This window comes from Streptomyces sp. NPDC049541, assembly GCF_044465725.1.
Classification (GTDB): Bacteria; Actinomycetota; Actinomycetes; order Streptomycetales; family Streptomycetaceae; genus Streptomyces.
On the sequence record NZ_JBITLY010000014.1, the window covers coordinates 115,344 to 169,429 of the forward strand.

Annotated in this window: 58 protein-coding genes and 8 pseudogenes (2 of these 66 cut by a window edge); 30 read left to right on the forward strand and 36 right to left on the reverse strand. The window is 68.4% G+C overall.

Going from position 1 to position 54,086, the window contains the following annotated elements:
* From ACIBW9_RS37115 to ACIBW9_RS37130, 4 genes are all read right to left on the reverse strand, one after another.
* Positions 1 to 430, reverse strand: the 5' portion of a protein-coding gene (locus ACIBW9_RS37115; protein ID WP_398961599.1) for a hypothetical protein. Its footprint begins 107 nt before the window's first position; the window shows 430 of its 537 coding nt (coding positions 1-430); the start codon lies at positions 428 to 430; its stop codon lies off the left edge, out of view.
* Positions 399 to 596 (reverse strand): hypothetical protein, encoded by a 198-nt coding sequence (locus tag ACIBW9_RS37120; RefSeq protein WP_398961601.1) that lies wholly within the window; start codon positions 594 to 596, stop codon positions 399 to 401. The genes ACIBW9_RS37115 and ACIBW9_RS37120 overlap by 32 nt, the downstream gene beginning before the upstream one ends.
* 176 nt (positions 597 to 772) lie before the next feature.
* Entirely contained in the window at positions 773 to 1,093 is a 321-nt protein-coding gene (locus tag ACIBW9_RS37125) for an ester cyclase (RefSeq protein ID WP_398961603.1), read from the reverse strand.
* A 156-nt stretch (positions 1,094 to 1,249) separates the two neighbouring features.
* Positions 1,250 to 1,867 (reverse strand): TetR/AcrR family transcriptional regulator, encoded by a 618-nt coding sequence (locus tag ACIBW9_RS37130; protein WP_398961605.1) that lies wholly within the window; start codon positions 1,865 to 1,867, stop codon positions 1,250 to 1,252.
* Positions 1,868 to 2,019: 152 nt separating this feature from the next.
* Here ACIBW9_RS37130 and ACIBW9_RS37135 point away from each other — a divergent pair, with 152 nt between their 5' ends.
* Entirely contained in the window at positions 2,020 to 2,733 is a 714-nt protein-coding gene (locus ACIBW9_RS37135; protein WP_398961606.1) for an SDR family oxidoreductase, read from the forward strand.
* Positions 2,734 to 2,792: 59 nt separating this feature from the next.
* Here the strand turns inward: ACIBW9_RS37135 and ACIBW9_RS37140 are convergent, their stop codons facing one another.
* The 4 genes from ACIBW9_RS37140 to ACIBW9_RS37155 all read right to left on the reverse strand — a co-directional run bounded on the left by ACIBW9_RS37140 (position 2,793) and on the right by ACIBW9_RS37155 (position 5,564).
* Entirely contained in the window at positions 2,793 to 3,260 is a 468-nt protein-coding gene (locus tag ACIBW9_RS37140; protein ID WP_398961608.1) for a hypothetical protein, read from the reverse strand.
* Positions 3,261 to 3,431: 171 nt separating this feature from the next.
* The gene (locus tag ACIBW9_RS37145) at positions 3,432 to 3,599 is read right to left on the reverse strand and encodes a hypothetical protein (RefSeq protein WP_398961610.1); all 168 of its coding nucleotides are present in this window, start codon (positions 3,597 to 3,599) and stop codon (positions 3,432 to 3,434) included.
* A 33-nt stretch (positions 3,600 to 3,632) separates the two neighbouring features.
* On the reverse strand, positions 3,633 to 4,499 hold the full coding sequence (locus ACIBW9_RS37150) for an alpha/beta fold hydrolase (RefSeq protein WP_398961612.1): 867 nt from the start codon (positions 4,497 to 4,499) through the stop codon (positions 3,633 to 3,635).
* Positions 4,500 to 4,565: 66 nt separating this feature from the next.
* Complete coding sequence (locus tag ACIBW9_RS37155; protein ID WP_398961614.1) at positions 4,566 to 5,564, reverse strand: NADP-dependent oxidoreductase; 999 nt, start codon at positions 5,562 to 5,564, stop codon at positions 4,566 to 4,568.
* Positions 5,565 to 5,689: 125 nt separating this feature from the next.
* On the opposite strand from ACIBW9_RS37155, the gene ACIBW9_RS37160 reads away from it, so the two are divergent.
* Complete coding sequence (locus tag ACIBW9_RS37160; protein WP_398961615.1) at positions 5,690 to 6,313, forward strand: TetR/AcrR family transcriptional regulator; 624 nt, start codon at positions 5,690 to 5,692, stop codon at positions 6,311 to 6,313.
* 47 nt (positions 6,314 to 6,360) lie between these two features.
* A complete protein-coding gene (locus ACIBW9_RS37165) occupies positions 6,361 to 6,531 on the forward strand; it encodes a hypothetical protein (protein ID WP_398961616.1) in 171 nt (56 codons plus the stop codon).
* Between the two features lie 140 nt (positions 6,532 to 6,671).
* Here the strand turns inward: ACIBW9_RS37165 and ACIBW9_RS37170 are convergent, their stop codons facing one another.
* The 3 genes from ACIBW9_RS37170 to ACIBW9_RS37180 form a co-directional block, all read right to left on the reverse strand.
* A complete protein-coding gene (locus ACIBW9_RS37170) occupies positions 6,672 to 7,631 on the reverse strand; it encodes a PIN domain-containing protein (RefSeq protein WP_398961618.1) in 960 nt (319 codons plus the stop codon).
* 373 nt (positions 7,632 to 8,004) lie between these two features.
* Positions 8,005 to 8,463 (reverse strand): hypothetical protein, encoded by a 459-nt coding sequence (locus tag ACIBW9_RS37175; RefSeq protein WP_398961620.1) that lies wholly within the window; start codon positions 8,461 to 8,463, stop codon positions 8,005 to 8,007.
* A 118-nt stretch (positions 8,464 to 8,581) separates the two neighbouring features.
* Entirely contained in the window at positions 8,582 to 9,994 is a 1,413-nt protein-coding gene (locus ACIBW9_RS37180) for an ISL3 family transposase (protein WP_398961623.1), read from the reverse strand.
* A 9-nt stretch (positions 9,995 to 10,003) separates the two neighbouring features.
* On the opposite strand from ACIBW9_RS37180, the gene ACIBW9_RS37185 reads away from it, so the two are divergent.
* The 4 genes from ACIBW9_RS37185 (at position 10,004) to ACIBW9_RS37200 (ending at position 14,089) form a co-directional block, all read left to right on the forward strand.
* A complete protein-coding gene (locus tag ACIBW9_RS37185) occupies positions 10,004 to 10,666 on the forward strand; it encodes a hypothetical protein (protein WP_398961626.1) in 663 nt (220 codons plus the stop codon).
* 44 nt (positions 10,667 to 10,710) lie between these two features.
* Positions 10,711 to 11,001 (forward strand): helicase-related protein, encoded by a 291-nt coding sequence (locus ACIBW9_RS37190; protein WP_398961629.1) that lies wholly within the window; start codon positions 10,711 to 10,713, stop codon positions 10,999 to 11,001.
* Positions 10,985 to 11,320 (forward strand): hypothetical protein, encoded by a 336-nt coding sequence (locus ACIBW9_RS37195; RefSeq protein ID WP_398961631.1) that lies wholly within the window; start codon positions 10,985 to 10,987, stop codon positions 11,318 to 11,320. Before ACIBW9_RS37190 ends, ACIBW9_RS37195 begins: the two co-directional genes overlap by 17 nt.
* An 876-nt stretch (positions 11,321 to 12,196) precedes the next feature.
* Complete coding sequence (locus ACIBW9_RS37200; protein ID WP_398961633.1) at positions 12,197 to 14,089, forward strand: hypothetical protein; 1,893 nt, start codon at positions 12,197 to 12,199, stop codon at positions 14,087 to 14,089.
* 276 nt (positions 14,090 to 14,365) lie between these two features.
* Here the strand turns inward: ACIBW9_RS37200 and katG are convergent, their stop codons facing one another.
* From katG to ACIBW9_RS37215, 3 genes and pseudogenes are all read right to left on the reverse strand, one after another.
* The gene (gene katG, locus ACIBW9_RS37205; protein ID WP_398961773.1) at positions 14,366 to 16,555 is read right to left on the reverse strand and encodes a catalase/peroxidase HPI; all 2,190 of its coding nucleotides are present in this window, start codon (positions 16,553 to 16,555) and stop codon (positions 14,366 to 14,368) included.
* A gap of 276 nt (positions 16,556 to 16,831) precedes the next feature.
* Positions 16,832 to 17,761, reverse strand: a pseudogene (locus ACIBW9_RS37210) (SpoIIE family protein phosphatase); the annotation flags it as partial.
* A 500-nt stretch (positions 17,762 to 18,261) separates the two neighbouring features.
* Positions 18,262 to 18,855, reverse strand: coding sequence for a TetR/AcrR family transcriptional regulator (locus ACIBW9_RS37215; protein ID WP_398961636.1), 594 nt, complete (start codon positions 18,853 to 18,855; stop codon positions 18,262 to 18,264).
* Positions 18,856 to 18,945: 90 nt separating this feature from the next.
* On the opposite strand from ACIBW9_RS37215, the gene ACIBW9_RS37220 reads away from it, so the two are divergent.
* From ACIBW9_RS37220 to ACIBW9_RS37230, 3 genes and pseudogenes are all read left to right on the forward strand, one after another.
* The gene (locus ACIBW9_RS37220) at positions 18,946 to 19,656 is read left to right on the forward strand and encodes an SDR family oxidoreductase (RefSeq protein WP_398961639.1); all 711 of its coding nucleotides are present in this window, start codon (positions 18,946 to 18,948) and stop codon (positions 19,654 to 19,656) included.
* Between the two features lie 271 nt (positions 19,657 to 19,927).
* Positions 19,928 to 20,917: an ornithine cyclodeaminase family protein gene (locus ACIBW9_RS37225; RefSeq protein ID WP_398961642.1), complete on the forward strand. Its 990-nt coding sequence runs from the start codon at positions 19,928 to 19,930 to the stop codon at positions 20,915 to 20,917.
* 83 nt (positions 20,918 to 21,000) lie between these two features.
* Positions 21,001 to 21,287 (forward strand): annotated as a pseudogene (locus ACIBW9_RS37230) (integrase core domain-containing protein); the annotation flags it as partial.
* A gap of 13 nt (positions 21,288 to 21,300) precedes the next feature.
* On the opposite strand, the gene ACIBW9_RS37235 reads toward ACIBW9_RS37230, so the two are convergent.
* The gene (locus tag ACIBW9_RS37235; protein ID WP_398961644.1) at positions 21,301 to 21,936 is read right to left on the reverse strand and encodes a helix-turn-helix domain-containing protein; all 636 of its coding nucleotides are present in this window, start codon (positions 21,934 to 21,936) and stop codon (positions 21,301 to 21,303) included.
* Positions 21,937 to 22,062: 126 nt separating this feature from the next.
* On the opposite strand from ACIBW9_RS37235, the gene ACIBW9_RS37240 reads away from it, so the two are divergent.
* Positions 22,063 to 23,451, forward strand: a complete 1,389-nt coding sequence (locus ACIBW9_RS37240; RefSeq protein WP_398961646.1) for an MFS transporter — start codon at positions 22,063 to 22,065, stop codon at positions 23,449 to 23,451.
* A 5-nt stretch (positions 23,452 to 23,456) separates the two neighbouring features.
* Positions 23,457 to 23,948 (forward strand): annotated as a pseudogene (locus tag ACIBW9_RS37245) (IS481 family transposase); the annotation flags it as partial.
* A 289-nt stretch (positions 23,949 to 24,237) separates the two neighbouring features.
* Here ACIBW9_RS37245 and ACIBW9_RS37250 read toward each other — a convergent pair.
* A complete protein-coding gene (locus ACIBW9_RS37250; RefSeq protein WP_398961649.1) occupies positions 24,238 to 24,684 on the reverse strand; it encodes a spore-associated protein A in 447 nt (148 codons plus the stop codon).
* 287 nt (positions 24,685 to 24,971) lie between these two features.
* Positions 24,972 to 25,493, reverse strand: a complete 522-nt coding sequence (locus tag ACIBW9_RS37255) for a hypothetical protein (protein WP_398961652.1) — start codon at positions 25,491 to 25,493, stop codon at positions 24,972 to 24,974.
* 1,086 nt (positions 25,494 to 26,579) lie between these two features.
* On the opposite strand from ACIBW9_RS37255, the gene ACIBW9_RS37260 reads away from it, so the two are divergent.
* Positions 26,580 to 27,299 (forward strand): hypothetical protein, encoded by a 720-nt coding sequence (locus ACIBW9_RS37260; RefSeq protein WP_398961654.1) that lies wholly within the window; start codon positions 26,580 to 26,582, stop codon positions 27,297 to 27,299.
* A 158-nt stretch (positions 27,300 to 27,457) separates the two neighbouring features.
* On the opposite strand, the gene ACIBW9_RS37265 is transcribed toward ACIBW9_RS37260, so the two are convergent.
* Complete coding sequence (locus tag ACIBW9_RS37265; RefSeq protein WP_398961657.1) at positions 27,458 to 27,865, reverse strand: hypothetical protein; 408 nt, start codon at positions 27,863 to 27,865, stop codon at positions 27,458 to 27,460.
* A 305-nt stretch (positions 27,866 to 28,170) separates the two neighbouring features.
* On the opposite strand from ACIBW9_RS37265, the gene ACIBW9_RS37270 reads away from it, so the two are divergent.
* Both ACIBW9_RS37270 and ACIBW9_RS37275 read left to right on the forward strand, forming a co-directional pair.
* Positions 28,171 to 28,488, forward strand: coding sequence for a DUF6207 family protein (locus ACIBW9_RS37270; RefSeq protein WP_398961776.1), 318 nt, complete (start codon positions 28,171 to 28,173; stop codon positions 28,486 to 28,488).
* Positions 28,473 to 28,857, forward strand: a pseudogene (locus ACIBW9_RS37275) (transposase); the annotation flags it as partial. The gene ACIBW9_RS37270 and the pseudogene ACIBW9_RS37275, both read left to right, overlap by 16 nt.
* 19 nt (positions 28,858 to 28,876) lie before the next feature.
* Here ACIBW9_RS37275 and ACIBW9_RS37280 read toward each other — a convergent pair.
* Positions 28,877 to 29,521 carry a dihydrofolate reductase family protein gene (locus tag ACIBW9_RS37280; RefSeq protein WP_398961660.1) on the reverse strand — a complete coding sequence of 215 codons (645 nt, stop codon included), beginning with the start codon at positions 29,519 to 29,521 and terminating at the stop codon, positions 28,877 to 28,879.
* A 232-nt stretch (positions 29,522 to 29,753) separates the two neighbouring features.
* Between ACIBW9_RS37280 and ACIBW9_RS37285 the strand changes: the two are divergent.
* The 4 genes and pseudogenes from ACIBW9_RS37285 to ACIBW9_RS37300 form a co-directional block, all read left to right on the forward strand.
* Positions 29,754 to 30,149 (forward strand): annotated as a pseudogene (locus ACIBW9_RS37285) (transposase); the annotation flags it as partial.
* A gap of 194 nt (positions 30,150 to 30,343) precedes the next feature.
* Positions 30,344 to 30,580: a hypothetical protein gene (locus tag ACIBW9_RS37290; RefSeq protein WP_398961663.1), complete on the forward strand. Its 237-nt coding sequence runs from the start codon at positions 30,344 to 30,346 to the stop codon at positions 30,578 to 30,580.
* A 212-nt stretch (positions 30,581 to 30,792) separates the two neighbouring features.
* Positions 30,793 to 31,608, forward strand: coding sequence for an alpha/beta hydrolase (locus ACIBW9_RS37295; RefSeq protein WP_398961666.1), 816 nt, complete (start codon positions 30,793 to 30,795; stop codon positions 31,606 to 31,608).
* Positions 31,609 to 31,722: 114 nt separating this feature from the next.
* Entirely contained in the window at positions 31,723 to 32,577 is an 855-nt protein-coding gene (locus tag ACIBW9_RS37300; protein WP_398961669.1) for an alpha/beta fold hydrolase, read from the forward strand.
* Between the two features lie 85 nt (positions 32,578 to 32,662).
* On the opposite strand, the gene ACIBW9_RS37305 is transcribed toward ACIBW9_RS37300, so the two are convergent.
* Positions 32,663 to 33,244, reverse strand: a complete 582-nt coding sequence (locus ACIBW9_RS37305) for a TetR/AcrR family transcriptional regulator (protein WP_398961672.1) — start codon at positions 33,242 to 33,244, stop codon at positions 32,663 to 32,665.
* A gap of 376 nt (positions 33,245 to 33,620) precedes the next feature.
* On the opposite strand from ACIBW9_RS37305, the pseudogene ACIBW9_RS37310 reads away from it, so the two are divergent.
* Positions 33,621 to 33,996, forward strand: a pseudogene (locus ACIBW9_RS37310) (transcriptional regulator); the annotation flags it as partial.
* 334 nt (positions 33,997 to 34,330) lie between these two features.
* Positions 34,331 to 34,843 carry a GNAT family N-acetyltransferase gene (locus ACIBW9_RS37315; protein WP_398961676.1) on the forward strand — a complete coding sequence of 171 codons (513 nt, stop codon included), beginning with the start codon at positions 34,331 to 34,333 and terminating at the stop codon, positions 34,841 to 34,843.
* A gap of 55 nt (positions 34,844 to 34,898) precedes the next feature.
* On the opposite strand, the gene ACIBW9_RS37320 is transcribed toward ACIBW9_RS37315, so the two are convergent.
* Complete coding sequence (locus tag ACIBW9_RS37320; protein WP_398961679.1) at positions 34,899 to 35,270, reverse strand: hypothetical protein; 372 nt, start codon at positions 35,268 to 35,270, stop codon at positions 34,899 to 34,901.
* Between the two features lie 179 nt (positions 35,271 to 35,449).
* Positions 35,450 to 36,205 (reverse strand): class I SAM-dependent methyltransferase, encoded by a 756-nt coding sequence (locus ACIBW9_RS37325; protein ID WP_398961681.1) that lies wholly within the window; start codon positions 36,203 to 36,205, stop codon positions 35,450 to 35,452.
* Between the two features lie 316 nt (positions 36,206 to 36,521).
* Between ACIBW9_RS37325 and ACIBW9_RS37330 the strand changes: the two genes are divergently transcribed.
* Together ACIBW9_RS37330 and ACIBW9_RS37335 are read left to right on the forward strand one after the other, a co-directional pair.
* Positions 36,522 to 36,590 (forward strand): hypothetical protein, encoded by a 69-nt coding sequence (locus tag ACIBW9_RS37330; protein ID WP_398961779.1) that lies wholly within the window; start codon positions 36,522 to 36,524, stop codon positions 36,588 to 36,590.
* A 95-nt stretch (positions 36,591 to 36,685) separates the two neighbouring features.
* Complete coding sequence (locus tag ACIBW9_RS37335) at positions 36,686 to 37,183, forward strand: helix-turn-helix domain-containing protein (protein ID WP_398961684.1); 498 nt, start codon at positions 36,686 to 36,688, stop codon at positions 37,181 to 37,183.
* A 257-nt stretch (positions 37,184 to 37,440) separates the two neighbouring features.
* Here the strand turns inward: ACIBW9_RS37335 and ACIBW9_RS37340 are convergent, their stop codons facing one another.
* From ACIBW9_RS37340 to ACIBW9_RS37355, 4 genes and pseudogenes are all read right to left on the reverse strand, one after another.
* Complete coding sequence (locus ACIBW9_RS37340) at positions 37,441 to 37,647, reverse strand: hypothetical protein (RefSeq protein ID WP_398961686.1); 207 nt, start codon at positions 37,645 to 37,647, stop codon at positions 37,441 to 37,443.
* Positions 37,634 to 38,133: pseudogene (locus ACIBW9_RS37345) on the reverse strand (cation:proton antiporter); the annotation flags it as partial. The gene ACIBW9_RS37340 and the pseudogene ACIBW9_RS37345, both read right to left, overlap by 14 nt.
* 157 nt (positions 38,134 to 38,290) lie before the next feature.
* The gene (locus ACIBW9_RS37350) at positions 38,291 to 38,914 is read right to left on the reverse strand and encodes a DUF1326 domain-containing protein (RefSeq protein WP_398961688.1); all 624 of its coding nucleotides are present in this window, start codon (positions 38,912 to 38,914) and stop codon (positions 38,291 to 38,293) included.
* Between the two features lie 229 nt (positions 38,915 to 39,143).
* Positions 39,144 to 39,527, reverse strand: a complete 384-nt coding sequence (locus tag ACIBW9_RS37355; protein WP_398961691.1) for an HAD family hydrolase — start codon at positions 39,525 to 39,527, stop codon at positions 39,144 to 39,146.
* Between ACIBW9_RS37355 and ACIBW9_RS37360 the strand changes: the two genes are divergently transcribed.
* Positions 39,526 to 39,687, forward strand: coding sequence for a hypothetical protein (locus ACIBW9_RS37360; protein WP_398961694.1), 162 nt, complete (start codon positions 39,526 to 39,528; stop codon positions 39,685 to 39,687). The two genes, ACIBW9_RS37355 and ACIBW9_RS37360, sit on opposite strands and share 2 nt — an antisense overlap.
* 330 nt (positions 39,688 to 40,017) lie before the next feature.
* A complete protein-coding gene (locus ACIBW9_RS37365) occupies positions 40,018 to 40,311 on the forward strand; it encodes a M23 family metallopeptidase (protein WP_398961696.1) in 294 nt (97 codons plus the stop codon).
* Positions 40,312 to 40,335: 24 nt separating this feature from the next.
* Here the strand turns inward: ACIBW9_RS37365 and ACIBW9_RS37370 are convergent, their stop codons facing one another.
* Together ACIBW9_RS37370 and ACIBW9_RS37375 are read right to left on the reverse strand one after the other, a co-directional pair.
* The gene (locus ACIBW9_RS37370) at positions 40,336 to 41,142 is read right to left on the reverse strand and encodes a maleylpyruvate isomerase family mycothiol-dependent enzyme (RefSeq protein ID WP_398961698.1); all 807 of its coding nucleotides are present in this window, start codon (positions 41,140 to 41,142) and stop codon (positions 40,336 to 40,338) included.
* A gap of 130 nt (positions 41,143 to 41,272) precedes the next feature.
* Complete coding sequence (locus tag ACIBW9_RS37375; RefSeq protein ID WP_398961701.1) at positions 41,273 to 42,781, reverse strand: MFS transporter; 1,509 nt, start codon at positions 42,779 to 42,781, stop codon at positions 41,273 to 41,275.
* Positions 42,782 to 42,911: 130 nt separating this feature from the next.
* On the opposite strand from ACIBW9_RS37375, the gene ACIBW9_RS37380 reads away from it, so the two are divergent.
* Positions 42,912 to 43,349, forward strand: coding sequence for a MarR family winged helix-turn-helix transcriptional regulator (locus ACIBW9_RS37380; protein WP_398961704.1), 438 nt, complete (start codon positions 42,912 to 42,914; stop codon positions 43,347 to 43,349).
* A gap of 8 nt (positions 43,350 to 43,357) precedes the next feature.
* Here the strand turns inward: ACIBW9_RS37380 and ACIBW9_RS37385 are convergent, their stop codons facing one another.
* Together ACIBW9_RS37385 and ACIBW9_RS37390 are read right to left on the reverse strand one after the other, a co-directional pair.
* Entirely contained in the window at positions 43,358 to 44,161 is an 804-nt protein-coding gene (locus ACIBW9_RS37385) for an SDR family NAD(P)-dependent oxidoreductase (protein ID WP_398961706.1), read from the reverse strand.
* Positions 44,158 to 45,165, reverse strand: coding sequence for an NADP-dependent oxidoreductase (locus tag ACIBW9_RS37390; RefSeq protein WP_398961708.1), 1,008 nt, complete (start codon positions 45,163 to 45,165; stop codon positions 44,158 to 44,160). Before ACIBW9_RS37390 ends, ACIBW9_RS37385 begins: the two co-directional genes overlap by 4 nt.
* 215 nt (positions 45,166 to 45,380) lie before the next feature.
* Between ACIBW9_RS37390 and ACIBW9_RS37395 the strand changes: the two genes are divergently transcribed.
* Together ACIBW9_RS37395 and ACIBW9_RS37400 are read left to right on the forward strand one after the other, a co-directional pair.
* A complete protein-coding gene (locus ACIBW9_RS37395) occupies positions 45,381 to 45,890 on the forward strand; it encodes a DUF485 domain-containing protein (protein ID WP_398961710.1) in 510 nt (169 codons plus the stop codon).
* Positions 45,887 to 47,503 carry a cation acetate symporter gene (locus tag ACIBW9_RS37400; protein WP_398961713.1) on the forward strand — a complete coding sequence of 539 codons (1,617 nt, stop codon included), beginning with the start codon at positions 45,887 to 45,889 and terminating at the stop codon, positions 47,501 to 47,503. The genes ACIBW9_RS37395 and ACIBW9_RS37400 overlap by 4 nt, the downstream gene beginning before the upstream one ends.
* Before the next feature lie 16 nt (positions 47,504 to 47,519).
* On the opposite strand, the pseudogene ACIBW9_RS37405 reads toward ACIBW9_RS37400, so the two are convergent.
* A pseudogene (locus tag ACIBW9_RS37405) lies at positions 47,520 to 47,756 on the reverse strand (ATP-binding protein); the annotation flags it as partial.
* A 92-nt stretch (positions 47,757 to 47,848) separates the two neighbouring features.
* Between ACIBW9_RS37405 and ACIBW9_RS37410 the strand changes: the two are divergent.
* Positions 47,849 to 48,658, forward strand: a complete 810-nt coding sequence (locus ACIBW9_RS37410) for an SDR family NAD(P)-dependent oxidoreductase (protein ID WP_398961716.1) — start codon at positions 47,849 to 47,851, stop codon at positions 48,656 to 48,658.
* 105 nt (positions 48,659 to 48,763) lie between these two features.
* Here the strand turns inward: ACIBW9_RS37410 and ACIBW9_RS37415 are convergent, their stop codons facing one another.
* The 5 genes from ACIBW9_RS37415 to ACIBW9_RS37435 are packed head-to-tail and all read right to left on the reverse strand — an operon-like array spanning position 48,764 to position 53,666.
* Complete coding sequence (locus ACIBW9_RS37415) at positions 48,764 to 50,041, reverse strand: ABC transporter substrate-binding protein (RefSeq protein ID WP_398961718.1); 1,278 nt, start codon at positions 50,039 to 50,041, stop codon at positions 48,764 to 48,766.
* A 4-nt stretch (positions 50,042 to 50,045) separates the two neighbouring features.
* Positions 50,046 to 51,215, reverse strand: a complete 1,170-nt coding sequence (locus tag ACIBW9_RS37420; RefSeq protein WP_398961720.1) for a branched-chain amino acid ABC transporter permease — start codon at positions 51,213 to 51,215, stop codon at positions 50,046 to 50,048.
* Complete coding sequence (locus tag ACIBW9_RS37425; protein WP_398961723.1) at positions 51,212 to 52,093, reverse strand: branched-chain amino acid ABC transporter permease; 882 nt, start codon at positions 52,091 to 52,093, stop codon at positions 51,212 to 51,214. Before ACIBW9_RS37425 ends, ACIBW9_RS37420 begins: the two co-directional genes overlap by 4 nt.
* A 5-nt stretch (positions 52,094 to 52,098) precedes the next feature.
* Complete coding sequence (locus tag ACIBW9_RS37430) at positions 52,099 to 52,911, reverse strand: ABC transporter ATP-binding protein (protein ID WP_398961726.1); 813 nt, start codon at positions 52,909 to 52,911, stop codon at positions 52,099 to 52,101.
* Positions 52,908 to 53,666 carry an ABC transporter ATP-binding protein gene (locus tag ACIBW9_RS37435; RefSeq protein ID WP_398961729.1) on the reverse strand — a complete coding sequence of 253 codons (759 nt, stop codon included), beginning with the start codon at positions 53,664 to 53,666 and terminating at the stop codon, positions 52,908 to 52,910. Before ACIBW9_RS37435 ends, ACIBW9_RS37430 begins: the two co-directional genes overlap by 4 nt.
* Before the next feature lie 188 nt (positions 53,667 to 53,854).
* Here ACIBW9_RS37435 and ACIBW9_RS37440 point away from each other — a divergent pair, with 188 nt between their 5' ends.
* On the forward strand, positions 53,855 to 54,086 hold the 5' end (the start) of the coding sequence (locus ACIBW9_RS37440; protein ID WP_398961732.1) for a PucR family transcriptional regulator. It continues 1,064 nt past the right edge of the window; only the first 232 of its 1,296 coding nucleotides appear in the window; its start codon is at positions 53,855 to 53,857; its stop codon lies beyond the right edge, outside the window.

The following is a 54,086-nucleotide window of genomic DNA, read 5'->3' on the forward strand; positions in this document are numbered from 1 at the left end:
TGTTGTCGCGTTGCTCGGGGGAGAAGTACCAGCGCACGATCTGTTCGAGTCCGGCTCGGCCGGGTGCCGCCTGCGCGACCATGTTTTCGTGCTGGGCGCGCATCTGGTCGGCGCCCGCGGTGGCGACGAGTTCGTCCTTGGAGGCGAAGTAGGCGTAGAAGGTGTTGTTGACCCACAGGGCGCCCTTGTGGAACCTGAGCCCGTTGGCACCGATCGGCAGGGCCTCGGTGGGCACCGGCGCGAGAGCGGCGTCGGTCAGCCACGGCGTCACCGATCCGCCCGCGACGGGAATGGACCAAATGATGCCCTTGAGGCTGTCCGCGCCGTAGAGCGTGCGTCCGTCCGGTTCGACAGCCAGCCCGTTGGGGCCCGAGTCGGGGGCCAGCGCGGCGATGCGCTCAGGGGTGCCGTCCGCACGCAGCTTGTACACGCCGTTCCTGGCCGCTGCCCGGGGCCCACAACGCGTAGTAGACGGTGCCGTCGCTGCTGCGGGCGTTGCCGCTGATCGCCTCGCCGATCTGCCCGGTGGCGAGCACCGTGCGCTGGCCGGAGGGGGAGACACGCAACTGCTCCGGTCCGTGGGTGCGCTCGCACACCGCGCAGTGCCCCGCAGGGGCAGGCCCACTCGGCGTTCACGTAGGGCTCCACGCGGCCGGCGCTCGCGCGCAGTAGTCCGTTCCGGGGCTACACGAGGGAAACGAAGCGGAACTACATCATGGACGTCTGCCCGTCCCTCAACTTCCTGTGACTGCGCGGGAGGTCTGGACCCAGCTCAGGACTGCAATTGGGCGAAGAGCGTCGCCAGGTCGATGAGGCCCCAGTGCTCGGTGAGCTTCCCGTCTGCCACCTTGAACATGCGGAGCTCCAGCACCTCGATCGATCGGCCGGTGGCGGGAGTGCCGTTGAAGGGCCCGATGTTCGTGCCGGTGAGGATGAAGCTGATCGCGAACCAATCGTCCTCGGCGACGACACGGACCGGCGTGGCGGCGAAGTCGGGGACCGCGTCGAGGAACGACGCCAGCACCGCGCGGGTCTCCTCGAGGCCGGTGGCGGTGCCGTCGGCGGCATGGTTGCGGAAGTCCGGGCTGCCCATTCCGGCATGACCGGAGGGGCGGGCGAGGGCGGGCACAGGGCTACCGCCACCGCGTGCTGCTGGGAACGGCCGGATGACCTGCCGTTTATGGATTCGGGCCATGACGCAGCCGAGGACCACCCAGATCGTCGCCTGGGCCTGAGGCTGGGCCGCGCTTCAGCGAGGCAGCAAGACGTCAACCTGCCTCCGGATGTCCTGCACGATCTCCTCGACGCTCAAGGCGATGTTCACGCTCGCCGCCGCGCTGAGGAACATCACGGCGGACACGATGTGTGCCAGCGTCGCGGCGTCGCCCTCCGTGACCCGCTCGTCTCGGCGCAGCACCGCGGCGATGGCCTCCTCGGCCTGCGCGACGATGGCGAGTGCTGCGCTATGCCGGGGCTCCTCGGGGTCGCCGAAGACCATCTCTCGCAGGTAAGTGCGTCCGTTGTCGATCTGGGTGCGGTTGCACTCCACGATCGGCCGGACGATCGCCATCACCGCGTCCAGCACGCCCGGGATGGCCTCGGCGTCCGCCCAGCCCTGCTCAAGTGCTTCGGCGTACTTGGCGTTCTGCACCAGCAGGAGGAGTTCGCCCTTGGTCTTGGCATAAAGGAACAGGGTCCCGGTGCCGATGTCGGCCTTGTCGGCGATCTGCTGGGTCGTGACCTCATCGACGCCGTGTTCGGCGAACAGCTCACTGGCGGCAGCGACAATGCGGTCGAATTTCTCCTGCTTGTTCCGCTCGCGCCGTCCGACCGACTGGGGGGCGACAGGCATGACGGTGTCCTCCAAGGGAAGATTCTGACTGTAGTCAGTTATGACTACAGTCGCTATCGCGTGGGCTCGAATACGGCTGCGCTCATTCTTCCACGGCCGGGCGAGGAGTCATTGCTCCATCCGTGCACAGCCACGCACTTCACATCCCCTTGGAACGAAGGAACACCATGCCCACTCTCGATGGAGCAGTCGTCCTCGTCACCGGCGCCAATGGCGGTATCGGCACCCACTTCGTCCACGACGCCCTGGAACGCGGCGCCGCCAAGGTCTACGCCACCGCCCGTTCCCCCCGCGCCTGGGACGATGCACGCATCGTCCCCCTGACCCTCGACGTCACCGACCGCGCGTCGATCGACGCAGCCGTCGCCGACGCGGCGGATGTCACCGTGCTCGTCAACAACGCGGGCGCCATCCCGCCGAGCGCGAGCCTGCTGGACGTCACCGAGGCGGACATCCGGGCGAACATGGAGACGAACTTCTTCGGGCCGGTCTTCCTTGCCCGCGCCTTCGCACCGGTCCTCGCCGCCAAGAAGGGGTCAATCCTCATCGATGTGCACTCCGTTGCCATCTGGTATGCCTTCGGCGGCGCCTACAGCGCGTCCAAGGCCGCACTGTGGTCGGCCACCAACTCGCTGCGCATCGAGTTCGCACCCATGGGCGTCCACGTGACGGGTGTACACATGGGCTACGTCGACACCGACATGGCCGCGCACGCTGACGGACCGAAGATGCTGCCGACGCAGCTGGTGACGACGGTCTACGACGCCGTCGAGGCCGGCGAGTACGAGGTCCTGGCCGACGAGTTGACCAAGGGGGTCAAGGCGGCTCTGAGCGGCCTGGTCGAGGCGCTTTACCCGGACCTGCGCAGCACGAACGCGTGACATTTTTCTTCGGTCCCGACGTGATCTCTTCACTTGGTCCCGCTTCCCACCTGCGCTGCTCACTCCTGGTAGCGCGGGAGGATCTCGCCGTTCTTGACGTAGGTCAGGGCGGCGGTGACGTCGTAGACATGGATCGCTGAGACGTGCGGTGCCAGCCGGTTGGACAGGTTCTCGATCACGTGGCCGGTGAAGAAGGCGTCCCGTGCCCTGGTGTCGGTGAACCCGAGGCTGACCGAGGCGTGGAAGCGCTGGTCGTGAGGGTTGTCGTGGGCGACGTCCGGGGTGTCCCAGAGCTTTTCGAGCCAGGGCAGGAACGTCTGCGTGCGCAGTTCCTTCAGCACTCCAGTGCGGGCGAGCGCGGGAGCGAGCTGCTCGTTGACGAACTTCCGGAAGGCGCCGGCGCCGACCCCGTGCCTGCGGCGCAGGTAGATCAGCGCGCGGGCACCGACCGTCTGTCCGGGGCCTGCGACGTCGTACCACCGAGAGGAGTTCGGCGGGCCGGCGTAGAGCAGGGTGCGGCGGAACACGTTGATCTCGTCGGCGTAGGCCAGCTTCGTCTGCTTGCGCCCTTTCAGGGGTGCGAGCGCCGATTGGAAGGTGACTTCCGCGACGCCGTCGATCTTTCGGTCTGCAGGGATCGCGGTCTGGACCCCGTCGGTGGTCGGCCACCGGCCCGGGTTGTGCTCGGCGAGGTGGATCTACCGGTACTCCTCCAGGCCCGGGGTGGCGGAGATGATCCCTGAGTGCGGGCCCTTCCAGTGGTCCATGCCGGCCTGGCGGGGCTGGTCGGTGCGCACCCACAGCAGGATCGAGGAGGTGAGGTGCTTCTTCACGTCCAGGGGTGTGACGGCCGGTGACGTGCTCATGGTGTTGCCCTTCTCTTCCTGGTCAGGTGGTGGTCATCGGGCGAGGAACTCGACCGCTACGGGGGCGAACTCCTGGTGGTACTGGAAGATGCCGCCGTGCCCGGAGTCGGGGTAGATGATCACCTTGCTGTCCTTGATGCGACGGTGCAGGTCCTCCGACAGGACCGAGGGCACCATGCGGTCGTTGTCGCCGTTGGCGATCAGGGTGGGCTGCGTGATCGTCGACAGGTCGTCGGGGGCGGAGCGCCCCCACTTCTTGATCGCCTTCAGCTGTGTCTGGAACGCCTTGGTTTTGATGTCCGCGTCGCGGTCGACGGTGCGCTCCTTGAGGCGGTTGACGAACGCGCGCGCGGCGGGCTTGCCGGTTGCGTTGCGGTTGAAGAACAGGAACTCCTTGGGGTCCGAGCGGGTCAGGGTGGCGCGCAGGATGTCCCAGTAGGTGGTTCCGGCGACCTTGTCGATGTCCTTGCCGCCCTTGGGCCCGGTGCCGGTGAGGACGAGCTTGCGGATGAGCTCGGGGTGCTTGACCACCAGGGCCTGGGCGATGAAGCCGCCGAGGGAGAAGGAGAAGACGTCGATCTTGTCGTACCCGAGCGCCTTGATGAAGGTGTAGGCGTCGTCGGCCATCTCCTCGACACTGTCCGGCACCTGGCCGGTGGACGCACCCACACCGCGGTTGTCGAAGGCGATGACGTGACGGCCCTTCGCGATGGGGTCGACGATGCGGGGGTCCCAGTTGTCCAGGGTCGCGGCGAGGTGGACGAAGAAGACGACGGGGATGCCGCCCTTCGGGCCCAGCTCGCGGTAGGCGTAGGTGACGCCACCGGCGCTGACGGTGCGGGCCGGAGCCTTCGCGTAGGAGGTGATGACGCCTTCGTTCGGGGTGTCGGTGCTGCTCATGACGGATTCTCCTCGTGCGTTCTGTGTCGCTGTGTGTTCTGCGTCGACCGTCGCGGTTGCGGCGGGTCAGCTGTTGCCGGTGATGACGGCCTTGCCGCGGATGCCACCCTGGGACAGGGACTGCAGCCCCTGGGGGGTCTGGTCGAAGCCGAACACCGTTCCCACGACCGGACGCACCACGCCCTCGTCGATGAGGGTGGTGATCTGGCGGAGCTGGTCGCCGCTGGCCCGCATGAGCAGGAACTCGTACGTCACGCCGAGGTTCTTGGCCTGCTTGCGGATCTTGCGGCTCAGGGCTGCGACCGCCAGGCGCAGCAGCGGGTTCAGACCGGCCTCGCGGGCGAACGCGGGGTCCGGAGGGCCAGCGATCCCGATGGCCTTGCCGCCGGGCCTGAGCACCCGCAGAGACTTCTCGAGGTTCTCGCCACCGAGGCTGTCCAACACCAGGTCGTAGCCGGTCAGGAGTTGCTCGAAGTCCTGGGTTCGGTAATCGATCACCGTGTCCGCGCCCAGCGCGCGCACGAAGTCCGCGTTGGACCCGCTGGCGGTCGTGGCGACGCTCGCACCGAGGTGCGCGGCGAGCTGGATCGCGATCGAACCGACCCCGCCGGCGCCGGCGTGGATGAGAACCTTCTGCCCGGGCCGCACCTTCCCGCGCTCCACCAGCGCCTGCCAGGCCGTGAGCGCCGCCAGCGGCAGCGAGCCGGCCTCTTCCATGCTGATCGAAGCGGGCTTGAGCGCCAGGTCGCCCTCCGCGACGGCGATGCGTTCGGCGAACGTTCCGATGCGGTCCTGGGCGGGCCGGGCGTAGACCTCGTCTCCGGGCTTGAAGCCGCGAACTGCCGTCCCGACATTGATGACGGTGCCCGCGACGTCGTTTCCCAGGATCAGCGGCAGCTTGTAGGGCAGGATCTGCTTGAACTCACCGGCGCGGATCTTCTCATCCAGCGGGTTCAGCCCGGCGGTCTCCACCCGCACCAGCACGTCGTGCTCCCCCACGGTGGGCTCGGGGACGTCCGCCTCCTGCAGCGGCTCCTTGTACTTGGTGACGACGAACGCTCGCATGGGGCACTACTCCTTGCCTACATCCTATTTATCCAGGTCTGAGACCAGGTTGGTCTCGCCCCGCTCAGTCATCCCGAGTATACTCAACTATGAGCGCACTCAGAATTATTGTCAAGGGAGGCCCCGTGGGTCGCGGCCACATGCCGATCGGGCGCCGCGAGCGGGCCAAACAGGCCAAGCGCGAGCGCATCATGACCGCGGCCCGTGAGCTGCTCGCCGAACACGGCGTCAGCAAGGTCACGACGCAGCAGATTGCCCACCGGGCCGACGTCGCGATCGGCACCCTCTACCTGTACGCGTCCACGAAGGCCGAACTGCTGATCATGGTGCAGAACGAGAAGTTCGCCGCCGCCATCGACGTCGGCCTCGCCGCCGCGAACGACGCCGTCGGGCAGGGCGTACTGGAGCCGGTCGTCGCGCTCATCCGTCCCGTGGTGGAGTGCCTGAGGGAGCACATCGAGAACGGCCGCACATACCTGCACGAACTCGTTTTCGGCGACCCGGCCGAGCCCTACCGGCAAGCGGGTCTAACCCTTGCCGGCCGCCTTGAGGACGGCATCACCGGCCTGCTCACCCGCAACGAGTACATCGGTGCCGCCGAGGCGGCAACGCTGGCGCGGGTGATCACCGCGATCATCCACATCAGCACCACCGCCACCGTGTACCTGCACCGCAGCGACGAAGCCGTCCTCGCCGACATCCGCGACCAGATCCACGCCACCCTGGCACCCCACCACCGCGCCCCATGACCACTTGCTCCACGAGCCAACCATTACCCCCGGGAAGGGGGCACCTCATGAGCACGCACTACGGCGTCGTCGCCGGCCCGAGCGGGTACGTCGCCGCGATCCGCGCCGCGCAACTCGGCAAGGACATCCAGCCCGGCAGTGCGGACAACGGACAGCCGCAAACCCTGTCCATAACGTCGGCTCAAGTGTCCAGCCCGGCAACTCGGGGACCGCGTTGACCGGGCGGGCCAAAGCCAGTGGGGCGGGCAGAGCGAAGGGCGGCACCGGACCTCCTGCGGGATCTTCAGCGTATGTCGGTGCCCCTTCGTACGCGTCCCAGGGAGCGCCGTGTACGGCCCGCCGCGTTGCGTCGGCCTGCTTACGTGGTGGCCGCGGCGTCGGACGAGTCGCGGGCCGCCTGCCTCGCGCGCCGCTGGGCCCGGACACCGGTGCCCGCCTTGTCCTGCTCTTCCCAGTCGGGTTCTGGTCCGGGGTCCTTCGTGGGAACCTTCGTCACTTGCAGGCCAGCCGCCCGTCCGCGCGTGTGCTGGCTGGTGTCGCAGGTCAAGAGCCGGACGTTGCAGGCGGCGAGTGGCTGGATGGCCGCGGCCCGGTCGATGATCTCGTCATCGGTGAGGGGCAGGCGTACATGTCCGGGCGGGTCCAGCACGATCTCCACGTTCACCTCGCCGCTGACCTCGCCTTCCTGTGAGACAAACTCGGTCCGGCGAAGGATCCCGTAGGCGGAGCCGCCCAGGACCTCGTCCAGGAGGCCGAGCGTGTGGGAGGCGCGCCAGCGGGCCCGTTGCTTGCCCGCCTCCTTAAGGCTGTCGAGTTCGTCCACCACCGCGATCGGGAACAGCAGCCGGATGTGTTCGCCCATCGGCAGTCGGAGGACTTTGTGCAGATCGACGTCTGCCAGCTTGTCGGGGTTTTGGATGTAGAAGCTGGAGTCGGCGACCACGAACCACTCGAGGCCGTTCCAGCGGCCTATCTGCGCCTCGAGGGCTGCCTCGGCGGCTTCAAATGCCTGGATGCGTTCGGTGACTTCGAGATCCACCAGTCCGTTGACGAGCCGCTGCTGGTCGGTGCCGGCGAGGGTGCCGCAGGTGCCGAGAAGGGCCTGGTAACGGCGGGTGAAGACGAGGTGGTCGAGGTCCCTGTCGCTGATCTGGGAGCGCAGGACGCGTGCCGCGTCGGTGGCCCATTCCAGGTACCGCAGGAGGCCCTCGAAGGCGCTCCCGGAAGGGCCTCGGAGGTTCTCGGCTTTGACGCGGGTCTCTCGGAGCACGTTGCGGATGTTCTTGCGGTCGGCTCCCAGGCGGGGCGTGATGAGCATGCGCTGATCCTGCCAGTCAGGTCTGACATTGATGCTGGTACTCAGGTTCCGGCGGCCGTGGCTCGGGGTCTGACTGACGCCCTGCTGGGCTGTCCTTGTGCTGTACTGTCCGGCCGCCGGAGCCTGTTCTCATGGCTCCGGCCGGGCGGAACATGACCTGATAGGAGCTTGGCCAGAAGCCCCTTCAATGTCCTGTCTGCGCCACCCGGCCGGTGCCCACCTCCGGTTGGGAAGGCACCATCAGCAAGACATCAGAGGTTGTGGAGGACACCGCGGACCAGGACGTGTTCGATGATGGCGATATTTGAATTTGGCTCTGGCCGCAGTTCAGTGAACCCACGAAGGACGCGTGTGGACAGGCGGTGCGTGAAGTTCAGAGAGCCTCGGGGTGGCCCGTGGCGGCGAACTGATCAATGGCATCGCGAAGTTGCTCAAGGAAGTCGGGCAGGCTAGCGGCCACGGCATAGAACTCGTCGTTCCAGGATGCAGTCCTGGACTTGTGGACCGTGCCGTTGGCCGCGAGAGCGAAGAGGTTGCCGCCGCCGTCGCTCCCGAAGACGATTCCATGATCGCCACTCTCGAGGGGAACCACGCCGTACTCGTCCAGGTGCGCAGTCACGGTAGAGGGCGGGTGGATGAAGTACCCGTTGCCGATGTCGGGCAGAGACACGCTGTCGATCACGGCGAAGAGCGACAGCAGGGCCACACATTCCGACCGGTGGTTCGTCAGGAGGGTGACCGCGGTTTGTGTCTCATCGTCGGTCAGCGCCACCTCGTTGTCCCCCGCGGGGTAGCCGTGCGTCTCCTCGAAGGTTTCCATCAGCTGGCTCACGCCTTGTGAAACCTGTTGACACCACGCATGCAGCCAGGATGAATCGAGACCACGCTCAGGCATGCAGGGGTCCTCTGGAGTCCGTGGGTGCACGCCCCTTGCGTGCGGCCTCACCATCTCATGGGCGGATCAGGATCCGAGTCCGGAGGAGGCTGAACGAGGCCCGGCCATACATCGCTCGTTTGAGCGTTTTGACCCGGTTCACGTTCCCTTCGACAGCACCGGAACTCCACGGCAGCGTGAGTCCGGCAGTGACGGCGTCGAGGTCCTGACGGAGGAATCCGGCGAAGCCCTTCATCGGCTTCGGCGCCTCCTGCTCGGCCTGACGGATCCACTCCATCAGCAGGAATCCGCGCCGGTGACGCACCAGATCCGCGAAGGCCCGGGCGAGGTCGCAGGCCCGGCTGATGTCCGGGCAGACGAGCCGGACCTGAAGGAGGCGCTCGTCCTGGCTTTCGGTGAGCGTCTCCCGGGGCCGCATGATCCACGAGGTGATCTTGCGAGGGCTCGGGATGTCGGCCCGGATCGGTTCGGCGGTGCCCGCGCGGAGGGCGGCGAGGTGTTTGCGGACGACCTGGCGGCTGCCGCGGTAGCCGCTAGCCTGGATCTCCAGGAACAGCCGGGTGCCGCTGACCTGCCCTTGCGCCTCGGTGAAGCGAGCGTTGAGGTTTGCCTTGAAGGGCTCCAGAACGCCGTTGGGGCGGCGGTCGCGGGCGGAGGCCAGCAGCTGGTCGAGGCCGGTGTCGCGAAAGCGGCGCACAGTCTTGCGGTCGAGGTTCAGCCGGCGGGCGATCGCGCTGATCGTCCAGCGTCTCTCCAGCAGGCGGTGGATGTCCTCGTAGCGGTGGCGGGTGCGTTCAATGGTCTGGGTGCGGGGCAGCTCTGCGGGCGCTAACAGCATCGGGGCCATCTCGGGCACCTCGGTCACGGTCTCCTCCTCGGCGCGTTTGCGCAGGCAGTCGCGGTGCTGATGGCAGGTCTTCTCCACCGCGGCGGACAGATTCTGCAGCAGGTGCCAGCGATCCGCGACTTCGAGGGCATTGGGGGCGGCTTCCTTGACTGCCTTGGTGTGGGCAGTGGCCCGGTCCCGGCAGATGATCTCGACTCCGGGATGCTCGGTGAGCCAGGTCGCGAACGTCTCGGAGGTGCGGTCGGGCAGTACGTCCACGACCCGGCCGGACTCGACGTCGACCAGCACGGTGCCGTAGGTGCAGCCCTTTCGGAAGGCGAACTCGTCCACCCCCAGCCGGAGAAGCGCGATCAGATCGCCAACCGCAAGAAGCGCGGCATCCGCGGCGGCCGTCCGCCAAAATTCGACCCGGCCGACTACAAAAGGCGCCACGCGGTGGAGTGCGGCATCAATCGCCTCAAAAGACACCGCGCGGTCGCCACGAGATACGACAAGCTTGCCGTCCGCTACGAAGCAACCGTGCTGGTCGCCGCCATCAACGAGTGGCTGTAAGAAACCGGCCAATGCCGAGAGCCGGTGGGGCCCGACAATCCAGTCGAGAAAGCCTCTGCGAGCTGCCACCCTAGGCAGATGCTGCTCAAGCTGACCGGATCCAGCGGTGCGGGCAAGACCACCCTCGCCTTCGCCGTCGCCGACCGGCTGGACGGGGTCGTGGTGCACGACTTCGACGAAGTCGGCGTCCCGGACCCTCCGATCCCTCCCCACTGGCGCAATCGCATGACCGAGGTGTGGGTGCGCCGCGCGCTGGAGTACCAGGTCCGTGGAATGGACCTGCTGCTGACCGGGAACTCCCCGCTGGGCGAGGTCCTGGCCGCCCCCTCGGCCCCGTCGCTGAACGGGATCGCAGTCTGCCTGATCGACGTCGCCGACCAGGACCGTCGCGAGCGACTCGCCGCTCGCGACGGCGGCCGATGGGACCAGGCCGCCATCGACGCCTTCTGCGGCTGGGCCGCCTGGCACCGCGGGCACGCCCGCGACCCGCGCTTCCGGTCTGACGTCATCATCGACAGGAGCTGGCCGGAGATGGCCTGGCACCGCTGGACCACATGGACCGCCGAAGACCCCCGATGGCGCACCCAGCTGATCGACACCACCGGCCAGTCGCTCGCGACATCCGTGAACCAGGTCGAGCGATGGGTCACCGAACAGCGCGAGGCACGCCGGTCAGGCCGACTGGCCCTGACCCACCGCTGGACAGACGAGACACACCGCCCAACCGACCACGGTGCTTGATCCACTTCTGAAACACGCCCTAGGTGCAATGCCGTTGGCCCTAGGTGAGCTCTATCAGGCACTCGCGCCGGGACCTGAATCCGACGGTCCTGCACGAGAAGGTGACGGCAAGGGCACGGCGTGCAGCGTTGGCCGCTCTGGCAGATCGGTCGTGCCGGATCGTCGTCTGCGTCGACATGCTCGGTGAAGGCTTCGATTTGCCAGCCCTGAAGATCGCCGCGCTGCACGACGTGAAGAAGAGCCTGAGCCCGATGATCCAAGTTCATCGGGCGGTTCACCCGATCCACTTCCGCGGGCTCGACGATCGGAACCGCCTCGGTGTTCGAGGCCCGTGATCCGTCGGTAGCGCTGTCGCCGCTACGTGAACTGCTGCGCGAAGACGCTGCCTGGGGCACGATCCTGCACGACATCACCGAACGTGCCACGGCAAGCGTGGAGGAGATCAGCGACTTCGAGGCGTCCTTCACAGATACCCGTTCGGCGAACACCTCGCCGATGTCCGCTCCCTGCCCGGACAGCCCGGCGGCGCGCCGCGGCCAGAGGGCGGGGTCACCGGGCGGCCCGCCGGGCCAGGCGCAGGCCAGGTCCATCAACAACTGCCAGGGCTCGGCCAGGTCGTCATCGGCGGCGCGCCAGGCAACCGGCAGGGAGTAAGGGGCGTTGACCCGCCGGACGGCCGCCTCGTCGTCCCACTGGTTCTTGACTGCCTCGGCCAGCTGCCCGGCGATCGCGCCGAGTTCTACGGCCGTAGCGTCGGCACGGTCGGCGCGGAACGCCGCCCAGGCGATGTACGCCGACGCAAGGCTCAGCAACACCGATGCAACGGTCGCGGCAGTACCGAGATGAAAACGCTGGGCCAATGCCAGCGCTCCGGCCGCCCCCAGTACGACCAACACAAGGTATCGCACACCTGTTCGCTGTCACTCTCGACGTAGTCCCCCGCGCCTCACGGCTAGTTATCGTGTCGCATCCGGCCACGGTTGCGCATGGGATGAGCGCAGTTCAGTGCAAGTCCAGAAGCCGTCTCTCAACTTCCTTCGACAGGTGACAGCTTGTGACGCAGATTGGTCACTTGCGCGACGAACGGGGTGGCGGCGGTGGACAGCGCAGTGAACGACAGCCAGGGCTTCACCGGTTCGCGCCCGCGCGGGAACCGGTGGAACCGCGGTGATGGCTGGGCAAACGCGCCGCAGGGAGACTATTGATCTTTAACTCGGCTGGTCGGGTAGGGGATGGAGTGGAACTCCCTGACTTCATCCTTGCCGCCCTTTCGGATGCCCTCAATACTGCACAGGTGGTGGCTTAAGTCCGTACCGGCGGGCCACCTTTGCCGCCTGATCAAGGACGGACAGCCCATCATTCCGGGTCGCCGAGTGCGTTGCCCGCTTCAGGTCGCCGACACCACGGTGGGCCAGGCCCAACTTCCGGTGGGCGACCGACCAGTCCTCCATATGGAGCCCGGATACTTCCTCCCCCGCGTGGGCAGCAACGTGGTACTCGATCGGCGTCACTGCAAAGAGGGGGACTCGGGTGGCGGACGATGACGACCCGCCGACGGGGTGGGACGAGGGTGAGTGCCGGATGTGGGAGGCCTACCGGCGCGGCGAGTGGTGCGAGGGTGTGCCGGAGGTACGGGGAGAGGCCGTGCGCCAGCTGTTGCTGATCACTCCGCCCCCGCGCTCGGGCCACCTCGCCCGGCTCCGGCTGCGGGGCGTGCGGATACGCGGGGAGCTGGACCTGTCCGAGGGCGTCGTACGCGGGGCCGTACGCCTGCGACGGTGCCGACTCGACGGGGCGCCGCGCCTGGACGGCGCACAGTTGGAGGCGCTCGAACTCGACGAGTGCCGGCTGCCCGGGCTGCGGGCGCACAGCGTGCGGGTTGCCCAGGAGTTCAAGGTCACCCGCTGCACGGCGAACGGGACACTGGACCTGCGCTCGCTGACCGTCGGCACCCATCTCTCCCTCGACGGCACCAAGGTCCGCCCCGGCCCCGGGGAATCCGCCATCGACGCCCGGTCCGTCGCCGTGGACGAATCCCTGTCGGCAACCGGTCTGGAATGCGCAGGCACCTTCTACCTGACCAATGCCCGCGTGCAGGACCTGCTCATACTCCGGGGAGCGACGATCAGCACCCCCAGGGGAAATCTCCAGATGTCCGAACTCACCGTCGGCGGCGGCCTGTACATGGGTCGCGGCTTCTCCTGCGCTGGAACGGTCAACCTCTGCGGGGCCTCGATCGGGGCGTCGCTGGAGCTCCTCGACGCGACCCTCACGGGCCCGGGCTTGGACGCGGGCGACTACGCCCTTCATCTGGGCTGCGCCCAGGTCGGAGGCGATATCCAGGCCGAGCGGGGGCTCGTCGTCGACGGCCCGATCACCCTCGCGGACACCTCGATACGCGGCAGCGTCGTCCTCAAGGGCGCCCGCCTGAACCACCCTGAGGGTACGGCGCTCACGGCGGCCCGCGCACACATAGGCGGCGACCTCGACTGCCGCAACGGCCTGTCCGTGCACGGCACCGTCGACCTGTGCGACGCTCGAATCGGCGGCTCGCTCCTGCTGGACGGGGCCGAACTGACGGCACCCGGGAGCGACTCGAGCGCCCTGAGCGCCAATGGGATCGACGTGGGCGGGGTGGCACACTTCGGTCGCGGCCTTACCGCTCACGGCAGCATCGGCATCAGTAATGCCACCGTCCGCAGTTACGTGTCCTTTCACGGAGCGATCCTGGACGCAGCCGGAGCAGAGGAGGCCCTCGCCTGCCGGGGCACGACGGCGGCTGAACTGACCCTGCAGTTCGCGCAGTCGCCCAAGGGACACGTTGCCCTCAGCCGAACCAAAGTGACGCTGATCCGGGACAATCCTGCCCACTGGCCGACATCCCTCAGAGTAGACGGCACCGTGTACGACATGCTGCGTCCCACCCTGCCCGCCGCGGAACGCCTCCCCTGGTTGATGCGGGACCCGGAGGGTTTCAAGCCCCAGCCCTACGAGCAACTGGCCGCTGTCTACCAACGCCACGGCCGGGACGCCGACGCCCGGACCGTCCTGGTCGTCAAGCAGCGCAGCCTGCGGCCAACCCTCGCCTTCCCCGCCCGGCTGTGGAGCCTGCTGCAGGACGCAGCGGTGGGTTACGGATACCGCCCGCTGCGAGCCGTATGGCTGTTGGCGTGCCTGCTGACTACCGGCTCCGCACTTTTCGCGACGTGGCACCCCGAACCCGTGGGCGGCGGACCCTATCCGCGCTTCCAGCCCGTCATCTACACCCTCGATCTCCTACTGCCACTCGTCGACCTCGGCCAGGAGCGGGCATACGAGCCGTCCGGGGCCATGCAGTGGGTGGGGATCATCCTCATCGGCACCGGCTGGCTGCTGGCCACCACCGTCGCGGCCGGCGCAGGACGAGTCCTGCGGAGAACCTGAATCGATGGTCACCGCACTTCCATGCGATGAATCCACCCCGGCCCTCCCCCAAGAGCCAGCGCTACGCCTGGCTGCGCGACCCGTTGAACCACACACATCTCTCCGTGCTCGAGGAGAACTGACCAGGCAGCCTCAAGGAACAGCCCGGATACCGCGTACCGAGTGACGCCCCGGGGTGGCGGGCACGCGGTCTGTTGCTGGAGTGCGCGTGCCCACCGTGGGAGCGTCGCGGGGGCTCTGTGCTCTCCGCGTCATCGCCCCGACCGGGACATCGGGTCAGGAGAGGTCGAACCGATCGAGGTTCATCACCTTGTCCCACGCGGCCACGAAGTCACGCACGAACTTCTCTCCCGCGTCCTGGCACGCGTAGACCTCCGAGACGGCCCGAAGTTGGGAGTTCGAACCGAGGATGAGGTCGACCGCGGTGGCGGTCCACTTGAGGTCGCCCGTGGCGCGGTCCCGGCCTTCGAACACGTTCTCGTCCGAAGTCGATGTCTGCCACTGAGTGCTCATGTCGAGCAGGTTGACGAAGAAGTCGTTGGTCAGTGTCTCCGGCCGGTGCGTGAAGACGCCGTGCGGGGATCGCTGGAAGCCGGTGTTCAGGACCCGCATGCCGCCGATCAGCACCGTCATCTCGGGAGCGGTCAGCGTCAGCAGGTTGGCGCGGTCCAGCAGGAGGGTCTCCGGCGACAACTTCTCTCCCGTCCGGAGGTAGTTGCGGAATCCGTCGGCCCTGGGTTCGAGCACCGCGAACGACTCCACGTCGGTCTGTTCCTGCGAGGCGTCCGTGCGCCCCGGTGCGAACGGGACCGTGATGTCGTACCCGGCGTTCTTCGCGGCCTGCTCGACGGCCGCGCACCCGCCCAGGACGATCAGGTCGGCGAGCGAGACCTTCGTTCCGCCAGCATGCGAGAGGTTGAAGTCCTGCTGGATCTGCTCCAGCTTCTGCAACGCCTCGGCCACCTCGGGCAGGTGGTTGACTTCCCAGTCCCGCTGCGGTGCGAGCCGAAGCCGTGCCCCGTTGGCCCCGCCACGCTTGTCGGTGCCGCGGAAGCTCGCCGCCGCCGCCCAAGCGGTGGTGACCAGCTGGGAGATGGACAGTCCCGAAGCGACGATCCTGGTCTTGAGGGCGGCGATGTCCTCGTCTGTGACGAGTTCGTGATCGACCTCGGGGACGGGATCCTGCCACAGTTGCGGCTCGGGAACCCACGGGCCGAGGTAGCGCGCGACGGGTCCCATGTCGCGGTGCAGCAGCTTGTACCACGCTTTGGCGAACGCCTCCGCGAGTTTGTCCGGGTTCTCGTGGAAGCTCTTCGCGATCGGGCCGTAGACCGGATCCAGCTTCAGCGCGAGGTCCGTCGTCAGCATCATGGGAGCGTGCCTCTTCGACGGATCATGAGCGTCGGGCACCGTGTCCTTGGCCGAAGGGTCCGTGGGAGTCCACTGTTTGGCACCGGCGGGGCTCGTCGTCAGCTCCCAGTCGTACCGGAACAGGTTGTCCAGGTACCCGTTGTCCCACCTCGTCGGCTCGGTGGTCCATGCGCCCTCGAGCCCACTGGTGAGCGCGTCGGCGCCCTTGCCACTGCCGTACATGTTCCGCCAGCCGAGGCCTTGCTGCTCGACAGGGCACGCCTCGGGTTCCGGACCGATGTACGCGGGATCGACGGCGCCATGACACTTGCCGAAGGTGTGACCGCCGACGATGAGTGCGACCGTCTCCTCGTCGTTCATCGCCATGCGCCCGAATGTCTCGCGAACGTCCCGGGCGGCGGCGATCGGATCCGGGTTGCCGTTGGGCCCCTCCGGATTGACGTAGATCAGTCCCATCTGCACCGCACCGAAAGGCGTGGCGAGTTCCCGGTCGCCGCTGTAACGCTCATCTCCGAGCCAGGTGTCCTCAGGCCCCCAGAAGATTTCCTCGGGTTCCCAGATATCCTCTCGCCCGAAGCCGAACCCGAACGTCTTGAACCCCATTGACTCCATCGCGCAGTTGCCGGCGAAAACCAGGAGGTCGGCCCAGGAGATTTTCCGGCCGTACTTCTGCTTGACCGGCCAGAGCAAACGGCGCGCCTTGTCGAGACTCGCGTTGTCCGGCCAGCTGTTGAGGGGGGCAAAGCGCTGAGCGCCGCTGCCGCCACCGCCCCGGCCGTCGGCGATCCGGTACGTACCCGCCGCGTGCCAGCTCATCCGGATGAAGAGCGGCCCGTAGTGCCCGTAGTCGGCAGGCCACCAGTCCTGCGACGTCGTCATCACCTCGAAGACGTCCCGTTTCAGCGCGTCCAGGTCGAGGGTCGCGAACTCTTTCGCGTAGTCGAAGTCCTCGTCCATCGGATTGGAGCGGGACGAGTGCTGGTGGAGAATCTGAAGGTCCAGCTGATTCGGCCACCAGTCCCGGTTTGTCCTGGGCCGAGTCGGCGTGGGGGTCGGTGAGGGGATTGCTGGGTTCTCGCTTTCACTGCCGGACACGTCCGTCCTTCTTTCTGTCTCGGTGTTTCCACCCGCAATGCCGATGATGGTGATGTGTCGGCGTCCGTATGGTTGCGCACCGCACGCTGCACCGCTACGAAACACGCAGAGCACCCCGCATGACAGACGTGCGATTAGCGGCTGCTTTCTCCCCCGGCCTTCTGGCGCAAACTGAATCCGGGTTCCCGGATATTCTGACCGCAAACCGTCGGAGAAGTGTCCGGGAGCTCACGCCGGCGCCCTCACGTCGGGGCTCCCGGGCCGGTCGCCTCCTCGTCAGGGGGCGTCGCCACGTCGGGCCGGTGCCGGGACGGGCTGCTGGACGGCCTTGGGCAGGGCCTGTTCGGCCCAGATCACCTTGCCCTGCGGGGTGTACCGGGTGCCCCAGCGCTCAGCCATCTGCGACACCAGGAACAGGCCCCGGCCGCCCTCGTCCGTGGTCGCGGCGTACCGCAGATGCGGTGAGGTGCTGCTGCCGTCGGACACCTCGCAGATCAGCATACGGTCGCGGATCAGCCGTACGTGAAACGGCTCGGCGCCATAGCGGATGGCGTCGGTGATGAGCTCACTCAGGACGAGCTCCGTCGTGAAACCGAGTTCTGACAGGCCCCAGGCCTCGAGCTTCTCGGACACAGCGTCGCGCATCCCCGCGACCGCCGCCGGGTCCGGCGGTACATCCCAGTCGGCGATCCGGTCGGGCGGCAGTTCCCGCGTGCGGGCGACGAGCAGGGCGACGTCGTCCTTGGGGCGCTCGGGGAGCAAGCTGTCCAGGACGTCCTGGCAGGTCTCCTCGGGCGGCCGTCCGGGGTGGCCCGTCAGCGCGTCGCGCAGCAGTTCCATTCCCAGATCCAGGTCGCGCCTGCGATCCTCGATGAGGCCGTCGGTGTACAGGACGAGCTGGGTTCCCTCCGCGAGGCACAGCTCCGCGGTCTGGAACGGCATGCCGCCGAGGCCGAGAGGCGGGCCGGCCGGCACGTCCGGAAAGGTGACGGTTCCGTCGGGCTGGACCAGTGCGGGCGCCAGATGCCCCGCACACGCCGTGACGTAGCTGCGCGTCACGGGGTCGTAGATCCCGTACAGGCAGGTGGCGCCCACGAGGCCTGCGGCGCTCTCGGCCCCCTCGTTCTGGTCGATGCGGCCGACCAGGTCGTCCAGATGGCTCAGCAGCTCGTCGGGCGGCAGATCGAGGGCGGAGAAGTTGTGCACCGGGCGCGGCCGCCGACGCGGGCGGTACGGCTCTCATGGCCACGGTCATCGGCGCTCCACTCGGCGCGGCCCTCGACGTCGCGGGCACCGGTCTGGCCGTCGCCGGCTCCGCGACCGTCGTCGGGGCGGTGGCAGCGCCGAACATCGCGTACGCGGTGCAGAACGGCCACGGCGGGGGTGGTGGGGGCGATTCCACCTCCGAGAGCGGGTCGAGCGCACGGGACGCGGGTGCCGAGAAACTCCTCAAGGAACACCTGGGCTCGAAGAAACAGGAGCTGCTGACCGAGGAGAACTCCTACAAGTCGCTGGAGGGCGGTCCGGACGACACCACGGTCGAGATCAACCCGGAGAGGAACGGAAAGAACGACCAGGGCGAGACGAACCCGGACATCAGACTTCTGGACCGCCAAGGGAACGTCGTCGGCTATCGCGAGGTCAAGACGATCGAGAACCCGAACAAGAACGCCTTCATGAGGCAGTTGTCGAAGGCCACCCGGGTGCTACTTCTCGCCGGGGTGTTCGTTCAGCAGTCGTCGGATGGCGGTGATGTCGTCTTGGCCGAGCAGGCGCTCGGTGGCGAGGACCCGGTACCAGATCAGGCCGAACACCAGGTCGGCGGCGAAGGCTGCCGTCAGGTGAGCGGGCTTGTCGCCGCGGGCTGCGGCGCGCTCGACGATGGTCTCGAGCGCGGCCCTGCGTTTGATCAGGAAGCCGTCCTGGAAGCGGCGCCGGAAGTCTGCGTCGCGTTGCGCCTCGGCCATCAAGGAACGCAGGACGGGGACCACTCCTGGGAAGGCCATCAGGGCGGCGGAGTCACGCAGGAAGGCGTCCAACTCCGCGTCGAATGAACCCTGGTCCGCAGTTGAGACCTTCAGATCTGCCTTGAGCGCCAGGGCTTCGAGCAGGACGTCCGCCTTTGTGGGCCACCAGCGGTACACGGTCTGCTTGCCTGCCCCGGCGCGGGCGGCGATGCCCTCGATGGTGAGGTCTGGGAAGCCGACCTCGGTCGTGAGCTCGTAGGCCGCAGTGAGGATCGCGAGCTTCGTCTGCTCGCTCCGCTTGCGGCCGCGGGCGGGTGTCGTAGCGCCGGTCATGCGGGGCAGCCTAACCCATTATCGAGACGTCACGTCTAGGAATAGTGTTACGCTCATTCGAGACGCTACGTCTCGGAATAAGGAGTGAGCATGACCACTGCACTCGTGATTGGCGGCACGTCGGGGGTCGGCCTGGCGGTCGCCCGACAACTCGCCAGTCGAGGACACGCGGTCCACATCGCCGGACGAAACACAGAGCGGCTCAACCGGGCAACCGCTGCCGTCGACGGAGACGTCCACGGGCACGTTCTCGACGCCGCCGACGCGGAGGCGGTCGCCACGCTCGCGGCGAAGATCGCCCCGATCCGCCACCTCGTCATCACCCTGGCCGGGAAGGGCGGCGCCGGCCCGCTCGGCGACTTGCCGCTCGATGGCCTGCGGCAAGCGTTCGAGGAGAAGTACTGGCCTACCGTCACCGCACTCCAGGCCTCGCTCGCTCACCTCAGCGCGGACGCCTCGATCACCCTCGTCGGAGCCGTCACAGCGAGGGCTGCCCTGCCCGGCACAGCCGGCATTGGCTCGCTCAACGCCGCCGTCGAAGGGCTCGTCCAACCGCTCGCCGCCGAACTGGCACCGATCCGGGTCAACGCCGTCTCGCCGGGATACGTCGACACGCCGTGGTGGGACGGACTCGCCGCCGGGGACCGATCCGCGTTCTTCAAGCAGGCGGCCAACGCCCTGCCCACCAAGCGCATAGCCACCGCCCCGGATGTCGCCGAGGCCATCGTGCTGCTGGCCACGAACCCCAACATCACCGGAACCGTCATCGAAACAGACGGCGGCGCACGCCTCACCGCCTGAGGCTTCTTCACCATTGCCCAGCCGCCGCACCGTCGTGACACGGAACGGCTTCGGCGAGCAAGTGATGGCCTGCACGCAGAACGGGGTCGCGAACCGCTATTCGCGACCCAGTTCTGCGCCGCCTGTCGGCGTACAGGCTGATGTGCTCAGGCACGTACGCATGAACGTGCTCACGAGGGGCGGCGTGTCATAACCGGGGCAACGGGACTGCGGTTGATGCTTTGGCTGTGCGGTCGCTGGCCGGATGACCGGAACCAGGAGGTTGAGGCGCATGCTTGTTCTGGGCCGCTCGCAGGTCGAGGCCCTGCTCGACATGGACTCGCTGATCGATGCCCTGGCCCCGGCGATGGCAGACCTCAGTGCGGGCCGCGCCTCGGTACCCGACCGCGTCGCCGCCCTGGTGCCCGAACGTGATGGATTCCTGGCGGCCATGCCGGGCTTCCTGCCGTCGGCCGGGGTGCTCATGACCAAGCTGGTGTCAGTATTCCCGCACAACGACGCGGCACGGTTGCCTACACATCAGGCGCTGATCGTGGCGTTCGATCCGGACACCGGCGAGCCCGCTGCGTTGCTGGACGGTACGGCCATCACCGCAGCGCGGACCGGCGCCTGCTCCGCGTTGTCGGCGCGACTGCTGGCCCGCGAGGACTCGACCGTGCTGGCAGTGCTGGGCACCGGCGTGCAGGCCCGGTCCCACGCCCACGCGATCTGTCGGGTCCGCCCGATCCGGCAGATCCGCGTCGCTGGTCGGGATCCGGCGAAAGCCGCTGTCCTGGCCGCGGAACTCTCAGCCGTACTGGAGGGCGAAGTCCAGGCCGTGTCCAGCTACGCCGAGGCGCTCGACGGCGCGGACATCGCCGCCGCGACGACGCACGCCGTCGAACCCGTGATCCGCCGTTCCTGGCTGACACCCGGGGTGCACATCACGTCCGTGGGGTACAACCCTGCCGGCCGCGAGATCGACGACGCCACGGTCACCGATGCGCTGGTGTGCGTCGAATCGCGCCAGGCCGTGCTTGCCCCGCTTCCTGCGGGGAGCAACGACCTGCTCATGCCGATCCGCGACGGCCTCATCACAGCCAATCACGTGCACGCCGAACTGGGCGAACTCATCGCCGGCAGCAGACCGGGGCGCACCAGACCGGACCAGATCACCCTCTACAAGTCGGTCGGCGTGGCAGTGCAGGACGCCGCGGCCACGGCCCTGGTCGTCGCCTCCGCCCGCGAGCAGTCAATCGGCGAGGAGACCTCGCTGCGGTGATGCCGCCACCAGCAGGCGATCACGGTGGCTGGATCGGCAACGCACGGTCCACCGGTTGAGCACATTCACCCGTACACGGTTGAGACGGAGCCTGCTACCGCGCCAACGCGTTCGCCCGAGCACTCCTCGGGGCACGCCACCAGCGGATCACGCCCTACCCCGTGACACAACGGCAAGGTGGAGCGCTACAACCGGATCATCGCCGAGAAATTCCTCTACGCCCGCACCTGGCTATCTGAAGATCAACGCCGCAGAGCCCTCCGGCGTCTGGAACGTCCACTACAACTACCACCGCCCCCACAGCGGAGCAGGCGGCCAGCCGCCGGCCTCTCGGCTAGCCGACCACGTCACCAACGTCCTGGCCTCCTACAAAGTGTTGCGGGTCATGACGTTGTTGACGGTGGGTTCGGGGCGGTCGGCGGGGCGAGATCCGTTGTGGACGGTCTGGTGCGGACGATGGCTTGGTCTCCTCGTGGACCGAACAGGTGCAGGATCTCCACGGCGCTCGTGTCCGCAGGGCCGAACCAGTGGGGCTCGGTGGTGTCGAACTCGGCCACTTCGCCGGGCCGCAGCGTGAAGTCCTGCGCCCCGAGGATGAGGCGTAGCCGACCGGCGAGGACGTAGAGCCATTCGTAGCCCTCGTGGGTGACCAGTTCCGGCTGACGGGGGGCCAGTACCTGCTTGAAGACCTGCACTCGGCCCGGGTACTGCGTCAGGGGCACGAGGACGCTGCCGCGCTCCTTGTGCAGGGGCCTCAGGTGCACCCGAGGGTCACCGCTGGCGGGCGCCGCCACCAGCTGGTCGAGTGCGACGTGGTGGGCCCGTGCCAGCGGGATGAGCAGGTCCAGAGTCGGGCGCCGTTTGCCCGATTCCACCCGGGACAGTGTGCTGACCGAGATCCCGGTCGTGGCCGCGAGTGCCTCAAGCGTGAGTCCCCGTTCCCGGCGCAGCCGGCGCAGCCGGGACCCGATGCCATCCAGAATCTGTTCCAGCTCCGCGCCCGTGGATCCTGTGTTCATGGACCCATTTTTGCAGTGTTCGCAAAAATGATGGGCTGCAGCTGTGGCTGGGGCTGAGCCTTGCCGGGCACTGTTCCCGGACATCAGAGGTAGACCGTGATCGCGACGCCACCCCCTGTTCCACCCATGCTGAGTGCGCGCAGACGCTGGACGGTACTGGCCGTCTGCTGCCTGAGCATGTTCCTGGTGGGCCTGGACACCACCATCGTCAATGTGGGTCTGCCGGCCATCGGGCGCGGCCTGGATGTCGACACGCGCGGCCTCGAATGGATCGTGGACGCCTACACCCTCGTCCTGGCCAGTTGCCTGATCTCCTCCGGCGCACTGGCGGATCGCTTCGGACGCCGCCGGGTGTTCCAGTGTGGGTTGGCCGCGTTCGGCGTGGCCTCGCTGGTCTGCGCGCTCGCCCCGTCGGTGGGCGTACTCATCGCGGCCCGCGCCGTGCAGGGCATCGGTGCCTCGATGCTCAGCCCCGTGGCGCTCGCGATCGTGGTGAACGCGATGCCGGACCCGAAGGAACGGGCGCAGGCGATCGGCGTCTGGGCGTCGGTGTTCGGGCTGAGCATGGCCGCTGGTCCCGTCACGGGCGGTGCGTTGCTCGCGGGGCTCGGCTGGCGGGCGCTGTTCTGGATCAACGCACCGGTCATCGCGGCCGCTCTGCTGCTCAGTGCGGTGTTCGTGCCGGAGTCCCGGGCACCGCGGGCCCGGCGCCTCGACCTGCCCGGCCAGGTCCTGCTGACCGTGGTCCTCGCGGTCGTGGTCGGCGTCCTGATCGAAGGGCCCCGCATCGGCTGGACGTCGCCTGCGGCGCTGGCGGGATACGCAGGGGCTGCTGTGGCGACAGCCGGATTCGTGTGGGTCGAGTCCCGCCGCCGTGAGCCGCTGATGGATCCGCGGATCTTCAGGAGCCCGGTCTTCAGCGGTGCCGTCCTGGGCGCGGTGGCGGTCTTCGTCGCTCTGACCATGACACTGCTGCTGAACACCCTCTACCTGCAGCACACCCGGGAATGGACGCCGCTGGCCGCCGGAGTGGCGACCTTGCCCCTGGCCGTCGGAGCGATGGTCTGCGCCCCCTGGTCCGGCCGCATGGTCGGCCGCACGGGACCGCGGCTGCCGCTGCTCCTTGCCGGCGGTTTCATCACGGCCGGCGGGCTCTGCCTGGTCCGGCTCACCCCGCATACGAGCGTGTCGCTGCTGCTGGCCGCATACTCGCTCATCGGCATCGGGTTCGGCTTCGCCAACGCCCCGATCACCAACACCGCGGTCAACGGACTGCCACCCGCCCGTGCCGGCGTGGCCGGGGCGATCACCTCCACCGCACGGCAACTCGGCTCCGCTCTCGGCATCGCTCTCGCCGGCGCCCTGGTCACGGCCACCAGCCCGACGGGGCTCGCACACGCGTCCCGCCCGGGCTGGATCCTGGTCGCCACCTGTGGCGTACTGGTCCTCCTCGTCGCCCACCTATCACGGCCGAAGGAGGCCAACCCTGGCCCCGCCTCCCCGCAAGCGCGGTGAGCCGCATGACTCACCGCAACGCACCGTTGTCCGTTGAAGGGCGCCACCACCTCCTCGAGCGCTGCCGACCACGCCCCATTGCTCACGACGCCGCTGAGATGGGAATCTCCCGGACCTGTACCTCAAAGCGGGTGAACCGTTACCGCAGACCCGGCGAGATCGCGCTCTTGGACCGCTCCTCGACACCACAACACCAGCCGCCGGCCACCCCAGGCGAAGTAGCAGCCCAGATCGAGGTCCTCCGACACGCCCACAAGTGGCCGACAGCCCGCATCCCATGCGAACTCACGCAAACCGACACACTCACCAGCCGACGGACCGCGAGTCGACATCAGGCCCAACCGGGGCCGAACCGGCGCCCGTTCACCGACCCAAACGGGGCCTCGAACAGGAAACCCCAAAAAATCATTGCCCGTCGACCAGGGCACACGGTCCACGTCGATGTCAAGAAAGTCGGCCCCATCCCCGACAATGGCGGATGGCGCACCCACGGCCGGCCGCAGCACCCGTGTGGCGCCCGGTCCAAGACCCCAGCCAGCGAGTCGGCCGAGGCCGGTCGCGACGCGGCAGGCGCGCCTCATGGGCCAGACGCCCAGTGCGAGATAGCCGAGTTGTCCTCGGCCGGCCCTGGCCCGCCGGCGCCGAAGCGCCCCGTGGCCGCGCCTCGGGCAGCAACCGGATGCTGCTGCCCGACGGCTGGTGCTGAAAGACCCTTCACGTCGGCGCGAAGGCCGAGCCGCACCGCTGGCGGCTGGCACCCGTCGGGGGTGTGCGGACCGCGCGGACTCAGCCGCAGTGACCGTGCCCGTTGCCCAGCGCGCCGTCGATCGCGCCGAGCCAAAGGACGCACTGACCTCGGGCGTCCAGGTACACGGGACCGGCGTACGTCGTGTAGAAGCCGTTGTCCACGACGTACGGGGCGCCGCGGCCCGCGTCGATGCCCAGCGTCACGGCCATCGACACCGGTGCACCGGAGGCGTTGCGGAGGGTGACCGCGCAGTTCTTGCCGGTCGACTTGTTGTAGGTGACGTAGACGGTGCCCTTGTCCTCGACCGGCGTGGAGTCGATGACGGTGTAGCCGGAGCCGCAGGCGCCGTTGTAGGCGGCTCCCGCCGCGGCGGCGACGGTGGCGGTGCGGGGCGCTGCGCCGGCCGGAGCGGCCAGGGCGACGGCCCCGCCGAGCGCGACGGTGGCCAGGACGGCGGCCGTGGTGAGGTGACGCGAAGACTTCATGGTGTTCCCCCGTGGTCGGTGGTCAAGTAGTGCTCGGCATGCGGTGCTTGCCGCACACGAGAGGAGACCGGTCGCCCCGGGGGGAAGTTGTGGTCACTTTTGTCACTGTCCTGTCACCGTGCGCGGCCGATGACCTCCTTCGTGCACGCCGCTCTGCCCGAGTGCTGCCCGCCCGCGCGAGCCTGCGAGGCCCCAGCCCCACCCGTCATGGAACGTCACTGATCAGCGGATCTGGAAACAGCTTCTGGCAATCGAACGCAGCCCGGGCCAGGACATGCCCCGGCCCCTCACGAGCGGACAGGCTCCTGGCGCAGCAGGTCGGGCCGGGCATCGGCGAGGTCGAACGCTCGTTGGAGGCCTTCCACGAGGACGGGCTCGATCCGGTAGATACGTACGCGGTCGTCGAGCTCGAGCACGCGGGTGTTGTTGTCCGGGCCGATCCTGCGCCGTACCGCGCGGACGCTGGTCAGCACCCCGCCGATCTTCCCCTGCCCGATCGGGGTATCGGGGTGGTGGGCGAAGTACTCCTGGACGGCGTCGTAGGAGGCAGTGCCGCCCAGCTCGACAATGCGGCGCAGCACGGCGCGGGCACCGGGCATCACGGCGGCGATCGTGTCGAACAGCAGCCGGTCCGTCCAGCCTTCCCAGAGGTCCTCACCGCTGAGTTGTTCCGGCCCCGGCCGGGACTCCAGGGCCGGGGCCTTGGGCCAGTCGCCCGTGATGGCTGCGGGATTGAGCCCGTAGGCGGCCTGCACGGCGTCTATCGCCTGCTCGTATGTGTCGGTCTGGGTGTCGATGGTCAGCTGCACGCTCTCCCCCTTGGTGATCTCCCTCCTATCCTGCACCCGGTTCCCGTGGGTCTCGGGCCGCCCGGTCGCCCGCCCTGCCGATCCCGGGAGGCCGGTGGGGCGGGGATGGGGTTGCGTATTTAGCGGGTTGCGGTCTCTCCCAGCTGGGGTTGCGCTCGTTCCGGAGTGAAGGAGAGGGCTGCTGGAGGAGGGATGTCGGCCCAGGTTCGTCTGACTGGATCCGGAAGCACGGCTTGGTGGCGCCGGAGATGTCGTCGGCCTCGGTGTGGACCCACTCATCGACGAGACGTCGGTCTTCGGGAAGCTCGAACGGCTCGGGCATGAGCGGGACTCCTGGATGCTTCGCAGGAGTCAGGCCCTAAACCATCGACTGGTAGGCCATATTGGCTGCACGGACGGCAGGGCCAGGGCGTCAAGAGCGGCCATCCGTCGGGTCAGGACAATGGGCGGCGTCCAGCCTGTTCTGAACTACGTGCCATGGCAGAGGGTCTGGTCGTTCGAAGAGCAGACCCTCCAGCTTCAGTTCTGGCACACTGACCCAACGAGTCCGCGCGAGGCCGGACAAGTTCACGCCTGGGGGGCGGGGCAGGTGAATTGGGTCCATGCTGCGGGTTGGGGCGGGCTCGGCGGCCTGATCGCCGAAGCGTGCCTCTTCGCCCAGAGGGTCAGGACCTGGCAGGGGAAGCGCCACGCTGCCCGCGCGGCCGGTCGCAAACTGCCCCCGTTGACCAGGTTCGTGGACCCCAAAGCCGACCTCCTCGCCGCTATCCTGCGCATCTTTCTGGGGGCGGCGGCCGGTGCGTTGATACACGGGCAAGTGACGGGCGCACTTCCAATCGTGGCAACGGGATATGCGGGAGAGGGGTTTCTGCTAAGCCTCCCCCACTTGATTGGCAAGACCGGCCAGGACGCCGTGGAACACGAGCCTGCAAACCCCGTGGCAGCCGCTCCTCAGCCAGCAGCGGGACAGCCGCCGACGCAGAGGGAGACCACGTGATGCACGGGTTCGCCAGCCGTGTCATGTCATCCCTGCTTGGTCCCGACTCCCGTGCTTCCGCTCCCGTCCGACACTGGCAAGGGTATTCCTTGGCGTACCGCGTGGCGGCCTCTTTCTTCAACCGGCCGCTGAAGCCGATCGGGGCAGCCCCTCTTCGGGCACGCGCAAAGAGCGGGCGACCGGCTGCCCTCAGCTTGGTAGACGCCGCCGACCAGTGGCTGCTCCTACCGGCGACCGAGCGCTTGGCCCGGCGCAGCCAGATCCACTCGCTCCTCCTCAGCATCGAAACCTTGGCCAACGAGGTCGCTAGCTACCAGCCATCCCGGTCGCGGACCGAAACCGCGAAAGTATTGGCCCTCGGCAACGTCGCCGCGAGACTTCTGCCACGTGCCATCTGCCCCGATATGACCCAGGAAGAAGCCGAGATACAGGTGCCGACCATCATCAGAAGGGCCCTTGACGCGGCCCGGGAAGCCAGCGCACCCATACACATCCCAACCGCGATGCCAGGCGATGGCGCCGGGGAGGTTCTACGGGACGCGCGCGCCGACGCGATCGCATCGGATCTCAAGCGAACGCTGGCCACGCTGACAGACGCCAAGGACTCTTTCCTCGCCGCGGACCTACGAGCGGCAGCACATGTGGAGCAGGCCAAGTTCGTCGGCGTTAAATGGGACGCCCAGACGCAGTGGCCCGACGCTGAATGGGAGGCTCGGATGCGGCGCGCCTCCGGAGAGCTACCTCCAGGGTCGGGCATTTTCGTCGTCGTTGGCGAGCCGCTCCATCAGCCGGACCCCCTCCTGCGGTGAATGCTAGGGGCTGATCCCGTCGTGACCGATCGCAGCGAAGATTGCGCTCCATCACCAGCTGCAATGCGAGCCGGTGAGCTGGCGACCGGGCTTATGGCGCCCCGTTCCTGCCGGTCAGCAATGGCGTTATGGTCGGTGGCGGGACCACTGGCAAGTGATCAACGGGATTTTGCTCCACAGTCTCGGGCTGGACCGGAAAACGTGCGCGCCTCTTTGAGCCCGTCGCCGCTCAGGGCGCCGTGTCCGGCCGACGGCTGTGCGGCATCCTTCGACGGGCTGATCACCGGGAAGCCGAGGGTGCGTCCGTACGCGGCCTCCACGGCCGCGATCGCCTGCTCGTAGGTGTCGGCGTGCGTGTCGATGGTCAGCTGCACGCCCGCCGCCTGACCGCCCGTCACTCCGGTCCTGGCACCCGTCGAAGGTACCTGGAGCTTTGGGAGTCCGAGGAGGGTGCGGCGGAAGTCGAGGGCTGCTGCGCTCAGATCGTCGGCGCCGTCCCACTCTGTCTGATACGCCGCGTCGGGCAGCCGCCGGTGGCGCAGCAGGTCCTCCGCGATGTCGGCCACGGCCTCCGGGGCCGCGATGGGGTGCGCAGGTTCGTGACGACGGTGTAGAGCAGGACGTCGTGGAGGCTTTAGCCGCAGCAGCGGAGCACGTCTCGAACAGTAGTGCCATGCTGCCGGATATCCTGACGCCGAGCGGCGCGCACTCGCCGCCCAGAACAGGACGCACGATGACCACTCCCCCGCCGATCACGGAGCCCGATCCGTCCGCGCTGATCTGCCCCGGCGACCGGGTCAGGCCCTGCGGCCGCTGCCAGCGCAAGACCCACAAGCACGGCAGCGGCGGCAGCCCGCTGTGCCAGTGGTGCATGGCACCAGTGCAGGAGAACTGGGGCTCGGGCGTGCGCTACGTCAGCACGCGCCGTAGCCGCGTACCCGGTTGGGTGAAGCCCCTCAGGCACGAGGACTTCTGCGGACCCCGGCACGTCCTACCAGACGTGAAGCAGATCAACGACGCGCATGCCGCGGAGCCGGGGCTCGCCGTGGTGGAAGTCGCGGCCGCCGACGACGCCACCGCCTTCGCCATCCAGAAGCTGCTCGCCGCGCGGTGCGCCATCGCGCCGGCGGACCGCACGACCCGGGACCCCGGCGAGCCCGGTGTACGGCTGCGGTTCTGGCCGCGCTGAAGTCGATCCGCGCCGCCCGGCCGACGGCGCACCGATCTACGTGATCATGGACAACCTGTCCGGCCGTAAGGGCGCGGACATCCGACGCTGGGCGACAAAGCACAAGGTCGAGTTGTGCTTCACCCCGACCTACGCCTCGTGGGCGAACGCTATCGAGGCGCACTTCGGACCGCTGAGGCAGTTCACCATCGCCAACTCGAACTATCCCAACCACACCGTGCAGACCCGGGCTCTGCACGCCTACCTGCCCTGGCGCAATGCCAACGCCCGCCACCGCGATGTCCTGGCTGCCGAACGCAAGGAACGCGCGCGCATCGCAGCGAGAAGGGCATCCGCTGGGGCAGACGCCCCCTCGCGGTCGCAGCCTGAACTCGTGTGGGTCCTCGCGTCACCTTCGCCAGAACAGGTGGTGCGTCACGCCGCTCGGGCTGAGCACGACCTCCAGGTGGAACCGGTCGAGCAGTTCATCGGGGGACTCCCAGAGTCGCAGTCCGGACCCTAGCTTTACCGGCGAGACCGCCACGTGCATGGTGTCGACGAGGCCGGCATCAAGGAACTGCCGGATGGTGGTGACCCCGCCACCGAGCCGGACGTCCTTGCCCTGCGCCGCTTCCCGCGCCCGTTCGAGGACCGTGGACGGGTCGCCGTCGACGAAGTGGAACGTGGTGTCGGAGAGCGTGAACGACGGACGCGTGTGGTGGGTCATGACGAACACCGGAGTGCGGAACGGCGGCTCGTCACCCCACCAGCCGCGCCACTCATGGTCCTGCCAGGGCCCGCGTTGGGGCCCGAACTTGTTACGGCCCATGATCTCGGCACCGATGTTGCGTGCGAAGTCCCGCGTGAAGTAGTCGTCCAGGCCCCGGCTCCCTCCGGGATCCGTGCGCATGGGCCAGCTCGCCGTAGCTCCGGCCCAGGCGAACAGCCTCTCGGGATGGTCGTGGCCGAACGGCCTCTCGAGGCTCTGGTGCTCACCGGCACCGATTCCGTCGCTCGAGACGTTGAAGTTCATGACTCTCAGCAGTTGATCCACGTGTTCCTCGTCAGGTCCTGTCGCGTCATCGTGCGGCGAGGCGCCGCACATCATGACGTCGAACGGGACGTGGCCGGATCGACAGCGGCCCGCAACTTTTTTCCAAGGCGTGTCAGGAAGCGCTCCATGCGTCGCACCGGACGTCACTGCCCTTCCAATCGTTCCCACACCAACCCGGCGAACGTACGCGGTCAGTCTATGCGTTTGCGCTGATCAAGAGCATGTTGGGGGTGTGGACACGCATGAAGTGAACCGATTACGGGCCGCGTTGGGGCTGTTCGTGGCCGATGTGTTCGCCTCGGTGCCGCGCAAGGATCAGCGGGCCAAGGGCGAGTGCTACCTGCGGGGGCTGATGCTCGATGGCCGGTGCAAGTCGATCCAGCCGATGGCCCAGCGGCTGCCGGACGGGAACATGCAGGCCTTGCAGCAGTTCGTCAGCCAGTCACCGTGGCAGTGGACGCCGGTGCGGCGGCGGATCGCCGAGCGGCTGGTCCAGGTGGTCGAGCCCGAGGTGTGGGTCATCGACGATGTGTCGTTCCCCAAGTGCGGGCGGGCCTCGGTCGGGGTGACCCGGCAATACTGCGGAGCGCTTGGGAAACGGGCCAACTGCCAGGTCGCCGTCAGCGTTTATAGCGCACCCCGTGTTCGGCCGGGTGGTGCAGATCTTCACCGCGGGTGAGGCCACCGTGGGCCCGTTGGTCCTCAACCCTTTTCAGGTGCCTGCGGGCACGACCGTCAGTGAGGTCCCCCACCTTCCAGACCTTCCGCCGGTCCGTGAAGAACAGCTGCACCGAGCCCCCAGATACAAGGCACGTCACGGGAGTGAGGAAGGAGTCATCCACCCTGCATGACCAGCGCGGCAGCGGCCACACTCGACTGTCAACGTCACCCGAGGAGGACGGACACACCGCGGTCCCCGAGCTTGAGCCGCAGCCCATCCAGGAACTCGCTGAGCAGCTCGACGCACTCACCGTCGATGTCGACACCCTGGACACCGAGGTGCAGGTGCTCCAGCGCCCGAGATCGACTTCGTCCTTGTCGACCGGCTCGCTCCTCTGAGCCCGTCGCGAGCTCGACATCGGCTTTGTCGCCTACTTCTCGCCCCATGCGCACAAGGGCCGTCGCGAGGAGCGGCGCCGCGAGTGGAACTCTCCAGCGTGACCTGCGGTCCGGGGTGCGACGTAGGCCACTCTGTCCCCCGCTTGCCCGGCCAACGATCCCGACTTACCGTGAGGTGAACAGAACGTTCTATCCACCCTCTGGGAGTTCTCATGACTCACGCCTCCTCCGCCGGCACAATCGTGCTGATCCACGGGCTGTGGATGACCCCGCGCAGCTGGGAGAAATGGATCGACCGCTACCAGGCGCAGGGCTACCGGGTCGTCGCACCCGCCTGGCCGGGTCTCGACGCCGAGGTCGAAGAGATACGGCGCGACCCCTCCCGCATCGCGGGAGTGGGCCTGAGTGAGGTGATCGGCCACCATGAGGAGGTCATCCGCGGCCTGGATGAGCAGCCTGTGATCATCGGGCACTCCTTCGGCGGGGCCATCACGCAGGTGCTGCTGGACCGGGGTCTGGGCCGTGCGGGCGTCGCCATCGACTCGGCTCCCGTCAAGGGGGTCCTCCCGCAGCCGTACTCCACGGTGAAGTCGGTCTGGCCGGTGCTTCGCAACCCCGCCAACAAGAACAAGGCCATCGCCTTGACCCCGCGCCAGTTCCATTACAGCTTCACCAACACGCTCAGCGAGGAGGAGTCCGCCGCGGTCTACGAGCGCTACCAGGTGCCCGGATCGGCTCGGGTGCTCTTCCAGGGCGCGTTCGCCAACTTCAACCCCGGCGCCGCGACGAAGGTCGACTTCCGCAACGGGCGGCGCGCTCCCCTGCTGTTCATCGCGGGCGGGGCCGACCACATCGTGCCGGCGAAGGTGAACAAGGCCAACTGGCGCCTGTACCGCAAGTCTCCGGCCGTCACCGACTACCAGGAGTTTCCCGGCCGCTCCCACTTCACCCTCGGCCAGGACGGCTGGGAAGAAGTCGCCGACTACGCCCTCAGCTGGGCAGCCCACCACGACCTCAGCCGCGCCTGAAGCGCCACTCGCCACCGGCTGCGCGGGGGTCCGCCCCACCGACCAGTACCCCCGCGCCCCCCACGGACTGCGGATCCGCCGGTCCGTCACCTCACGGCACAAGGAAACACAACGATGCTCAACCATCGCCCGATCCGTCTTGCCGCCCTCGGCGCAGCCGGCCTCGCCCTTGCCACAGGTCTCGCCACGACCGCCTCAGCCCACCCCGCCCACCACGCCCGGAACCACTCCGCCGCCAAGCCGACCGTCGTGCTCGTGCATGGCGCCTGGTCCGACTCGTCCGGCTGGAGCGGCGTCGTCAAACGTCTGCAGGCCGACGGCTACCCGGTTACCGCCCCTGCAAATCCGCTGCGCGGCCTCAGCAGCGACGCCACGTACCTGGCCGACTATCTCAAGACGATCCACGGCCCGATCATCCTGGTCGGTCACTCCTACGGTGGCGCCGTCATCACCAACGCCGCCACCGGCAACCCGAACGTCAAAGCGCTCGTGTACGTCGCCGCTTTCGCCCCGGACAAGGGTGAGAGCGCCTTTGCCCTCAACGCCAAGTTCCCCGGCAGCCACCTCAGCGACGACCCCAACGCACCCGTCCCCACCGCTCTGAACGCCGTCCCCTTCACCCAGCCGGACGGCAGCACCGGTACCGACCTGTACTTGAAGGCCGACAAGTTCCGCGACGTTTTCGTCGGCAACAAGGTCAGCAACGCCACGGTCGCCGAACTGGCCGCCACCCAACGCCCCGCCACTGCGCAGGCTTTCGGGGAGCCCTCCGGCACTCCGGCGTGGAAGACGATCCCCTCCTGGTACCTCGTCGCCCGCGACGACCACGCCATCCCCGCCGCCGCCGAGCAGTTCATGGCGTCGCGAGCACATGCACACACCACCGAGATCAACGCCCCGCACGCCGTCCAGCTGACCGACCCGGGCGCCGTGACGCAGATCGTGAAACAGGCCGCCGCCAACAACTAACCCCCTCTGCCTCCGGCCCCCGCCCACTGCTCGACGGGCGGGGGCCGGAGGCCTGTGTACCTCCCGGGGGCACCCGGGCGAGCAGTCAGTCCGCTGTCAGGAGAGCGGCGACGCCGTGCACGAGAGTGTCGTTCGCCTTCTGCGGATCGCCCAGGTAGCCGGCGACCATCGCTCCGTCACGCATGGCGACCATGGCATCGGCCGAGCGCGCGGGGTCAGCCGCACCCACCTGCTCGAAGGCGTCCTGGAGCACCTGGTGAAACCAGGCCCTGTGCGTCAGCACCGCCTGATGGATGGCGCTGTCCCGCTCCGGGTACTCGGCGGCTGCGTTGATGAACGGGCAGCCGCGAAAGCCCACGCCACACAGCTCTTCCCCGATTCCGGCTGCCACGGCTTGGAGGAAAGCAGAAGGGTCCGCGATCTCCTCCCTGGCTGCGCCGAGGCGGTCACGGATGTCCTGGTCCGTCGTTTCGAGGTAGGCCCGCACCAGGTCGTCCTTGCCCTCGAAATGCCGGTAGAAGGTGCCGCGGGCGATCTCCGCCTCCGCCATGACGCGGTCGACACCGACGGCCCGGATACCCTCGACGTAGAAGAGCCGGCTCGCCGTGCCCAGCAGCCGCTCACGCGCCTCCGACCGGCGTCCTCGTGCAGTCATCTGCTTCGACATACACCCATTGTATAGAACGTTCTTTCCATAAATCCGCTTTTGCGGCCGCGGCGACGGGGACCAGTAGCGGGAAGCTGTAACGAGCCGAAGTCGCAACGTATGTTGCCCCGCTCGCAAACGGCGACCCCGTCACAACAGCGTCGCCCCATCAGGACTCGCGATGTTCGAATTATGTTCGATATATTGAGGGCAGAGCGGTCGGGCGGAACCGTTGCAGGAGGGTGCCCTCCTCGACCTGACCGGGGCGACCCGATGGTGTTCGATTCTCTGGGGGTCTGAAGCTGTTGCCGTGGGGGAGAATCGCGCGTTGATGCAGGTCAGCGTCTTCACAATGGAATCTACTCACCGCAACAGGTGTGGTGCTATCGCCGGAGGCATGCGCACCCTGTACGCCGACTGGGAGACCTCCGCGCACATCGCCGTCGCCCAACTGCGCATGGAGGCCGCGAAGTACCCCGAGGACCCACGCCTGATCGAGCTGGTCGGCGAACTGTCCCTGCGTGACAAGCAGTTCGCCAAATGGTGGGGCGAACACCACGTCGCCGCCCGCACCGTGGGCACGAAAACCCTCAACCGCCCGGTCGTCGGCGAACTCGTCCTGGACTGGGACACCCTCACCGCCAACACCGACCCCGACCAGAACCTGACCGTCTGGACCGCCGCCCCCGGCTCCCCCCACCCACGAACGACTGCGCATCCTCGCCTCCTGGGCCGACGACCAGCACCTGCCGGCCTCCTGGCTGCTCAGCTGACCGCGACCGGCCGCCGCTGTAGGAGCGCCGGGTGAATCGTGCCTGCAGCCCGGCTGCTTCGGTACGTACGGGAACATCGCGCCAAGGCGGGAATGGGCGAACCGCAGCCACCTGGACTCCGAGGTGAAGCCCAGCATCGCCTGGGCGACAGCGAGGCAGACAAGCTCTGAGTCGGTCAGCCTGGGAGGGCGCCCCAGCCATCGAGTGCCCCTGATATCGTCGTCGATCTTCGCGTAAGCGCGGTGATCAGGGTATCCAGGTCGGTCTCCACCGCCCGATCTTGGACGCCATATTCGCGAGCCAGGAAGCCGCGGGGCTGGTTACTGTTGCCTGCATGCCGCTGTCTCTTTCTCCGCTTCGACTCTCTTCGGGCGATATCGCCGGGGTTGTCGGCATCTACGCGTCCAACCCCGAGTACGGCCGTATATCTGGCGAGTACGACCCTGCGCGCGTTCAGGCCCAGCAGGTGGAAGCCGAACTGCGCGAGGACACGGGCACCGGCGGGTTCGACGTCCTACTCGCCCGAGACCTTGAAGGCCAGGTGGTAGGTCTGGTCTCGATTCTCCGCCAGCACCCCAGGGACGGGTATCCGTGGATCGGACTTCTGATGGTGCACGGAGACCAGCGCCGCAAAGGCCACGGAAGGCTGCTGGCAGATCTGGTCGAGGAACGCTTGCGCTCCGAAGGCCGGAACGGCGTCCGCCTCGCGGTTCTGGAGAACAACCCGACAGCCCTGGCTTTCTGGAGCTCGCTGGGCTGGCAGGAGATCGATCGCCGTCCCGACGTTCAGCACGGTCGGTCATGCATCGTCATGCACAAGCAACTGGGCCCGATCACTTCGGAATGACTCATCTAGGGCCTGGCGGGAGTCGTGATCACGCGTTACTCCGTTGTCTGGTGCTCTACGCCCAGCCGCTCGTCAAGGTCGTCACCTTCCCGACCAGCATCGTCGACGAGAGCGAGCCAGGCATGAGCGTCAGGTTTGGCACGCACCCGACTGACGTTCCCGAGCCGTTCGCATCGCTCATCAGGGAGCATCTCGCCACGCGTCCCGATCTTCGCACCGGCGCCGGAACCGACAGTCCCTGGATGTTCCCCAGCACCCTCCCCAGCCGCCACGTACACCCCAACACCCTCATGGACCCCGACTCCGTGATCTCGGCGTCAACCTCCTTGGCGCGCGTAACCGAGCCATTGGCGAACTCGTCCTCGAATGCCCTCCGTCGCTGGTTGCTGACGCCCTTGGGTACAGCCACCAAGTCCCGTGCCTGCATGCCGAGAAGCTGCAGAACCCTGGGCGCGCTACGCGGGCCGCCGTGTCCGCTCGCGTAATGCACGCAGCGTGACTCCTCGTCCGAGGCGTAGCGTTGACCGCCTGAACCCGCACCGATGAGAGGGCGCAAGCGTCCTGCGAGCAACCGCGCGGTCCTGCCAGGGACTGAGAGCCCGGTGTCTATACCTTGCTCGCGACTACCATGTAGTTCTCGGCCTCAAGATCGAACGTGCTCACTTCCATCCGGAGTCCGACCCGGTGCAGCTCGACCTCGAGTTCCTCGTACCGGTAGGGCCAGCAGGACAACAGTTCCGAGCGGACAAGAACCAGCCCAGCCGCATCAACTTGGGCGATCGCAATCTCGATGTGGTGCTCATCCTCCCAATGCGGCGCAATCTCCCAGCGGTAGACCACGACGGCATCGCGACCGTTTCGTCGGACGAGTCGGTCCCTGATATCCAGCCGGGAACCTCTGGCCCTCACGAGTTCCCAAGTGCGGGATGTGAGCACCAAGCGCCCGCCAGGGCGCAGAAGCCGTGACATCGACTCCAGAGCAGCACCCCTGCCTGTCGCGCCTGCGGCATGGTGAAGTGAGTTGCCAACGCAGAACACCATGTCGAACGTGTCGTCCTCGAGATGATCGGGCAACTCTTCCCAGTTCGCCCGCATGGTCCGGACGGAGGCCCCGAACTCCTCAGACAGCTCTGCAGTCCGGCGAACCATCGCTTCGCTGGCGTCAGTTGCTACAACCTGCATGCCACGACCGGCGAGGCCAACCGCCAACTGTCCTGTTCCGCACGAACAGTCGAGGACGTGAGCGTTCGACGGCAGGAGACTGAGGACGTCATCGAACGACGCAGCGAACTCAGCGGGAGGCAACTTTGCATCCGAGATGAGCCATTCGTACACCTCGGCAAGCACATCATATTCCGTCACAACCACTACCTCGGTCGCACAACAGACTCACGGCGGGACGTCAGTCCATCAGAGGAGCAAGCCGGGCACCAATGGTTTTCGCAAGCACAACCCGTCCGCCCATGCCGCGCGACTACACGATCGTGCTGGTATTACCTACCGATGCCGATGTCACCTCGTCCATCGGGATCCGGATCGCAGTCGACGCCGCCGCCACGGGGCCTGCTCCTGACACGTTCCTGGTGGCCGGCGCAAACCTCCACCCGCGCACACCTGTGCCCCGTGATCTGATCGAGGCGCGCGAACGCCGGCGGGCCGGGCCGGCCGGGTCGCGTCCATCTGCACCGGAGCATTCATCCTCGGCGCCGCCGGCCTCCTGGACGGCAAGCGCGCAACCGCGCACTGAAGGTCGCGCACGAGCTCTCCGCCCGCTGCCGGGCCAGCCGCGTCGAACCCGACGCGATCTACGTCCGTGACGGCACCACCTACACCTCGGCAGGCGTGACCGCCGGCATCGACCTGGCACCGGCACTCGTCGAGGAGGATCACGGCCCTGATCTGACCCGCGACATCGCGCGCGCTCTGGTGGACAATTTGCAACGTTCGGGCGGCCGATCACAGTCTCCGCCCCCATTGCAGGGACCGCCGCCCCGATCTCCGGCCCTCCGCAGAATCACCGACGTGATCACGGCGAATCCCGGGGGAAACCACTCACTCGGCGAACTCGCCAAGCACCTCAATGTGAGCCCTAGTCATCTCACGCGGCTCTTTCGCGAAGAGCTGTCCACCACGCCGGCCCGGCACGTGGAGATGATCCGGTTCGACATGGCGAAAGCCCTACTCGACCAGGGGCATACCGCGAAGCAGACGGCATCCCTTGCCGGATTCCCGAATTACGAGAGTATGCGGAGAGTTTTCGTGAGGGAATTGTCGCTCAGCCCCGCCGCCTATCAGTACCGCTTCAGCACAGCGCGCCGAGCCGACGAGGGGCAGCGGTAAGACGAAGCTGTCACTGCACGGACACCGAAGCGTCACAGACGGTTGCGCTGCCCGGTGCCATTTTTTCCACACGCCGGGTTCGTCCACCACATCCGCGACACCACCTCTTGCCTGTCCCAGCCTCGATCCCGAGGGCGGTCCGAACCGGGTCGCCGGGATATGCCATCACCACGGCAGGTGCGATGCGGCGCCGGGGCAGCCACTCCGCCACCGATAGCCCCGTCCTCTGCTCGCGGGCGTCGTCGAGCGGTCGTCGATCACTGAGGCGAGGAGGGGGTCCTCCCGCACGTGCTCGGGGACGAGGGCAGGTACGACACGTGCGGCCGGGACGATCGCGTACGGGTACCCCGGTCGATCACCAGCAGCGCCGTCAGCCGCTCGCGCACCACCAGCCGGGCCGCCTCGCGGGCGTCGTAGTCCACGGGCACCGTGGGGTATGGCCTCGCCAGATCACGGGCGGGCATGCGTGGACGTCTCCTTGGGTTCCGCGGCCGTGTCTTCCTGCTTGTCCGGGATGCCGGACAACTCGTCTACGTCGAAGGCGCGGGCGATCGGCACGGCCGTGGAGCTGTGCGCGATGATCGAGAACGCGCGATGAGCGTGAACGCCTCCTCGGCCTGCGGGACGCCGGACTGCAGCACCACCAGGCCATAGACCACCGAGACGACGCCCTTCGGGCCGAACCACGCCGCGACCAGTCGTTCCTTGCGGGAGATGCTCGTGCCGAGCAGCGAGAGCAACAGCGAAGCCGGGCGGATCAGGACAATCGCCAGCACGGCCGCTACATAGCCGCCGAGGGCAAGGTCCCCGAACATCTGGGGTGTCAGCAGTGCGCCGAACACCAAAAGGGCTGCGAACTTCGCCAGCTCCGCCCGTGCCGCTTCGAGTGGTTCGAAGGATTCTTTCGCTTCCGGGGATACGTGCACGATGACCGCGCTCGCCGAGAGGGCGTGCCCACCAGGAGGGCGATCGGCACGCACTCGACGACGCGCCCCCGAGAGCACGGGCGCGACAAGTGGTGGCGCCTCGCCGGCGCCCATGGGTGTCCCGTGTCCGGATCGTTCGGATCCGGTGTCCCGGGCGTCCGGTTCAGAGCGGCTGTCTCCGTCAGACGCGGCCGCGGGCGCCCTCCTCGGCTTCCTCGCTGGTGAAGACGTAGTCGGCCCTCTCGCCGTACGACGCTTCGTAGCTCAGCCCGAAGGCGTCGGAACGGCCGGTGGTCCTGCCCACCTCGAATTCGGGCGCGAACCCGAACATGGCGTTCCTGATCTTCGTCGAGCTGCCGTCGGGCCCGGTGAGCGGCTCGTAGGAGAGTTCCGTCCGGCCCTCGACCGTGAGGCCGGGGCTGTCTCCTTCCTCGAGGGAGACGGCTGCCCGCTCCATGCCCAGGTACTCGCCGAAGAACTGCGACAGCTGGCCGAACGGTCCGCCTTCCCGGCCGGAGAGGATGCGCTCCAGGGCCTGGGCCTGCTCGTCGCTGGCCGAGGTGTCCACGACCAGGCCGACCTTCCAGTTGCCGGAGGACATATTGGAGGGGAAGAGGTTGTAGAACGCGAAGTCCACGTCGGACAGGTCGAGATCGTCCAGATTCCCGTCTGCCACATGGAACACGGCGGTACCACGGCATTCGGTGCCGCCCTTGGCGTCCCGCGGCTGGCCGTCGTACGGACAGCTGCACAACACCGCACAAGAGCAACCGGCCACATAGGTGCCGGATATCGTCCACGACATGAGTGCTCCCCATTTCCGATGATGATGGCGGCGAGCGTCGTCTGTACTTTTACGCTAGACCTGTCAAATATGCCTGTAAATGGCGTTTCACGACAAAGCGCCCCGATGCGCCTGATCGGCCCGGGGTCTCCCCCTGTCCTACGCGCGAGACATTCCGCGAGCGCGCCCGGAACGTGCCACGGGCGGGAGTTCTCTGCTGTGGCGTGTGCCGGGAGGGCGCATGAGAACGTCACGGTCGTGCAGCGGCCAGCGCGTCTGCAAGCTCCCGTAGGTTCGCCGCGACGTAATTGGGTCGAGTCATCGTGCGTGGGTACAAGGAGGCTCCGCGCCGCAGCCACGCGCCGTCCCGCCCGGCTCGCCGTGCCCCGTCGATGTCCCAGGGATGCACGGCGACCATCAGTGCTTGGTCGGGCCGCACACCGGCCCGCTCCACGGCGTAGTGGTAAGCCGCGGGGGCCGGTTTCCAGCGGCGGCGCGGGCCGTTCACATCGGAGAGGGACTCGAAGCGGTCCAGCACTCCTGCCTTGTACAGCAACCGTTCGGTCAGGGCGACGCTGCCGTTGGTCATCGCCGTCAGCCGGTACCCCGCCTCGGCCGCCTGGAACTCCGACATGACCGGCTCCATCAGTGACTACCGGCCCGACGACCATGCCCTCACCGATCAGAACCCCGCCCCGGGCGTCTGGACCGACGACATCGAACTGCCCGACACCGCCGCCCCGCTCCTGGGCGAGAACGCGCGGATCCGGCTGACCGTGACCGCCTGGGCCTGACGAGAAGAGGCGAACCGGTCATCGTCGCCCTGTCCAACGTCCAGTTCGGCAAGCGGAACGAGGACGTACGCACCGTACAGAAAGCCCTGATCAGCCGGGGCCGGAAGACCCCCGACGGCCCCACCGGCTTCTTCGGCGAACAGACCACAGCCGCCTACCGCGCCGAACAACTCGCCCAGGACTTCAAAGGAACCCGACGCCGACCGCAACCCCGGCTGCACCTCCCCCACCCCCCTCCGCCACCACGTCCATTTCCAGGTCGACTGCAGGACCGCAGCACCCTCCCTTCCCCGTGCGGCCACTCCCGGCAGAAAACAGGTGCCGTAGCCCGTGCTCGGGAACAAGGTCACCTTCGGCTTCTCCGCACGTGGTCCGTACGCCTGGAAGCCGGCACCGGACGAGAAACCCTACGGGCCATGGATCGGGCTGCACGCGGACAACGGCCCCATCTCCACCTACTGCCATCTCTCGGAACGGCAGGTGACGGCCGGTCAGAAGGTCAGTGCCGGAAGGCAGCTCGGCAAGGTCAGCGCCATCGGCAACGCGACCGGGCCGGCATCTGCACCTCGAGATGTCGAAGGGCTCCACCTGTCCTACGGCGGTGTCGCCAGGCACAGTTGGTGAGCCTGTGAGGGGGGCGGCGCCTCCTCAGAACGCGGAGTTGGCGAACCAGTGGGTCAGCAAGTGCTCGTCCCCCTCGTCGGCGAAGGCCTCTGCCTGGTAGGGCAGTCGGCCGTAGACGAGGAGGAGCAGGTCGGCCGCGGTTCCCTGGACGGTCGCGTCAGTGGGGGCCGCGGTCGGGTGGGCCAGGTCGAGCCCGAAGCCGTCGGGCCGCAGGCGGACGACCCAGGCGTCGTCCCCGTCGGTCGTGCGGAAGCGGATGGTCCTGTCGGAGCCACGTAGGTCGGCCACCTTGGGCGCGAAGAAGGTGGCGAAGGGCAGATTGACGAGGAACTCGTCGATCCCGTCCACCGCGACCGGGCGGTCGATCGCGGGCCGGAGTCCGAGTGCGACCTCGGCGTCGGCCCGGTGCAGCAGGGTCTCGAAGAGCATCCGGCGTGCCCAGAATCGGGCGTGCTGGTCGGCGCCCCAGGCCCACATCGGCAGGTCCGGATCGGTGGCCGCGAAGGCGTCCGCGGCCACGGTCGCACTCTCGGCCAGCCAGTCGATGTATCCGTCCTCCTGGTCGGGGAGCTGAAGGTCCACGTCACGCGTGCGCGGGGGTTCCTGGATGCGGGCCCGCAGCAGGACCGAGAACCAGCGGTGGACGCTGCCCGTGTGCCTGACCAGGTCGGCCAGCGTCCAGCCGGGACAGCTGGGCACCGCCGTGGCCAGGTCGGCGTCCTTGACCGCCGCGACGAACCGGGCGGTCTCCGCCGCGACCGCGGTGCGGTGATCGACCGAGGTGGCAGCGGGCGCGTGCTGGGTGTGCTGGGTGTGGTCGGACGTTGTCATCGTGACATGCCTTTCGGAGACTGCGGGTTCCAGCAGACGGCTGGGTGAGGACAGCTCTGCCTTGGCGGAACCTTTCGATGATTCCGGACGGCGACAACGCCTGACGACAGTGGCAGAGCCTGAAGCACGGTCACACGAGCTCGGCACCGGCCTCCGCCTCCGCAAGCCCCGCCGTCGAGGAGTCCGCGACCTTCCTCGGCACGGACGTACGAGGGGCATGAGCCGACTTGATGCCGACGAGGGCCACGGCGACGACCAGGCCGAAGGCCGCTCCGGCGATCACGAAGGTCGTGGTGAACTGGCTCTCCTGCGGCAGCGCGGGCCCCCCGCCCGGCAGCGGGATGGTCTTCGACGCCAGCAGCGAGGTGATCACCGCGCTTGCGACGGCGCTGCCGACCGAGCGGGAGATGGAGTTGATGCCGTTGGCGATGCCGGACTGGTGGGCGGGCACGCCGGCGACGATAAGAGCGGGCATGGCGGCGTAGCCGAAGCTGATCGCCAGGCCGATGACCATGCCGGCGCCGATCACCGAGGCCGTCACATCGTGCGCGACGCTCAGCCACGTGAAGCCGAGCACGCCGAAGCAGGCCCCGGCGGCCAGGGTGAAGCGCGCGCCGAGCCGGCGCACCAGGACCCCGCCGAACTGGGCGCCCACGAGCGAGACGAGTGTGGTCGGCAGCAGATACACGACGGACGCTTCGAGCACGGAAGCGCCGAAGCCGTAGCCGACGACGCCTTCCGGCATCTGGACGAGGTACGAGACACCGATGAACTGGGCGAACATCGCGAAGCCCAGCAGCAGCCCGGCCAGGTTGGTGAAGAGAACGGGCCGGTGGACGAACATCTTCATGTCCACCATGGGTTCCTTGACCCGGCCCTCGGCGACGACCCACACCACCGCCATGAGGACGGCCCCGGCGAAGGAGCCGAGCGTACGGCCGGACGTCCATCCCCACTCGTGTCCCTGCGAGACCGGCAGAAGCAGCAGCACCAGCAGCATCGCCAGGGTGCCCGCGCCCAGCCAGTCCGTGCGCCCGCCCGTGGTCGTCCGGGAAGCGGGCACGGTGAACAGCACACCCGCCAGGGCCATCACCGCGAGCACCACCGCGAGCCAGAAGACCCGGTGGTAGTCGGGGTCGGAGCCGCGGGTGAGAAGCCCGGCGCCGACCAGCGCGAGTCCGCTGCCGAATGCGAGCGTGCCGCTGACCAGGGCCATGGCGCCGTGCAGCTTCTCCGGCCTGATCTCCTCACGCAGGATGGAGAGGGCGAGCGGGAAGATCGCGGTGGCCGCACCCTGCATCACTCGGGCGACGATCAGCCACGTCAGCGAGGTGGTGGTGGCGGCGAGCACCGAGCCCGCGATCATCACGAGCAGCACGCCCACGAGGGTGGGCTTCTTGCCGTGCTGGTCGCCGAAGCGGCCGAGCAGCGGGGTGAAGACCGCGGCCGACAGAAGCGTGGCGGTGGTCACCCAGCTGACGCCCGCCGTGGTCGCCCGCAGGTCGCTCTGGATGATTCCCAGGATCGGGACGACGAGCGTCTGCATCATCGAGACGACCATCGCGGCGAGGCCCAGCACGAGGACGACCGCGGTGTCTGCTGGCTGTCTCCGGGGCGCCGTCTGCTGCGCGTGAGGCACGGATGTCTTCCCTACGTGAGAGCTCGACGAACTACTTGAGAACATCGAAGCTTGAGAACTTCAAATAATTGGTGAGACCGTAGCCATCAATATTTGAGATCGTCAAGTTTTCCGGCGTAAGGTGACGCTCATGACAGCACCCTCTCGCGTCGACACCTCCCGGCTCATGGAGCTGCTCTCGGTGTCCCTGGCTGCCTACTACGGCGACTTCACGGTCGCCGCCGCGAGCGAGAACCTCACGGCCAGCCAGGGCAAGACGCTCAACGTGCTGCGCCGGGGACCCGCCTCCATGAGCACGCTGGCCACCACGCTGACCTGCGACGCCTCCAACATGACCGGAATCGTCGACCGGCTGGAGAAGCGCGGCCTGGTGCGCCGCGAGCCGAGCCCCTCCGACCGGCGCGTCAAGAACGTCCTGCTCACCGAGGAGGGCGAGCAGGTCATCGACGTGATCCGCGGGAAGATGAACAAGACGCTGGCCGGGCTGAGCAGACTCAGCGAGCAGGAGCAGGACACTCTGTACACACTGCTCAAGCGCGCGTTCGCCTCTCAGCCCACGACCGCCTGACGGTCTGCTCAGACGCCGACAGGCTCGCCGGGACCAGGGACCGTGCGGAACCGGAACGGCTCCGGATCGCGGCCGGGCTGGATGAACCAGCACTCCCCCGTGCCGTCTCCGGTGAGGATCCGCAGCACGGTGTCCGCCACGACCTCGGCCGGAATGACCGACAGCCCCTGCTTGGAGAGCATGTCGCGCAGCGGATCGATGATCCGCGACTCCGCGAAGCCGGGGCAGACGGCGTTGAAGCGCACGTTGTCCACCGCGAGAGCCGGCCCCAGGGAGCGGGCAAGCCCCACGACCGCGTGCTTGTTGGCCGCGTACAGAGGATCGAGCGGCACGGCGGCCAGACCCGCCAGGGACGCGGTCGCCACGATGGCCCCTCCCCCGCGGGCCCGCAGCGCCGGCAGCACCGCATGGGTGCCGAAGACCACGCCGTCGAGGTTGGCTCCCATCGCGCGACGGTAGCGTGCCAGGTCGAAGTCCTCACCGACGCCGCATCCGGTCGCCACCCCGGCGTTGAGCAAGGCGATGTCGACCCCGCCGTACTGCTCCTGGGCGAAGTCCACCAGCGCGCGGTTGGCGTCGGGATCGGAGACGTCGCAGGCGCGGAAACGGCCGCTGACCATGTCGGCCACCTCTCGGCCGCCCCGCGCGTCGAGATCCGCGACGACCACGCGTGCCCCCGCCTCCGCCAGCGCCAGTGCCGTGGCCCGGCCCAGTCCACTGGCACCGCCGGTGACGATCGCCACCTTGCCCTGGAGCGCGGCGCCCTCCGCCTGTCCCGGCCGGGCGGCGACGGCGCTCTCGACGGCCGTCATGCCAGCTCCAGGACGAGCTTGCCGACGTTCTCCCCGCGGAAGAGCATCCCCAGCGTCTCGGGGAAGTCGTCCACGCTCCCCTTCACCACATGCTCCTTGACCTTGATGCGGCCGGCCCCGATCCAGGCGGAGATCTCCTGCGCCGCCTGCGCGTAGCGCTTGGCGTAGTCGAAGACGACGAAGCCCTCCATGCGGGCGCGGCGCACCAGCAGCGAGAGGTAGTTGGAGGGGCCCTTGACCGGCGTGGCGTTGTTGTACTGGCTGATCGCACCGCAGACCACGACCCGCGCGTGCATCGCCAGCCGCGTAAGGGCCGCGTCGAGGATGTCCCCTCCGACGTTGTCGAAGTAGACGTCGATGCCGTCGGGGGCCTCCCGGCGCAGCGCCTTCCTGACATCCTCGGCGCGGTAGTCGATGGCCGCGTCGAATCCCAGCTCGTCGACGAGCATGGCGCACTTCTCCGGGCCTCCGGCGATGCCCACGACCCGGCAGGCCTTGGCCTTCGCGATCTGGCCGGCGATCGTGCCGACCGCTCCGGCCGCCCCCGACACCACGACGGTCTCACCGTCCTTCAGCGCCCCGACGTCCAGCAGACCGAAGTAGGCGGTCATGCCAGGCATGCCCAGCGCGCCGAGATACGTCGAGGGCGGGGCGAGGGAGGTGTCGACCTTCAGGGCACCCTTGCCGTCGGAAACCACGTACTCCTGGACGCCGAACGTGCCGACCACGTGATCGCCCGGCTGGAAGTCGGGGTGATTCGACGCGGTGACCTCGATGACCGACCCGGCGCGCATCACCTCGCCGATACCCACCGGCGGCAGGTAGGAGGGACGGTCGTCCAGCCAGCCCCGCATCGCCGGGTCCAGGGATATGACGCGCGTCCGGCCCGCGAATCGGCCCGGGCCCGGCTCGTCGACGGGCCCTGCGAAGTGCTCCCAGTCCTCGGGCTTGACCTCGCCCACGGGGCGGGCTGCCAGACGGATCTGGCGGTTGGTCGCAGACATCGCGCCTCCTGTCGGTTCACGGCTTCCGCCGCAGGGTACCGACCAGTAGGTATGCCTGGTGCATGACGTTCGCCACACGTCGGCACGCCGCCCGCCGACCTGCACCCAGAGAGCCGTACCGACCCCGAAACGTGACCCGCGATGACCTTATGGGCATTCCAACCAGTCGGTATTGTGCGCCGCTCACAGCCATCGCCGTAGCGGAAGGCCCTGCGATGACATTCGCCGACGAGAACCGGTATCCACCCTCGGACACGGGGTGGCCGCCGCCCCGCACCGAGCACCAGCGGTACGGACACAACGCCCCGCCGTACGAGCCGTACGGGCAAGCCCCCTGGACCGAGCCGTACGGGCAGGCTTCGTGGACCGAGCCGTACGGACAGGCTTCCTGGGACGAGCCGTACGCGCACGAGGCCCAGCGGCCCAACGCCGACCTCGCCGCCCTGCGCTCGGCCTACCGCGCGCTCCGCCGGATCTCCACCCTCACCGCGCTCGGCTCCTTCGTGGTGTATGTCGTGCTGTCCTGCTACGCGCCGGGCCTGATGGGGGCCAGTGTCGTCGGGGAGCTGAGCCTGGGAATGGCCCTGGGGGTCTTCCAGCTCGTCGTCACCTTCGCGGCGGTCTCCTGGTACGGACGCAGCGCACAGCGCTCGGTGGATCCATTGGCCCTGGCCGTCAGGGAGCGGGCGGTCCCCGCCGGCCGGAACGCGGGGACGGCGAGATGAACGACTTCAGCTCCGGGACGCAGGCTGTCGTCCTGGTCCTGTTCACCGCGCTGGTCACCGTCACGCTGATGATGTGCGTGATGGCGGGACCGGAACGCGACGACCTGACGAACTTCTACACCGGCTACCGCTCGCTCACCCCGCTCAAGAACGGCCTGGCCATCGCGGGCGACTACATCTCCGCGGCCACGGTCCTGAGCACCACGGGCATCATCGCGCTCGCCGGTTACGACGGCTACGTCCTCGCGGTCAGCACGGCCCTGTCCCTGGTCCTGCTCATGTTCCTGCTGGCCGAACCCCTGCGCAACGCCGGCCGATTCACCATGGGTGACGTCCTGGCCCGCAACATGCCCGGGCGGGCGGTGCGGATCGCCGCCTGCGTGGTGACGCTCTCGGCGACCGTGCCCTTCCTCGTCGTCCAGCTCTCCGGGGCCGGGTCACTGCTCACCTTCATCCTGGGCATCCCGCACATGGCGGGCGCCAGGACGGCCTGCATCGTCATCGTCGGCAGCCTGATGATCATTTACGCGGCGCTCGGCGGTATGCGGGGCACCGCGCTCATCCAGATGATCAAGATCGTGATCCTGATCGGCACCAGTTTCGTCGTCGCCGCTCTGGTGCTGAACCGATTCGACTGGAATACCGGCGACGTCCTCAGGGCGGCCCAGCAGGGCAGCGGCGCGGGCCCGGCCTTCCTCCAGCAGGGCCTTCAGCTGGGCACCTCGGCCGTTGACCGGCTGGACTTCGTCGGTCTCCAGATCACCGTGGTCCTCGGCGTGGCCTGTCTCCCCCACATCACGATGCGTCTGTACTCCGCGCAGGACGTGCCGGCCGTGCGTCGCTCCATGTCGTGGGCGGTCGGCACGGTCACCACCTTCTGTCTGCTCGTGATCGTCATGGGTACGGGCGCGGCGGCGCTGGTGGGATCGCGGTACATCACCGCGGCCGACCCGCAGGGCCGGACGTCGGTGCTCATGCTGTCGCAGGTGCTCGGCGGAGCCTCCTCCTCCGCGGGCGCGACGATTCTCTACTCGGCCGTGGCGGGCATGGTGTTCATCACCCTGCTGTCGTCGGTCGCGGGGATGACCCTGGCCGCGGCCTCCTCGCTCGCCCACGACCTGTTCGCCCACGCGGCCCGGCGGGGACAGGCCGAGCCGCGTACGGAGATGACGGTGGCGGCGTGGACGAGCGTGGGCGTGGGAATCGTGGCCATCGGGCTCGCCACGCTCGTCCAGAACTGGAACGTCGGTGTGCTGACCACTCTGGCCATCTGCGTGGGCGCGTCGGCGGTGGCACCCGCGCTCACCTACTCCCTGTTCTGGCGCGGATTCACACGCACCGGCCTGCTCGCCACCCTCTACGGCGGTGCGGCCTGCGCGTTGCTGCTCATGATCTTCTCCAAGGCCGTCTCGGGCACACCGTCCGCCGTCTTCCCGAACGCCGACTTCGACCTGTTCCCGATGCAGTCCACCGGGCTGATCTCCATCCCGTTCGGCTACCTGGCCGGGTGGCTCGGCAGCCGCCTGGACCACCGGCGCCGCGCCGCCGACAGCCGGGTGAACCGGCGACTGTACGACGAGAGCGAGGCACGGCTGCTCGCCGCAGCGGAATGACCGCTGCCTGAGAGGGTCAGGTGAACATGCCGGTCAGTGACTGCTCGGTCCACACGGTCTTGCCCTCGCGGGTGTAGCGGGCACCCCACCGTTCGGCCATCTGCGCCACCAGCAACAGGCCGCGCCCACCCTCGTCGGTCGTACGGGCGCGGCGCAGGTGGGGGGAGGTGTGGCTGGTGTCGCTGACCTCGCACACCAGGCTCCGTTCACGGATCAGCCGCAGAGTCGCGGGGCCGCCGGCGTACCGGAACTCCGCCGGTACCCGGCTCGAGCCCGACTTCGAGACGGAAACCCTGCCCGCGCCCACCGGAGCCGGCACGGACGCGGCGGAGGGGACACACGGCGATGCCTGAGACCCTACAGCCCGCGCCCCACCCGGCCGGTCTCCTGACCGGCCGGAACGTACTGGTCATCGGTGCCGGCACGCGTCCCAGCGACGATCCGAAGGCCCCCGTGGGCAACGGGCGGGCGATCGCCGTGCTCGCCGCCCGCGAGGGAGCGTCCGTGGTCTGCGCCGACGTCTCCCCCTCCGCCGCGGCGGCCACCGCCGCCCTGGTCGATGAGGAGGGCGCCCGAGGCATCGCCGTGGTCGGTGACGCCACGGATCCCGGCGAGTCCTCGTCCATGGTCGCCGAGGCCCTCCGCGAACTCGGTGCGCTCGACGCACTCGTGGTCAACGTCGGCATCGGACTGGGCGCGAGCCTGGCGGACACCTCACCGCAGCAGTGGGAACACGTGCTCTCGCTCAACCTGGGCGCTCCCTTCCTCGCCGCCAAGTACGCACTGCCCGTGCTCGCCGACGGGGGCGCGGTCGTCTTCGTCGGTTCCGTGGCGGGACTGCGCGCGGCCACCAACTCGCCCGCCTACGACAGTTCCAAGGCGGGCCTGTTCGGACTCACCCGCCATGTCGCCAAGGAGAGCGCGCCGCGCGGGATCCGCGCCAACCTGGTCGTGCCCGGTCTGATCGACACGCCGATGGGCCGCGAGGCCTCGGCCGGGCGGGCGTCGCGCGCGGCCTCGTTCACCCGCATACCGCTCGGGCGCCAGGGCACCGCCCGGGAGGTGGCCGAAGCCGTCACCTTCCTGCTCTCCGAGCGGGCCTCCTACATCACCGGACAGAGCCTGGTGGTGGACGGTGGGCTGAACGCCGTCTGAGCACGAGGGCCGCCGGCATGGATGCCGCCTGTCCGCTCCACCTCGGCTGACGGGGCGGGGGCGGCCCCGAGGGACTGGGCATCGACCGGGACCGCCCCCGCCGGCTCACTTCGCCAGCGGGCCGAACTCCTTGCGGGTGTCCACCGGCTTGCCGAACAGCTGCCACCGCTCGCCCTTGAACCGCATCAGCTGCATCGTCTCGATCGGGAAGGCGTCGTCGCGGCCCGTGGACAGGGTGACGCCGGGCAGCAGCAGCCCCACCTTCACGTCCTTCAGATTGCGCACCGCGTCCCGCAGACCTTCCCTGGTCGGGCACTTCATCGCGTCCAGGGCCTGGTGCAGGCTGGAGGCGACGGCCCAGCCGTAGGCGTTGAACTGGTTGCCCGGGTCGGCGTCCGGTGCGTACTTGTGCAGGGCGGCCGTGTACGTCTTCATCTCGGGGTCGTTCGCCCACTGCGGGTCGGCGGGGTCCTTGAAGTACGTCGCCGAGACCACGCCCTGGACGTTCTTGAACCCGACGGGCTGAAGCACGGAGGCCGAGGAGGACACGTTGTTGACGATGTGCAGCGGGTTCCACTTGGTGTTCTTGGCGTCGGCGGCGAGGGCCTGGCTGCCGAACTTGGGGGTGGTGATGTCGAGCAGCACGTCCGCCTCGGAGCGGGCGAGGCTCGCCGTCTGCGCGGACACGGACGGGTCGGTGACCTCGTAGCTCTCCTCGGCGACCACCTTGATGCCGCTGCCGGCGACGGCCTTCTTGAACCCGCCGAGCAGGTCCTTGCCGAAGTCGTCGTTCTGGTAGAGGACCGCGACCTTGGCGTTCGGCTTCTCCTCCTTGAGGTACTTGGCGTACACCCGGGCCTCGGCCACGTAGTTGGGCTGCCACCCGATGGTCCAGGGGTGCTTGTCGTCGCTGCCCCAGACGGAGGCACCCGTGGCGACGAAGGGCTGCGGCACCTTCTGCTTGTTGAGGTAGTCCCACACGGCCGCCGTGGACGGGGTGCCCAGGGTCTGGAACACCGCGAAGACCTTCTCCTGCTCGACGAGTCTGCGGGCCTCCTCGACCGCCTTGGGCGGCTGGTAGCCGTCGTCACGGACGACGAACTGCACCTTGCGGCCGTCTATGCCGCCCTTGTCGTTGACGTACTTGAAGTAGGCGGCGACACCCTTGCTGATCGTGCCGTACGCGGAGGCCGGTCCCGACAGCGGGTAGATCCCGCCGAGCTTGACGGTCGTGTCCGTGATGCCGGTGGTCTGCTGCCCCTTGCACGCGCCATCGGCGGCGGTGTCCTGGGTTTCCTGCCCTCGCTGGCTGCTGCAGGCGGTCGCGGTGAGCAGGGCGGCGGTGGCGGCTGTGGCAGCCCGCAGAGCGGTGGTCCTACGCATGTGATCAGTCCTTTTCCGTGCGGGGCGGGGCGCCCACGGGTTCGGCGTCGGCTACTGCGGGGTCCGCAGGGGTGAGGGGCGCGGAGGGTCGGGTTTCGGCCTGCGAGTTCGGCTCCGGATCGGGCGCGGATTCGTTCTCCGGCGTCCGGTCGACGGCGGTGGCAGTGGAAGTGGAAGTGGCTGCGGTACGGGGCAGGCGGCGGGCTATGGCGCCCAGGACACGGCCCGGCAGACCGGCCAGTCCCGTCGGGGCGACGAACATCACCGTGATGATCAGCAGGCCGAACACCACTCCCGGCGCGGCCTCGCTGAGGTCCTGGGAGACGCTCGGCACGTACATCACGAACGCCGCGCCCAGCAGGGGCCCGTACAGCGACCCGAGCCCCCCGACCACCAGGCCGGCCAGCAGGGTGATGGACAGCACGAAGCTGAAGGAGTCGGGCGAGACGAAGCCGATCACCCAGGTGTACAGACACCCGGCGACCCCCGCGAACATCGCGCTCCACGCGAAGGCGAGCGTCTTGTGCAGCGACAGCCGTACGCCCAAGACCTCGGCGGCGCTCTCGTTGTCCCGTACGGCGAGCAGGGCCCGGCCGACCCGGGAGCGCAGCAGGTTGCGGGCGAGCAGCAGGGCCACCCCGGCGACGGTGAGGACGACGAAGTACATCCACTGGTCCTCGGCGAGACCGCTCCACGCGGGTGGCTGCAGCTTGTCCACGGTCAGGCCCATGGAGCCGCCGGTCACCGGTTCGAGCCGTTTGAGCAGGGGCGGCAGGAACACCGCGAAGGAGAGGGTGACCAGGGCCAGATACAGCCCGCGCAGCCGCAGCGCGGGCACTCCGAACCCGAGGCCCAGCAGGAAGCATCCGGCGGCCGCGACCGGAAGCGTGGCCAGGTGGCCGGTGTCGTACCGGTCGAGCATGACCGCCGCCGAGTAGGCCCCCGCCGCGAAGAACGCGCCGTGCCCGAGCGAGATCTGCCCGCCGAAGCCGACCAGCAGGTTCAGCCCGGCCAGCGCGACGGCGTACAGCAGCACCATGGTCAGCTGGAAGACCTGGAACGGGGCGAAGTAGAACGGTGCGCCGCAGGCGACCGCCACCGCGAGCGGCGCGGTGAGGGCGGCTCGCAGCCGCCGGGCTCGGTCGGTGCCGAGTGCCGTGGTGAGGGTGCTCATGCGCGCTCCACCGCCGCCCGTCCGAACAGGCCCTGGGGCCGCACCAGCAGCACCGCCAGAATGATCACGAGGGGTACGCCCACCTTCAGATCGGCACCGACCACATCGACGTACGCCCCGGTCAGCGTCTCGGCGACGCCCACGAACAGGCCGCCGACGACCGCGCCCACGGGGCTGTCGAAGCCTCCCAGGGTGGCCGCGGCGAAGGCGTAGATCAGCACCCCGCCCATCATGTTGGGCTCCAGGAACAGCAGGGGGGCGACGAGCACGCCCGACACGGCGCCGACCGTCGCGGCCAGCCCCCAGCCGAGCATCAGGACCCGGCCCACCCGGATGCCCGACAGCCGTGCGGAGGCCGGATTGCAGGCGACGGCCCGCATCAGCAGGCCGATGGAGGTGTGCTGGAACAGCAGATACAGCAGGCCCATCACGACGGCCACCACACCGAGGATCCCGAGCGTCGACCAGTCCACGCGTACTCCGGCCAGGTCGAGCCCGCCGTCGGGGAACTGCTGCGGGAAGTCCTTGACGGTGAACGACCAGATGAGGCCGGCCAGCGCGTTGACGAAGATGAACAGGCCGACGGTGACGATGACCACGGTCAGCTCGGGCGCGCCCTGCACGGGGCGGATGACGATCCGCTCGACCAGCATGCCGCCGGCGAACGACACCGCGAGGGTGACCGGCAGCGCCAGCCAGAACGGCATTCCGGATGCCACCAACTGCCAGGCGACATACGTGGAGAGCATGGCCAGCTCGCCCTGCGCGAAATTGACGATGCCCGTGAACCGGTGGATCAGTACGAGGGCCAGAGCCAGGCTGGCGTACACCGCGCCGGAGCCCAGTCCTTCCACCAGCTGCTGGAGAAAGTCGGTCACGGCGCTCACCCGGCCTTGCGGGAGCCGAGGGAGACACCGAGATAGACCTCGGCGACCTGCCCGTCCTCGCGGATCTGCTGGGCCGGCCCGGACAGCACCAGGCGGCCGGCCTCCAGTACGTGCGCCCGGTGCGCGATGTCCAGCGCGAGCTGGGCGTTCTGCTCGACGACGACCACGGTGGTGCGTTCCTCCTCGTTGACGGCACGGACGATTTCGAACAGCTCACGGGTGACCAGTGGCGCAAGGCCCAGGGACGGCTCGTCGAGGAGCAGCAGCGAGGGCCGCAGCATCAGGGCCCTGCCGATGGCGAGCATCTGCTGCTCGCCGCCGCTGAGGCTGCCGGCGGCCTGCCGCGAGCGTTGGCGCAGTTTGGGAAAGTGGCTGTAGATCCGGTCCAGGTCGGCCGCCACGGCCGCCCGCTCGGCGCGGCTCCGCCATGGGGAGCCGGTGCGCAGGTGGGCGCCGAGGCGCAGGTTCTCCTCGACGGTCAGCTCGTTGAAGGTGCCCCGCCCCTCGGGCACATGCGCCACGCCGAGCCGGGCGGCCTGTTCGGGCGAACGGCCCAGCAGTTCCGTGCCGTTCAGGGTGACCGAGCCGCGGCCGCGGACCATGCCGCTCAGCGCCCGCAGTGTCGTGGTCTTGCCCGCGCCGTTGGGTCCGAGGATCGCGCAGACCTCGCCGCGGGCGACGGAGAAGTCGAGGCCCTGGAGGACGCGGGCCTGGCCGTATCCGGCGTGCAGGCCGGACACCTTCAGGAAGTCCGGTTCCGCGGTCGGGACATCCGGCTGCATGGTCTCGGTGGTGGTGGGCTCGCTCATGCGGCGACTCCCAGGTACGCCTCGACGACCGCCGGATCGCGCTGGATCTCCTCCGGCGTGCCCTCGGCGATCTTGCGGCCGAAGTCGAGGCAGACCACCTTGTCGCACAGGCCCATCACGAAGCCCATGTGGTGTTCGACCACCACGAGCGTGAGGTCGAACTCCTCGCGCACCGACCGGACCAGATCCGCGAACTCGCCGACCTCGCCGTGGCTGAGCCCGTTGACGGGTTCGTCGAGCAGCAGCAGCCGGGGCCGTACGGCGAGGGCCCGGGCGAGTTCGACGCGTTTGAGCGTGCCGAACGGCAGCCCGGCGGCGGGGTGGTCGGCGACGTCCGCCAGACCGAGCTGCCGTAGCAGGTCGTCCGCCTGATCACGTAGTTCCCTCTCCTCCCGCCGGACGCGGGGCAGCCGGAGCGCCGCGGCGAGGTGGCCGGTGTGCCCCCGGCTGTGGGCGCCGACCATGACGTTCTCCCGGACCGTGAGCCGCGGGAACAGACCCAGGTTCTGGAAGGTGCGGGCGATGCCGCACCCGGCCACGGCGTGCGGGGGGAGGGCCAGCAGGTCCTCGCCCTCGAACCGCACGTCTCCCCCCTCGGGGGTGCAGCGCCTGGTGAGGCAGTTGAACAAGGTGGTCTTGCCGGCTCCGTTCGGACCGATGAGACCTACGGCGGTGCCCGGCTCGACGGTGAACGCGACACCGTCCAGGGCCGTGATCCCGCCGAAACGCACGCTGATACCGTCGACCGCGAGCATGAGTGACGCCCCTTCCGACGTGCTGGGGGGTGGGCGAGCGTCACAGTAGGTGGGGGCGTTCGGGGCGCACATTGGGTGCGAGCACCCAACTTCCCGGACATCGGACTGTGCGCCGCGCACAGAGAACGCTTCATGTCTCACGCCGGGCCTGTTGACGGAGCACGAGGCAGGAGGCGACGATCGGCGCCATGCCTCACGGGCCCGCCCTGGGCGCTCCCCAGCTTTCCGAACCGCTCCGCCGGGAGCGGTGGCGGATCCTGCACGCCGTCCACGACCGGGTCGAGGAGGTGGCGGACACCGCCGTGGGGGTGATGCGTGCGGAGATCCCGTCGTACGCACTGCAGGACGAACGCTTCTTCGCGGACGTACGGGAGCAGGTGCTCGAGCACTACCGGATGCAGTTGGCGGCGCTGGCCGGGG

Bases quoted from the DNA above. Each gene is read 5' to 3' on its own strand.
- ACIBW9_RS37125 (WP_398961603.1), bottom strand. From the start codon at position 1,093: ATGGGCAGCCCGGACTTCCGCAACCATGCCGCCGACGGCACCGCCACC.
- ACIBW9_RS37135 (WP_398961606.1), top strand. From the start codon at position 2,020: ATGCCCACTCTCGATGGAGCAGTCGTCCTCGTCACCGGCGCCAATGGC.
- ACIBW9_RS37145 (WP_398961610.1), bottom strand. From the start codon at position 3,599: ATGAGCACGTCACCGGCCGTCACACCCCTGGACGTGAAGAAGCACCTC.
- ACIBW9_RS37150 (WP_398961612.1), bottom strand. From the start codon at position 4,499: ATGAGCAGCACCGACACCCCGAACGAAGGCGTCATCACCTCCTACGCG.
- ACIBW9_RS37155 (WP_398961614.1), bottom strand. From the start codon at position 5,564: ATGCGAGCGTTCGTCGTCACCAAGTACAAGGAGCCGCTGCAGGAGGCG.
- ACIBW9_RS37165 (WP_398961616.1), top strand. From the start codon at position 6,361: ATGAGCACGCACTACGGCGTCGTCGCCGGCCCGAGCGGGTACGTCGCC.
- ACIBW9_RS37170 (WP_398961618.1), bottom strand. From the start codon at position 7,631: ATGCTCATCACGCCCCGCCTGGGAGCCGACCGCAAGAACATCCGCAAC.
- ACIBW9_RS37185 (WP_398961626.1), top strand. From the start codon at position 10,004: ATGCTGCTCAAGCTGACCGGATCCAGCGGTGCGGGCAAGACCACCCTC.
- ACIBW9_RS37215 (WP_398961636.1), bottom strand. From the start codon at position 18,855: ATGACCGGCGCTACGACACCCGCCCGCGGCCGCAAGCGGAGCGAGCAG.
- ACIBW9_RS37220 (WP_398961639.1), top strand. From the start codon at position 18,946: ATGACCACTGCACTCGTGATTGGCGGCACGTCGGGGGTCGGCCTGGCG.
- ACIBW9_RS37225 (WP_398961642.1), top strand. From the start codon at position 19,928: ATGCTTGTTCTGGGCCGCTCGCAGGTCGAGGCCCTGCTCGACATGGAC.
- ACIBW9_RS37235 (WP_398961644.1), bottom strand. From the start codon at position 21,936: ATGAACACAGGATCCACGGGCGCGGAGCTGGAACAGATTCTGGATGGC.
- ACIBW9_RS37240 (WP_398961646.1), top strand. From the start codon at position 22,063: ATGCTGAGTGCGCGCAGACGCTGGACGGTACTGGCCGTCTGCTGCCTG.
- ACIBW9_RS37250 (WP_398961649.1), bottom strand. From the start codon at position 24,684: ATGAAGTCTTCGCGTCACCTCACCACGGCCGCCGTCCTGGCCACCGTC.
- ACIBW9_RS37270 (WP_398961776.1), top strand. From the start codon at position 28,171: ATGGCACCAGTGCAGGAGAACTGGGGCTCGGGCGTGCGCTACGTCAGC.
- ACIBW9_RS37295 (WP_398961666.1), top strand. From the start codon at position 30,793: ATGACTCACGCCTCCTCCGCCGGCACAATCGTGCTGATCCACGGGCTG.
- ACIBW9_RS37300 (WP_398961669.1), top strand. From the start codon at position 31,723: ATGCTCAACCATCGCCCGATCCGTCTTGCCGCCCTCGGCGCAGCCGGC.
- ACIBW9_RS37305 (WP_398961672.1), bottom strand. From the start codon at position 33,244: ATGTCGAAGCAGATGACTGCACGAGGACGCCGGTCGGAGGCGCGTGAG.
- ACIBW9_RS37315 (WP_398961676.1), top strand. From the start codon at position 34,331: ATGCCGCTGTCTCTTTCTCCGCTTCGACTCTCTTCGGGCGATATCGCC.
- ACIBW9_RS37320 (WP_398961679.1), bottom strand. From the start codon at position 35,270: ATGCAGGCACGGGACTTGGTGGCTGTACCCAAGGGCGTCAGCAACCAG.
- ACIBW9_RS37340 (WP_398961686.1), bottom strand. From the start codon at position 37,647: ATGCCCGCCCGTGATCTGGCGAGGCCATACCCCACGGTGCCCGTGGAC.
- ACIBW9_RS37350 (WP_398961688.1), bottom strand. From the start codon at position 38,914: ATGTCGTGGACGATATCCGGCACCTATGTGGCCGGTTGCTCTTGTGCG.
- ACIBW9_RS37360 (WP_398961694.1), top strand. From the start codon at position 39,526: ATGACCGGCTCCATCAGTGACTACCGGCCCGACGACCATGCCCTCACC.
- ACIBW9_RS37355 (WP_398961691.1), bottom strand. From the start codon at position 39,527: ATGTCGGAGTTCCAGGCGGCCGAGGCGGGGTACCGGCTGACGGCGATG.
- ACIBW9_RS37370 (WP_398961698.1), bottom strand. From the start codon at position 41,142: ATGACAACGTCCGACCACACCCAGCACACCCAGCACGCGCCCGCTGCC.
- ACIBW9_RS37380 (WP_398961704.1), top strand. From the start codon at position 42,912: ATGACAGCACCCTCTCGCGTCGACACCTCCCGGCTCATGGAGCTGCTC.
- ACIBW9_RS37385 (WP_398961706.1), bottom strand. From the start codon at position 44,161: ATGACGGCCGTCGAGAGCGCCGTCGCCGCCCGGCCGGGACAGGCGGAG.
- ACIBW9_RS37390 (WP_398961708.1), bottom strand. From the start codon at position 45,165: ATGTCTGCGACCAACCGCCAGATCCGTCTGGCAGCCCGCCCCGTGGGC.
- ACIBW9_RS37395 (WP_398961710.1), top strand. From the start codon at position 45,381: ATGACATTCGCCGACGAGAACCGGTATCCACCCTCGGACACGGGGTGG.
- ACIBW9_RS37400 (WP_398961713.1), top strand. From the start codon at position 45,887: ATGAACGACTTCAGCTCCGGGACGCAGGCTGTCGTCCTGGTCCTGTTC.
- ACIBW9_RS37410 (WP_398961716.1), top strand. From the start codon at position 47,849: ATGCCTGAGACCCTACAGCCCGCGCCCCACCCGGCCGGTCTCCTGACC.
- ACIBW9_RS37415 (WP_398961718.1), bottom strand. From the start codon at position 50,041: ATGCGTAGGACCACCGCTCTGCGGGCTGCCACAGCCGCCACCGCCGCC.
- ACIBW9_RS37420 (WP_398961720.1), bottom strand. From the start codon at position 51,215: ATGAGCACCCTCACCACGGCACTCGGCACCGACCGAGCCCGGCGGCTG.
- ACIBW9_RS37430 (WP_398961726.1), bottom strand. From the start codon at position 52,911: ATGAGCGAGCCCACCACCACCGAGACCATGCAGCCGGATGTCCCGACC.
- ACIBW9_RS37435 (WP_398961729.1), bottom strand. From the start codon at position 53,666: ATGCTCGCGGTCGACGGTATCAGCGTGCGTTTCGGCGGGATCACGGCC.